Annotated in this window: 54 protein-coding genes and 3 tRNA genes (2 of these 57 cut by a window edge); 35 read left to right on the forward strand and 22 right to left on the reverse strand. The window is 65.6% G+C overall.

The window, feature by feature from the left end:
- Positions 1-908, reverse strand: the start of a protein-coding gene (gene mfd, locus ACFFF7_RS15635; RefSeq protein ID WP_379482265.1) for a transcription-repair coupling factor. Its footprint begins 2,566 nt before the window's first position; 908 of the gene's 3,474 nt are visible here — the first part of the coding sequence; its start codon is at positions 906-908; the stop codon falls past the left edge of the window.
- 94 nt (positions 909-1,002) lie between these two features.
- Entirely contained in the window at positions 1,003-1,269 is a 267-nt protein-coding gene (locus ACFFF7_RS15640) for an FAD assembly factor SdhE (RefSeq protein WP_379482266.1), read from the reverse strand.
- A 48-nt stretch (positions 1,270-1,317) separates the two neighbouring features.
- Between ACFFF7_RS15640 and ACFFF7_RS15645 the strand changes: the two genes are divergently transcribed.
- A complete protein-coding gene (locus tag ACFFF7_RS15645) occupies positions 1,318-2,736 on the forward strand; it encodes a pyridoxal phosphate-dependent decarboxylase family protein (protein ID WP_379482267.1) in 1,419 nt (472 codons plus the stop codon).
- Here ACFFF7_RS15645 and ACFFF7_RS15650 read toward each other — a convergent pair.
- Positions 2,733-3,137, reverse strand: a complete 405-nt coding sequence (locus ACFFF7_RS15650) for a baeRF12 domain-containing protein (RefSeq protein ID WP_379482268.1) — start codon at positions 3,135-3,137, stop codon at positions 2,733-2,735. The two genes, ACFFF7_RS15645 and ACFFF7_RS15650, sit on opposite strands and share 4 nt — an antisense overlap.
- Before the next feature lie 129 nt (positions 3,138-3,266).
- On the opposite strand from ACFFF7_RS15650, the gene recG reads away from it, so the two are divergent.
- A complete protein-coding gene (gene recG, locus ACFFF7_RS15655; RefSeq protein WP_379482374.1) occupies positions 3,267-5,324 on the forward strand; it encodes an ATP-dependent DNA helicase RecG in 2,058 nt (685 codons plus the stop codon).
- Between the two features lie 5 nt (positions 5,325-5,329).
- On the forward strand, positions 5,330-6,142 hold the full coding sequence (locus ACFFF7_RS15660; RefSeq protein ID WP_379482269.1) for an HAD family hydrolase: 813 nt from the start codon (positions 5,330-5,332) through the stop codon (positions 6,140-6,142).
- A 14-nt stretch (positions 6,143-6,156) separates the two neighbouring features.
- Here ACFFF7_RS15660 and ACFFF7_RS15665 read toward each other — a convergent pair.
- Positions 6,157-6,233: transfer RNA gene (locus ACFFF7_RS15665), tRNA-Pro, on the reverse strand.
- A 113-nt stretch (positions 6,234-6,346) separates the two neighbouring features.
- Here ACFFF7_RS15665 and thyA point away from each other — a divergent pair.
- The 5 genes from thyA to ACFFF7_RS15690 all read left to right on the forward strand — a co-directional run bounded on the left by thyA (position 6,347) and on the right by ACFFF7_RS15690 (position 11,663).
- Positions 6,347-7,303 carry a thymidylate synthase gene (gene thyA, locus ACFFF7_RS15670; RefSeq protein WP_379482270.1) on the forward strand — a complete coding sequence of 319 codons (957 nt, stop codon included), beginning with the start codon at positions 6,347-6,349 and terminating at the stop codon, positions 7,301-7,303.
- A 92-nt stretch (positions 7,304-7,395) separates the two neighbouring features.
- Positions 7,396-8,700: a 3-methyl-2-oxobutanoate dehydrogenase (2-methylpropanoyl-transferring) subunit alpha gene (locus ACFFF7_RS15675; protein ID WP_379482271.1), complete on the forward strand. Its 1,305-nt coding sequence runs from the start codon at positions 7,396-7,398 to the stop codon at positions 8,698-8,700.
- The gene (locus ACFFF7_RS15680; RefSeq protein WP_379482375.1) at positions 8,700-9,755 is read left to right on the forward strand and encodes an alpha-ketoacid dehydrogenase subunit beta; all 1,056 of its coding nucleotides are present in this window, start codon (positions 8,700-8,702) and stop codon (positions 9,753-9,755) included. The genes ACFFF7_RS15675 and ACFFF7_RS15680 overlap by 1 nt, the downstream gene beginning before the upstream one ends.
- 5 nt (positions 9,756-9,760) lie before the next feature.
- A complete protein-coding gene (locus tag ACFFF7_RS15685) occupies positions 9,761-11,062 on the forward strand; it encodes a dihydrolipoamide acetyltransferase family protein (RefSeq protein WP_379482272.1) in 1,302 nt (433 codons plus the stop codon).
- Positions 11,063-11,072: 10 nt separating this feature from the next.
- Entirely contained in the window at positions 11,073-11,663 is a 591-nt protein-coding gene (locus ACFFF7_RS15690; protein WP_379482273.1) for a YdeI/OmpD-associated family protein, read from the forward strand.
- Between the two features lies 1 nt (position 11,664).
- Here ACFFF7_RS15690 and ACFFF7_RS15695 read toward each other — a convergent pair whose 3' ends face one another.
- Positions 11,665-12,126, reverse strand: coding sequence for a hypothetical protein (locus ACFFF7_RS15695; RefSeq protein ID WP_379482274.1), 462 nt, complete (start codon positions 12,124-12,126; stop codon positions 11,665-11,667).
- Positions 12,127-12,344: 218 nt separating this feature from the next.
- On the opposite strand from ACFFF7_RS15695, the gene ACFFF7_RS15700 reads away from it, so the two are divergent.
- Positions 12,345-12,421, forward strand: a tRNA-Asp gene (locus ACFFF7_RS15700).
- A gap of 14 nt (positions 12,422-12,435) precedes the next feature.
- Here ACFFF7_RS15700 and ACFFF7_RS15705 read toward each other — a convergent pair.
- Positions 12,436-13,512 carry an MBL fold metallo-hydrolase gene (locus ACFFF7_RS15705; protein ID WP_379482275.1) on the reverse strand — a complete coding sequence of 359 codons (1,077 nt, stop codon included), beginning with the start codon at positions 13,510-13,512 and terminating at the stop codon, positions 12,436-12,438.
- Positions 13,513-13,577: 65 nt separating this feature from the next.
- Here ACFFF7_RS15705 and ACFFF7_RS15710 point away from each other — a divergent pair, with 65 nt between their 5' ends.
- Entirely contained in the window at positions 13,578-14,066 is a 489-nt protein-coding gene (locus ACFFF7_RS15710; RefSeq protein ID WP_379482276.1) for a hypothetical protein, read from the forward strand.
- Here the strand turns inward: ACFFF7_RS15710 and ACFFF7_RS15715 are convergent.
- From ACFFF7_RS15715 to ACFFF7_RS15730, 4 genes are all read right to left on the reverse strand, one after another.
- Complete coding sequence (locus ACFFF7_RS15715) at positions 14,023-14,238, reverse strand: DUF2842 domain-containing protein (protein WP_379482277.1); 216 nt, start codon at positions 14,236-14,238, stop codon at positions 14,023-14,025. The two genes, ACFFF7_RS15710 and ACFFF7_RS15715, sit on opposite strands and share 44 nt — an antisense overlap.
- Positions 14,238-14,810, reverse strand: a complete 573-nt coding sequence (locus tag ACFFF7_RS15720; protein ID WP_379482278.1) for a 5-formyltetrahydrofolate cyclo-ligase — start codon at positions 14,808-14,810, stop codon at positions 14,238-14,240. Before ACFFF7_RS15720 ends, ACFFF7_RS15715 begins: the two co-directional genes overlap by 1 nt.
- 210 nt (positions 14,811-15,020) lie before the next feature.
- Positions 15,021-15,317, reverse strand: a complete 297-nt coding sequence (gene zapA / locus ACFFF7_RS15725; RefSeq protein ID WP_379482279.1) for a cell division protein ZapA — start codon at positions 15,315-15,317, stop codon at positions 15,021-15,023.
- Between the two features lie 7 nt (positions 15,318-15,324).
- The gene (locus ACFFF7_RS15730) at positions 15,325-15,525 is read right to left on the reverse strand and encodes a hypothetical protein (RefSeq protein WP_379482280.1); all 201 of its coding nucleotides are present in this window, start codon (positions 15,523-15,525) and stop codon (positions 15,325-15,327) included.
- Positions 15,526-15,694: 169 nt separating this feature from the next.
- Between ACFFF7_RS15730 and tkt the strand changes: the two genes are divergently transcribed.
- The 5 genes from tkt (at position 15,695) to ACFFF7_RS15755 (ending at position 21,370) form a co-directional block, all read left to right on the forward strand.
- The gene (gene tkt / locus ACFFF7_RS15735; protein ID WP_379482281.1) at positions 15,695-17,698 is read left to right on the forward strand and encodes a transketolase; all 2,004 of its coding nucleotides are present in this window, start codon (positions 15,695-15,697) and stop codon (positions 17,696-17,698) included.
- Positions 17,699-17,717: 19 nt separating this feature from the next.
- Entirely contained in the window at positions 17,718-18,725 is a 1,008-nt protein-coding gene (gene gap, locus ACFFF7_RS15740) for a type I glyceraldehyde-3-phosphate dehydrogenase (protein WP_379482282.1), read from the forward strand.
- Positions 18,725-19,198, forward strand: a complete 474-nt coding sequence (locus tag ACFFF7_RS15745) for an MOSC domain-containing protein (protein WP_379482283.1) — start codon at positions 18,725-18,727, stop codon at positions 19,196-19,198. The genes gap and ACFFF7_RS15745 overlap by 1 nt, the downstream gene beginning before the upstream one ends.
- Positions 19,195-20,397: a phosphoglycerate kinase gene (locus ACFFF7_RS15750; protein ID WP_379482284.1), complete on the forward strand. Its 1,203-nt coding sequence runs from the start codon at positions 19,195-19,197 to the stop codon at positions 20,395-20,397. The genes ACFFF7_RS15745 and ACFFF7_RS15750 overlap by 4 nt, the downstream gene beginning before the upstream one ends.
- Before the next feature lie 76 nt (positions 20,398-20,473).
- Complete coding sequence (locus tag ACFFF7_RS15755; protein ID WP_379482285.1) at positions 20,474-21,370, forward strand: fructose bisphosphate aldolase; 897 nt, start codon at positions 20,474-20,476, stop codon at positions 21,368-21,370.
- A gap of 3 nt (positions 21,371-21,373) precedes the next feature.
- Here ACFFF7_RS15755 and ACFFF7_RS15760 read toward each other — a convergent pair whose 3' ends face one another.
- Positions 21,374-21,754, reverse strand: coding sequence for a hypothetical protein (locus tag ACFFF7_RS15760; RefSeq protein ID WP_379482286.1), 381 nt, complete (start codon positions 21,752-21,754; stop codon positions 21,374-21,376).
- Positions 21,755-21,832: 78 nt separating this feature from the next.
- On the opposite strand from ACFFF7_RS15760, the gene thiE reads away from it, so the two are divergent.
- Positions 21,833-22,450, forward strand: a complete 618-nt coding sequence (gene thiE, locus ACFFF7_RS15765) for a thiamine phosphate synthase (RefSeq protein ID WP_379482287.1) — start codon at positions 21,833-21,835, stop codon at positions 22,448-22,450.
- A 104-nt stretch (positions 22,451-22,554) separates the two neighbouring features.
- The gene (locus ACFFF7_RS15770) at positions 22,555-23,457 is read left to right on the forward strand and encodes a hypothetical protein (RefSeq protein WP_379482288.1); all 903 of its coding nucleotides are present in this window, start codon (positions 22,555-22,557) and stop codon (positions 23,455-23,457) included.
- A gap of 83 nt (positions 23,458-23,540) precedes the next feature.
- On the opposite strand, the gene ACFFF7_RS15775 is transcribed toward ACFFF7_RS15770, so the two are convergent.
- Entirely contained in the window at positions 23,541-24,122 is a 582-nt protein-coding gene (locus tag ACFFF7_RS15775; protein ID WP_379482289.1) for a J domain-containing protein, read from the reverse strand.
- Between the two features lie 250 nt (positions 24,123-24,372).
- Here ACFFF7_RS15775 and ACFFF7_RS15780 point away from each other — a divergent pair, with 250 nt between their 5' ends.
- Positions 24,373-26,337, forward strand: coding sequence for an OPT family oligopeptide transporter (locus ACFFF7_RS15780; protein ID WP_379482290.1), 1,965 nt, complete (start codon positions 24,373-24,375; stop codon positions 26,335-26,337).
- Here the strand turns inward: ACFFF7_RS15780 and ACFFF7_RS15785 are convergent.
- Positions 26,334-26,693, reverse strand: a complete 360-nt coding sequence (locus ACFFF7_RS15785; protein WP_379482291.1) for a hypothetical protein — start codon at positions 26,691-26,693, stop codon at positions 26,334-26,336. The genes ACFFF7_RS15780 and ACFFF7_RS15785 overlap by 4 nt on opposite strands.
- Before the next feature lie 136 nt (positions 26,694-26,829).
- On the opposite strand from ACFFF7_RS15785, the gene efp reads away from it, so the two are divergent.
- From efp to ACFFF7_RS15805, 4 genes are all read left to right on the forward strand, one after another.
- Positions 26,830-27,396 carry an elongation factor P gene (gene efp, locus ACFFF7_RS15790; RefSeq protein WP_379482292.1) on the forward strand — a complete coding sequence of 189 codons (567 nt, stop codon included), beginning with the start codon at positions 26,830-26,832 and terminating at the stop codon, positions 27,394-27,396.
- A gap of 10 nt (positions 27,397-27,406) precedes the next feature.
- Positions 27,407-28,228 (forward strand): inositol monophosphatase family protein, encoded by an 822-nt coding sequence (locus ACFFF7_RS15795; protein ID WP_379482293.1) that lies wholly within the window; start codon positions 27,407-27,409, stop codon positions 28,226-28,228.
- 103 nt (positions 28,229-28,331) lie between these two features.
- On the forward strand, positions 28,332-28,658 hold the full coding sequence (locus tag ACFFF7_RS15800; protein ID WP_379482294.1) for a hypothetical protein: 327 nt from the start codon (positions 28,332-28,334) through the stop codon (positions 28,656-28,658).
- A 50-nt stretch (positions 28,659-28,708) separates the two neighbouring features.
- Positions 28,709-28,792, forward strand: a tRNA-Leu gene (locus tag ACFFF7_RS15805).
- 32 nt (positions 28,793-28,824) lie between these two features.
- Here the strand turns inward: ACFFF7_RS15805 and ACFFF7_RS15810 are convergent.
- A complete protein-coding gene (locus ACFFF7_RS15810) occupies positions 28,825-29,289 on the reverse strand; it encodes a hypothetical protein (protein WP_379482295.1) in 465 nt (154 codons plus the stop codon).
- Between the two features lie 198 nt (positions 29,290-29,487).
- Here ACFFF7_RS15810 and ACFFF7_RS15815 point away from each other — a divergent pair, with 198 nt between their 5' ends.
- From ACFFF7_RS15815 to ACFFF7_RS15840, 6 genes are all read left to right on the forward strand, one after another.
- Positions 29,488-30,873, forward strand: coding sequence for a TIGR03013 family XrtA/PEP-CTERM system glycosyltransferase (locus ACFFF7_RS15815; RefSeq protein ID WP_379482296.1), 1,386 nt, complete (start codon positions 29,488-29,490; stop codon positions 30,871-30,873).
- Positions 30,874-30,875: 2 nt separating this feature from the next.
- Complete coding sequence (gene prsK / locus ACFFF7_RS15820; protein ID WP_379482297.1) at positions 30,876-32,993, forward strand: XrtA/PEP-CTERM system histidine kinase PrsK; 2,118 nt, start codon at positions 30,876-30,878, stop codon at positions 32,991-32,993.
- Entirely contained in the window at positions 32,993-34,357 is a 1,365-nt protein-coding gene (gene prsR / locus ACFFF7_RS15825; protein ID WP_379482298.1) for a PEP-CTERM-box response regulator transcription factor, read from the forward strand. The genes prsK and prsR overlap by 1 nt, the downstream gene beginning before the upstream one ends.
- 3 nt (positions 34,358-34,360) lie before the next feature.
- Positions 34,361-36,139: a tetratricopeptide repeat protein gene (locus ACFFF7_RS15830; RefSeq protein ID WP_379482299.1), complete on the forward strand. Its 1,779-nt coding sequence runs from the start codon at positions 34,361-34,363 to the stop codon at positions 36,137-36,139.
- Positions 36,140-36,207: 68 nt separating this feature from the next.
- Positions 36,208-37,266: a CaiB/BaiF CoA transferase family protein gene (locus tag ACFFF7_RS15835; RefSeq protein WP_379482300.1), complete on the forward strand. Its 1,059-nt coding sequence runs from the start codon at positions 36,208-36,210 to the stop codon at positions 37,264-37,266.
- 41 nt (positions 37,267-37,307) lie between these two features.
- The gene (locus tag ACFFF7_RS15840; protein WP_379482301.1) at positions 37,308-38,261 is read left to right on the forward strand and encodes a bile acid:sodium symporter family protein; all 954 of its coding nucleotides are present in this window, start codon (positions 37,308-37,310) and stop codon (positions 38,259-38,261) included.
- Here the strand turns inward: ACFFF7_RS15840 and ACFFF7_RS15845 are convergent.
- Together ACFFF7_RS15845 and panB are read right to left on the reverse strand one after the other, a co-directional pair.
- On the reverse strand, positions 38,248-39,315 hold the full coding sequence (locus tag ACFFF7_RS15845; protein WP_379482376.1) for a DUF475 domain-containing protein: 1,068 nt from the start codon (positions 39,313-39,315) through the stop codon (positions 38,248-38,250). The genes ACFFF7_RS15840 and ACFFF7_RS15845 overlap by 14 nt on opposite strands.
- Before the next feature lie 50 nt (positions 39,316-39,365).
- Positions 39,366-40,235 carry a 3-methyl-2-oxobutanoate hydroxymethyltransferase gene (gene panB / locus ACFFF7_RS15850; RefSeq protein WP_379482302.1) on the reverse strand — a complete coding sequence of 290 codons (870 nt, stop codon included), beginning with the start codon at positions 40,233-40,235 and terminating at the stop codon, positions 39,366-39,368.
- A 153-nt stretch (positions 40,236-40,388) separates the two neighbouring features.
- Here panB and ACFFF7_RS15855 point away from each other — a divergent pair, with 153 nt between their 5' ends.
- Entirely contained in the window at positions 40,389-41,927 is a 1,539-nt protein-coding gene (locus tag ACFFF7_RS15855) for an amino acid permease (RefSeq protein ID WP_379482303.1), read from the forward strand.
- Between the two features lie 87 nt (positions 41,928-42,014).
- On the opposite strand, the gene ACFFF7_RS15860 is transcribed toward ACFFF7_RS15855, so the two are convergent.
- Complete coding sequence (locus ACFFF7_RS15860; protein ID WP_379482304.1) at positions 42,015-42,491, reverse strand: pyridoxamine 5'-phosphate oxidase family protein; 477 nt, start codon at positions 42,489-42,491, stop codon at positions 42,015-42,017.
- Positions 42,492-42,631: 140 nt separating this feature from the next.
- Between ACFFF7_RS15860 and ACFFF7_RS15865 the strand changes: the two genes are divergently transcribed.
- From ACFFF7_RS15865 to ACFFF7_RS15890, 6 genes are all read left to right on the forward strand, one after another.
- The gene (locus ACFFF7_RS15865) at positions 42,632-43,363 is read left to right on the forward strand and encodes a hypothetical protein (protein WP_379482305.1); all 732 of its coding nucleotides are present in this window, start codon (positions 42,632-42,634) and stop codon (positions 43,361-43,363) included.
- A 6-nt stretch (positions 43,364-43,369) separates the two neighbouring features.
- Positions 43,370-44,893: a DUF6504 family protein gene (locus ACFFF7_RS15870; protein ID WP_379482306.1), complete on the forward strand. Its 1,524-nt coding sequence runs from the start codon at positions 43,370-43,372 to the stop codon at positions 44,891-44,893.
- Between the two features lie 98 nt (positions 44,894-44,991).
- Positions 44,992-46,239: a putative DNA modification/repair radical SAM protein gene (locus ACFFF7_RS15875; protein WP_379482307.1), complete on the forward strand. Its 1,248-nt coding sequence runs from the start codon at positions 44,992-44,994 to the stop codon at positions 46,237-46,239.
- On the forward strand, positions 46,236-47,687 hold the full coding sequence (locus tag ACFFF7_RS15880) for a UdgX family uracil-DNA binding protein (RefSeq protein WP_379482308.1): 1,452 nt from the start codon (positions 46,236-46,238) through the stop codon (positions 47,685-47,687). Before ACFFF7_RS15875 ends, ACFFF7_RS15880 begins: the two co-directional genes overlap by 4 nt.
- A gap of 3 nt (positions 47,688-47,690) precedes the next feature.
- On the forward strand, positions 47,691-51,146 hold the full coding sequence (locus ACFFF7_RS15885) for an error-prone DNA polymerase (protein ID WP_379482309.1): 3,456 nt from the start codon (positions 47,691-47,693) through the stop codon (positions 51,144-51,146).
- Positions 51,147-51,196: 50 nt separating this feature from the next.
- On the forward strand, positions 51,197-52,081 hold the full coding sequence (locus ACFFF7_RS15890) for an alpha/beta hydrolase family protein (RefSeq protein ID WP_379482310.1): 885 nt from the start codon (positions 51,197-51,199) through the stop codon (positions 52,079-52,081).
- Positions 52,082-52,084: 3 nt separating this feature from the next.
- On the opposite strand, the gene phoB is transcribed toward ACFFF7_RS15890, so the two are convergent.
- The 5 genes in view from phoB to pstC are tightly spaced (at most 1 nt apart) and all read right to left on the reverse strand, a layout consistent with a single transcriptional unit that may run on beyond the window.
- On the reverse strand, positions 52,085-52,774 hold the full coding sequence (gene phoB / locus ACFFF7_RS15895; protein ID WP_379482311.1) for a phosphate regulon transcriptional regulator PhoB: 690 nt from the start codon (positions 52,772-52,774) through the stop codon (positions 52,085-52,087).
- Position 52,775: 1 nt separating this feature from the next.
- Entirely contained in the window at positions 52,776-53,459 is a 684-nt protein-coding gene (gene phoU, locus ACFFF7_RS15900) for a phosphate signaling complex protein PhoU (protein WP_379482312.1), read from the reverse strand.
- A gap of 1 nt (position 53,460) precedes the next feature.
- Positions 53,461-54,246: a phosphate ABC transporter ATP-binding protein PstB gene (pstB, locus tag ACFFF7_RS15905; RefSeq protein ID WP_379482313.1), complete on the reverse strand. Its 786-nt coding sequence runs from the start codon at positions 54,244-54,246 to the stop codon at positions 53,461-53,463.
- The gene (pstA, locus tag ACFFF7_RS15910; RefSeq protein WP_379482314.1) at positions 54,246-55,496 is read right to left on the reverse strand and encodes a phosphate ABC transporter permease PstA; all 1,251 of its coding nucleotides are present in this window, start codon (positions 55,494-55,496) and stop codon (positions 54,246-54,248) included. Before pstA ends, pstB begins: the two co-directional genes overlap by 1 nt.
- Positions 55,489-55,807, reverse strand: partial view of a phosphate ABC transporter permease subunit PstC gene (pstC, locus tag ACFFF7_RS15915; protein ID WP_379482315.1) — the end only. Its footprint extends 1,073 nt past the window's final position; the window shows 319 of its 1,392 coding nt (coding positions 1,074-1,392); its start codon lies off the right edge, out of view; the stop codon is at positions 55,489-55,491. Before pstC ends, pstA begins: the two co-directional genes overlap by 8 nt.

Raw genomic sequence — 55,807 nt, forward strand, 5'->3', positions numbered from 1 at the left:
GCGAAATAGTCGGCCACGTCGCCCAGCCGCTCGTCGGCGGCAGACAGCGCGCCATTGTCGATCAGCACCAGGTCGGCCGGATCGAGGTGGTCGAACAGCGTGACCAGCTTGTCCTCGAACAGCGGCAGCCAGTGCTCCATCCCCGCCAGGCGGCGTCCGTCGCTCACCGCCTGGTACAGCGGGTCGCCGGTCGCGGCCGCGCCAAACTGTTCGCGGTAGCGGGTGCGGAAGCGCTTGACCGAGTCCTCGTCGAGCAAGGCCTCGCTTGCCGGGAGCAGAAGGTGCTGGTCGATCGGCCCGGTCGAGCGCTGGGTGTTGGGATCGAACAGCCGCAGCGTTTCGAGCTCGTCCCCGAAGAAATCGAGCCGCAGCCCGCTTTCGAGGCCCGAGGGGTAGATGTCGAAGATCGACCCGCGCACCGCGTATTCGCCGGCGTCGACCACGGTGTCGGTACGGCTGTAGCCCTGACGCTGGAGCAGGGCGATCAGGCTTTCGCGGCCGATCACCATGCCGGGCTTGAGCAGCCGGACATTCTCGCGCACCCGGAACGGGCTGAGCACGCGCTGCAGCACCGCGTTGATCGTGGTGACGAGCAATTGCGGGCCACTGGCGGTACCTTGCATTCGGTGCAGCGCGGCCAGCCGCCGTGCGCTGATCGCCAGTGCCGGGCTGGCGCGGTCATACGGCAGGCAGTCCCACGCCGGGAAGGTCAGCACCTCAAGCTCGGGGGCGAAGAACCCGGCGCTGTCAGCGATGGCCTGCATCGCGGCTTCGTCGGGCGCGATGAACACGGCGCGGCCCTTCGCGGCGCGAGCAAGGTCGGCCAGCACCAGCGGCTGCGCCCCGCGGGGCAGGGCGGCAAGGGTCAGCGGGGTCTTGGCGGTGAGCAATCGGGACAGGTCGGGCATGGCACTCGCGCAACAGCAATTGCCCCGCGGGCCATTTTTGCGGCCAACGGGGTCGGGAATCGAGAAGCTGCCTTAGCGCGCGGTCAGCGCCTTGTCAGCGCGGGATTTCAACGAAATCAAGTTTGCGGAACGCGTCCATCTGCGCCCCGGCATATTCCGGCGGCACCGCCAGGCTGCCCAGCGCCCAGCCGATGATGTCGACGTCTTCCTCGTCAAGCAGGCGTTCGAACCAGGCGACCTCAGTTTCGCCCCATTCGGCGGCATAACGATCGCAGAAGCAGCCGATCATGTAATCCGCCTCGCGCGTGCCGCGGTGCCAGGCGCGAAACTTCAACCGCTTGATTCGGGATGCATCGATCATATGGGGCGATTAGGGGGCACTTAGGGCCGCCGCAAGGGAGTGCAGGGGTTGAGTACGAATGAACAGGATTACGCCGCACTGGACCTGGCCGCCAGGCTGGCGACCGAATACCGCCGCGACATGGCGGCGGCGGATTCCGTGCCAGTCACCGGCTATGGTGAAATTCACGCCCGCTTCGACGGGCCAGTGCCGGAACAAGGCACCGACGCACTCAGCCTGATCGCCGAACTCGACACAGGTGCGCGCGACGGGCTGCGCGGGATCGTCGCGCCGCGCTTCTATGCCTGGGTCAACGGCAGCTCGCACCTGGCAGGCGTAGCGGCGGACTGGCTGACCTCGGCCTGGGGGCAGAACGGCGCCGGTATCCCGATGTCGCCAGCGGCGGCGGCGGTCGAGGCGGTCGCGGCGCGCTGGCTGCTCGAGCTGCTCGACCTTCCGCCGGAAAGCTCGGTCGGGCTGGTCAGCGGAGCAACAATCGCTAACTTTGTCGGCCTCGCCGCCGCGCGCGGCGAATTGCTTTTGCGCCAGGGCTGGAATGTCGAGGAGGACGGGCTCTATGGCGCACCCAATCTGCGGGTACTGATCGGCGCCGATGCGCACAACACGGTGTTTTCGGGCCTGCGCTACCTCGGTCTTGGCGAAAAGCGCGTGACCACGATTGCCACCGACAGCCTGGGGCGGATGCTGCCGGGCGATCTGGAGTGCGCACTGAAAGCAAGCAGCGATCCGGCGATCGTGATCGGCCAGGCGGGCCAGATCAACACCGGGGTCAGCGATCCCTTTGCCGCGATCGTGCCCCTGGTCCACGCCCACGGCGGTTGGATCCACGTCGATGGCGCCTTCGGGCTGTGGGCGCGGGCGAGCGAGAAGCACCGCCACCGGCTCGACGGTATCGAGCAGGCCGATTCGATGGCGACCGACGGGCACAAATGGCTGCAGACGCCCTACGACTGCGGCTTCACCATCGTCCGCCACGAAGCCGCGCACCGCCGCGCGATGGACATGCAGGCCAGCTATCTGACCCGCGACAACGCCCAGTTCCGCCATCCCGGCGCCTATGTCCCCGAACTGTCGCGTCGCGCCCGCGGCTTTGCCGCCTGGGCGATGATGCGGCGGCTGGGCCGCTCCGGCGTGGCCACGATGGTCGACGAGGACATCCGCATCGCCCAGCTGATGGCCGCGGGCATGGCGGCGATCCCCGGGGTCACGGTCATCAACCAGCCCGAGCTCAACCAGTTCATCGTCCGCTTCGGCGCCGATCGCGGCGACGAGGCGGGCGACCGGCTGACTCAGGCCACCGTCGATCGCATCCAGCAGGAAGCCGTCGCCTTCATGGGCACCGCGCTGTGGCGTGGACGGCTGATCATGCGGGTCTCGGTCTGCTCGATCGCCACAACTGAGCGCGATGCCCAGATCACTGTGGACGCCGTGCGCTCGGCCTGGGAGGCTGTGCAGGCCGCGGGTTAGTGCACGTCTTGCAGCGCTGACAGGATGGCCGCCGCAGGCTTGCCGACCATGTCCTTGTCATATTGCTTGAGCACGGCTTGCTCGGTGGTCTTGCGCAGATGCTTGCGCAGTTCGCCCAGCGTCCGCGGCGCGGCAAACAGGACGATATGCTCGACCCGGTGCGCCAGTACCGCATCGTTGAGCCATTCGGCTGCCGCTGCGGCATGAGCATCCTCGTTGACCAGGCCGCCAGCGTGATTTCCGGCGCTTGAGTGATGGCTGACGCCCGAATGGTTGCGGCTGTCGAGCTTGGGCGAATCGAGCGCGGCGAGGGCCGGCTCTGCCTCGGTGCCGGTATTGCGGTACAGTTCCAGAGTCTGTCCATCGACCAGCGCGATTACGGTTCCGTGGGGTAGCAGCATCGGTTTCTCCTGTGCGTTCGTTCAATTTGCAGGGATGAAACACCCCAGCAAGACGATCGACTATGCGCTGGGTCAATTTGCGATGAAATTTCCGCTGCCCCGCAGCGCGTGGACGGCTATGGGATGGGTATGCGCCCCGACCGGCTCAATCCCCTGTTCGTTGCCGCCGACAGTCTGAAAGGCGTTGGGCCGGGGCTGGCCCGCCCGCTGGAGCGGCTGGGCCTGACCCGGGTGCGCGACTTTCTCTACCACTTGCCCGACCGTTTTGTGCAGCGCCGCGCCGTGGCCAACCTCGACGAGGCGAGTGTCGGCGAGAACATCGTCGTCGCGCTGACCCCGGTCGAATACCGCGCCAGCACCGGGCGCGGGCCGCTCCGCGTGCTGGCGAGCGATGCCGCCGGCAATGTCTGCGCGATCAGTTATTTTGGGCGGGCGTCGTACAGCGGCAAGAAGCAATTGCCGCTGGGCGAAACGCGCTGGATTGCCGGTCGGCTCGACCAGTACGGACAGATGTTGCAGATCGTTCATCCCGACCACGTGACCGAGGAAAGCGGTGCGGCGCTCGGCCAGCTGGTCGAACCTGTCTATCCGCTGTCCGAGGGCCTGACCCAGGGGCGGCTGGCGGCGCTGATCCACCAGGCCGTGGCCGGTGTGCCCGAACTGCCGGAATGGATCGAACCGGGCCTGTTCGACAAGATGAAATTGCCGGCCTGGCGCGATGCGCTGGAGCTGGCGCACAAGGGAGAGCACGGCCCGGCGCGCGACCGGCTGGCCTATGACGAGCTGCTGGCGAACAGCCTGGCCTTGATGCTGGTGCGCAATGCCAACCGCGCGCGGCACGGCACGCCGCTGGCGGGGGACGGCCACCTGCGCGCCCGCATCGACCTGCCCTTTGCCCTGACCGGGGCGCAGACGCGCTCGATTGCCGAAATCGAGGCTGATCTGGCTCAGCAGGCACCGATGTTGCGCCTGCTGCAGGGCGATGTCGGGTCGGGCAAGACCGTGGTGGCGCTGGAGGCCATGCTGATCGCGGTGGAGGCAGGGGCACAGGCCGCCATGCTGGCACCGACCGAAATTCTCGCCCGCCAGCATTTTGAAACGCTCAAACGCATGGCCACGGGCACCGGCGTGGAAATCGCCCTGCTGACTGGCCGCGACAAGGGCCGCGCACGTGAAGCGACTTTGATGGGGCTGCATGATGGTTCGATCCCGATCGTGGTCGGCACCCATGCGATCTTTCAGGACGCGGTGCAGTATCGCAACCTGGCGCTGGTGGTGATCGACGAGCAGCACCGCTTCGGCGTCGGTCAGCGGCTGATGCTGGCGCAAAAAGGCAAGCGCACCCCGCATTGCCTGGCGATGACCGCAACCCCGATTCCGCGCACGCTGACCCTCGCGCAATACGGCGAGATGGACGTCTCCAGGCTCGACGAGATGCCGCCCGGACGCCAGCCGATCGACACGCGTGTGGTTGCGGTCGAGCGCATGGCCGACGTGATCGCCGGGGTCGAACGCCACCTTGCCACCGGGCAGCAGGCCTATTGGGTCTGCCCGATGGTGCGCGAACTGGAGAGCGAGGACCTGGCCGCGGCCGAGGCGCGCTATGCCGAACTGAAGCTGCGTTTCGGCGATGACGTTGTGCTGGTCCACGGCCAGTTGCGGCCCGAGGCAAAGGACGCGGCGATGGAGCGCTTTGCCAGCGGCGGTGCGAAGCTGCTGGTTGCAACCACGGTGATCGAGGTCGGGGTCGACGTGCCCAACGCGACGCTGATGGTGATCGAACAGGCCGAACGCTTCGGGCTGGCCCAGCTCCACCAGCTGCGCGGCCGGGTCGGGCGGGGCGCTGCGGCGAGCACCTGCCTGCTGCTGCGCTCGGGCGCGTTGTCGGAGACCGCCAAGCGGCGGCTGGCGCTGATGCGCGAAACCCAGGACGGCTTTCGCATCGCCGAGGAGGATCTGGACTTGCGCGGCGGCGGCGAATTGCTCGGCACGCGGCAGTCGGGGGATACCCCGTTCCGGGTTGCCAACCTCGAGCAGATCCGGCGACTCCTGCCTCTGGCCCATGACGATGCGCGGCTGCTGATCGAGCGAGACGGCGGCCTGACCGGGGAACGCGGCAGCGCAGCTCGTCTCCTGCTTTACCTGTTCGAAAGGGATTGGGGCGTCCAATTGCTGCGCGGAGGATGAGCCCGGTGACCGAAACGAAGATCAGGCTGCTGGTAAGCGATGTCGATGGCACCATGGTCCGCCATGACAAATCGCTACCCGAGGAGAACGTTGCGGCGATCCGCGACTTGCGCGCCCGCGGTCTGCCCGTCGCGCTGATTTCGGCGCGCCCGCCGGAGGGGATCGTCGGCATCGCGTCGCGGCTTGGCCTCAAAGGGCCGCTTGGCGCCTTCAACGGCGGCATCATATTCGAGGCCGAAGGCCGGGAGCTGGTGACGCACCGCGTGCCCCAGGTGACGGCACGGGCGCTGATGGACATCTACGCCCGCCCAAAGGTTACCACCTGGCTGTTTGCCGGCGGTGCCTGGTTGACCAGTGACATCGAAAATCACCGCACCCCGCGGGAAATAATTTCTTCGGGTTTGCAGCCGCGTGCATTGGCAGACTTTGCGCCATGGCTGGGCCAGGTCGACAAGGTCGTCGCGGTTTGCGACGATGACGATGTGATGGACGTGATCGAGAAGATCGCCCGCGAGATGGCCGGGGTGACGGCAACGGTGGTACGCTCGCAGGACTATTATCTCGATGCCACCGCGCCCCAGGCCAACAAGGGCGACGGGGTAGCCAAGCTGGCCGAGCTTTATGGCGTGCCGCTCGATGCAGTTGCGGTAATCGGCGACCAGGCCAACGATATCGCGATGTTCCGCCGGGCCGGGCTGGCGATCGCGATGGGGCAGGCCAAGCCTGCGGTGCAGGCCGCGGCGCATCTGATTGCCGCGAGCAACGAGGGTGCTGGCGTGGCCGACGCCATTGCGCGGTTCATTTTACCGCGACTTTGACGAATAGGTGGATTTGGTCGGGGAAAGAGGATTCGAACCTCCGGCCCCTGCCTCCCGAAGACAGTGCTCTACCAGGCTGAGCTATTCCCCGACCGATCCAGGGTACCCGCCGAATTGCTTCATGGGGTGCCCGAGGCAGGAGCGCGCCTATAGAGAGCGATTCCGCGGGTGGCAAGCGGGCAATCTCGCGGCTAGGGTCATTTCATGGCCACTGCTGCGATTCCCGCTGATTCCCTCCAGGCACCGCATTGGGAATGGCAATATCTCGACCTGATGCGCCGCATCTGGGAGCATGGGGACAAACGGATCGACCGGACCGGGGTGGGCACGCGCGCGGTGTTCGGGGCGCAGATCCGCTTCGATCTGGCCGGCGGGGCCATGCCGCTGATCACCACCAAGCGGGTCTATTGGAAGACCGCGGTGCGCGAGTTCCTGTGGTTCCTGACCGGAGAGACCAACATCCGCCCGCTGGTGCTGCAAGGCGTCAAGATCTGGAACGAATGGCCCCACGCCAATTACGTCAAGGCGACGGGCGAGGCGATCGCGCTGGACGATTTTGTCGCGCGGATTGCCGAGGACGCTGCGTTCGCTGCGCGATGGGGCGATCTTGGTCCAGTTTACGGCAAGCAATGGGTCGACTGGCCCACCTACGAGCCGGCGGGCGAGGGGCTGTTCCGCGCAGGGCCGGGGATCAACCAGGTTGCCCAGGTCGTGCACAGCTTGCGCACCAACCCCGGCAGCCGACGCCACATCGTTGAAGGCTGGAATGTGGCCGAACTCGATCAGATGGCCTTGCCGCCGTGTCACAAGACCTACCAGTTTGGCGTGACGGATGGCCGGCTGAACTGTCTGCTTTATCAGCGCAGCTGCGATGTCGCGCTTGGCCTGCCGTTCAACCTGATAGGCGCGGCGCTGTTCACCCACATGCTGGCGCAGCAGTGCGATCTTGCGCCGGGCGAGCTGGTGTGGATGGGCGGCGATACGCACCTCTACCTCAACCACGCTGACTTGGTCGAAGCCCAACTGGCGCGCACGCCGCAAGGCTCAGCCCGGCTGGAATTGCAGCGCCGGCCGGGGAGCATTTGCGAATACCGGTTCGAGGACTTCGTCATGCACGACTACGCCCCCCAGGCGCCGCTCAGCGCGCCGGTCGCGGTCTAGTTGACGGCATGGCAAGTCTGAAATAATATGTCGCCAGTCTAAAATATGCTTCCAATGGTGCGCAGGGTGCCGGGGAAGCGGGAGAGCGCGATATGGCCGATCGGCCTGCCACTCACGATACCGCCCGCGGCAACCTGCCGCCGCTGTCGCTACACGTGCCGGAGCCGCCGTTCCGCCCCGGCGATCCGGTCGATTACTCCTATCTGACGATCCCCCCCGCCGGGGCCCAGCCGCGCCCGGACGAGGCCTGCGCGGCGAGCGAAACCCATCCGCTGTGCCACGACCTGATTCGCGTGCTGGGCGACCATCACCGCGCGGTCGGTCCGTGGGATCCCAAGCTCGATCCCGAAACCCTGCGCCGTATCTTGCGCACCATGGCGCTGACCCGCGCCTTCGATGACCGGATGTACCGCGGCCAGCGCCAGGGCAAGACCAGCTTCTACATGAAGTGCACCGGGGAAGAGGCGACCAGCGTTGCTTCGGCTTTCGCCCTGGCCGACGACGACATGGTGTTCCCCAGCTATCGCCAGCAGGGCATCCTGATCGCCCGCGGCTATCCGCTGACCGAGATGATCAACCAGATCTATTCGAACCGCGCCGACAAGCTCAAGGGCCGGCAGCTGCCGATCATGTATTCGAGCCGCGAGCACAGCTTCTTCACCATCAGCGGCAACCTGGCGACGCAGTATCCGCAGGCCGCCGGCTGGGCCATGGCCAGCGCAATCAAGGGCGACACCCGCATCGCCGCAACTTGGATCGGCGAAGGCTCCAGCGCCGAAGGCGATGCCCACGCCGCCTTCACCTTCGCCACGGTGTTCAACGCCCCGTGCGTGTTTAACGTGGTCAACAACCAGTGGGCGATCAGCAGTTTTTCCGGCTTTGCCGGGGGTGAGCGCGCGACCTTTGCGGCCAAGGCGGTCGGCTATGGCATTGCCGGCCTGCGGGTCGACGGCAACGATGCGCTGGCGGTCTATGCCGCGATGCGCTGGGCCGCCAACCGCGCCCGCGCCAACAAGGGCCCGACCCTGATCGAGCACTTCACCTACCGCGCCGAGGGCCATTCGACCTCGGACGATCCCAGCGCCTACCGCTCTTCGCATGAGCGCGAGGAATGGCCGCTCGGCGATCCGATCACCCGGCTCAAACGCCACCTGATCGCGCTGGGCGAATGGAGCGAAGAACAGCACGAGGCGATGGACAAGGAGCAGATCGAGCAGGTCAAGGCCGCGACCAAGGAAGCCGAAAAGAACGGCATCCTCGGCCACGGACTGCACCATCCGTTCCACACCATGTTCGAGGACGTGTTCGAGGAACTGCCCTGGCATCTTGAGGAACAGGCCGAACAGGCGATCCGGGAGCGCCGGATCAAGTGGCCCACCTGGAAGGAGTACGAATGATGACGCTGGAAGAAGCGCCGCTTTCGCTGGCCAATGCTCCGACCAAGCGGCTCAACATGATCGAGGCGATCAACGACGCGCTCTCGGTGATGATGGAGCGCGATCCCAATGTCGTGATCTTCGGTGAGGATGTCGGCTATTTCGGCGGGGTGTTCCGGGCCACCGCCGGCCTGCAGAAAAAGTTCGGCAAGACCCGGGTGTTCGACACCCCGATCAACGAATGCGGGATCATCGGTGCGGCGGTGGGCATGGGGGCCTATGGCCTGCGCCCGGTCCCCGAAATCCAGTTCGCCGACTATATCTACCCGGGGCTCGACCAGCTGATCAGCGAGGCGGCGCGGATGCGCTATCGCTCGGCGGGCGAGTTTACCTCGCCGATCACCGTGCGCAGTCCGTTTGGCGGCGGGATCTTCGGCGGACAGACCCACAGCCAGAGCCCCGAGGCGCTGTTCACCCATGTCGCCGGGATCAAGACCGTGATCCCCAGTACCCCGCACGATGCCAAGGGCCTGCTGATCGCCGCGATCGAGGACAACGATCCGGTGATCTTCTTCGAACCCAAGCGGATCTACAACGGCCCGTTCAGCGGCAACTACGACAAGCCGGTCGAACCCTGGGCGCGGCACAGGGACAGCGAAGTCCCCGAAGGCTATTACCGCATCCCGCTGGGCAAGGCCCGCGTGGTGCGCGTGGGCGAGGCGATGACCGTGCTGGCCTATGGCACGATGATCCACGTCGCCGAAGCGGTGCTGGCCGACAAGGGCGTCGATGCCGAGATCATCGACCTGCGCACGCTGGTCCCGATCGACATCGAGACTGTGCAGAAGTCGGTGGAAAAGACCGGCAAATGCCTGATCATCCACGAAGCGACCCGCACCTGCGGCTATGGCGCAGAGCTGTCCGCGCTGGTCCAGGAACGCTGCTTCTATCACCTCGAAGCGCCGATCGAGCGCGTGACGGGCTTCGACACGCCCTATCCGCACAGCCTCGAATGGGCCTATTTCCCCGGACCGGTTCGCATCGGCGAGGCCGTCGACCGGCTACTCAAGGCATAACGACGATGGGCACATTCACCTTCAAGCTTCCCGATATCGGCGAAGGCATTGCCGAGGCCGAGATCGTCGCCTGGCACGTCAAGGTCGGCGACCGGATCGAGGAAGACGGCAAGATCGCCGATGTGATGACCGACAAGGCCACGGTCGAGATGGAAAGCCCGGTCTCGGGCACAGTGATAGAAGTGGCCGGCGCCGAAGGCGACATGATCGCGATCGGATCGCCCTTGGTGGTGATCGAGATCGAGGGCGACAGCGCAGCCGAAGAGGCTGTGGCCGAGCGGATCGAAGCGGAAACGCCCGATGCGGGGGATGTTGCGCGGGTTGAGGCTGCCATTGCGGATGAGCCAGCCGCACCTCCTCCGGTTCCGGTTCCGGTTGCGGCGCCGCAGCCAAAGTCTGAGCCCGCGCCCGCAGCACCGGTCGCGGCAAGTGCAACGGCCAAAGTCCTCGCCAGTCCCGCCGTCCGCGCGCGGGCCAGGGAACTGGGCGTCGACCTCGCCCAGGTGCGCCCGGCCGAGGATGGCCGCCTGCGCCACGCCGATCTCGACGCCTTCCTGTCCTATAACGCGGCCTATCGCGGTGCGGGCGGCAAGACGGCCGACCAGCAGATCAAGGTAATCGGCATGCGCCGCCGCATTGCCGAGAACATGGCCGCGTCCAAGCGCAACATCCCGCATTTCTCTTATGTCGAGGAATGCGACGTGACCGCGCTGGAAGAGCTGCGCGCGCAGCTCAACGCCGGTTACGGTGCCGAGCGGCCCAAGCTGACCATGCTGCCGCTGCTGATTGCCGCGATCTGCAAGACGCTGCCTGATTTTCCGATGCTTAACGCCCGGTATGATGATGAGGCCGGAGTAGTGACCCGCCACGGCGCGGTGCATCTGGGCATGGCGACCCAGACCGATGCCGGGCTGATGGTCCCGGTAATCCGCGACGCCCAGGACAAGAACCTGTGGCAACTGGCGAACGAGATCCGCCGTCTGGCCGAGGCCGCGCGCAGCGGCAGCGCCAAGAGCGATGAACTGTCGGGATCGACAATTACCATCACCTCACTCGGGCCTTTGGGCGGGGTAGCGACGACCCCGGTGATCAACCGCCCCGAAGTGGCGATTATCGGCCCGAACCGGATCGTCGAGCGTCCGATGTTCGTGCCCGACGGCATGGGCGGCGAACGCATCGCCAAGCGCAAGCTGATGAACATGTCGATCAGCTGCGATCACCGGGTGGTCGACGGCTGGGATGCGGCGAGCTTCGTCCAGGCGGTCAAGCGCCTGATTGAAAGTCCGGCGCTGCTTCTGGCCAACTAAGGAGGCGGACATGACGAAGGACCCGCGGATCGATGCCAAGATCGCCGAGGCCGCACCCTTCGCCCAGCCGATCCTGACGCACCTGCGTGCACTGGTCCATGCGACGTTTCCGGATGTCGAGGAAACGATAAAGTGGGGCATGCCGCACTTCATGCTGGGCGGAAAGAACATCGCCGGGATGGCCGCGTTCAAGGCGCATTGCGCGTTCATGATTCACGGGGACGGGCGGCAAGGCGACGCGATGGGGCAGTACGGCAAGATCGCCGCGCTGACCGACCTGCCGAGCGACGCTGAACTCGCCGAGAAACTGCGCGAGGCACGGACGCGGATCGACACTGCGGGTACGGCACTGAAGAAGAAGCCCGCCGCAACACGCCAAGCCAAGGCGGAACTTTCGGTCCCGCCAGAATTTCAGTCGGCGCTCGACGCTAATCCTGCAGCCCGGGCGACGCTGAATGGCTTCGCGCCGTCGCACCGCCGCGAATATGTCGAATGGGTTGCCGAGGCCAAGCGCCCAGAGACCCGCGACAAGCGGATTGCCCAGGCGGTCGAATGGCTCGCCCAGGGCAAGAAGCGCAACTGGAAGTACGAGAACTGCTAGGTCAGCGCACGATCGCGCTATAGGCGATCTGGCCAGAGCCTTGGGCGGCCAGGCTAGCCGGCACGCGCCAGCGCACATGGGTGACATCTTCCGGCGTGGCCGTGCGACTGCCAATGCGGAGCTGATCGAGATTGCCCCAGGTACGGCCACCGTCGACCGACACTTCGGCGTCCTCGCTTGCGCTGTCCTGATAGTAGACGGTGCGGGGCAGGGGATTGGTAACGACAAAGCCGCCGCTACCGGCCTGGCGCGTCCAGTTGAGCACATATACCACGCGGTCGCCGCGGCTCAGGCGCGCAGCAGGTTCGAGCAGGCGCCCGCGCTGCTGCGACGCGCGTTCGACGAAGACTGCGCTGTCCAGTGCAATGGCCGAGCGGGCCTCTGCCACGTTCGCCAGACTTGCTGCGGCAGCAACCCCGGCGACAAGCGCCAGACGGATCAGCTGGTGCGTGAGTTTCGGCAAGAGAAGGCCCCCGATTGCACCCTTGCGGGCGTTTCGCTGCCTTGTGCCGGGCAAGGGCAAAGATATGGTTAACGGTGCATTCGCATTGACATGCGCGGCGCGGCAGCGGTGCCAAACTGCCGCTCTTGCCTGGCAGTACGCAAAGTCGAAAAAGCCCGTCCTAACCCTGTTGACAGGGCCGGGATGCTGGCCTAGTGGCGCGGCTCCCAAGTGGCTGCGCGGGTGTAGCTCAGTTGGTTAGAGTGTCGGCCTGTCACGCCGAAGGTCGCGGGTTCGAGCCCCGTCACTCGCGCCACTTGGGAATTTCCCTCAGAACGCCGAACTGAATTCGATCGCCTTGTCGCCCGTCGGCAAGCTGACGATCATGCCGTCCTGCGCCAGCCTCAACATGCCGGAGAATTGCCTGGGCGCATCACCCAGAAACAGTGGTTCGATAAGCCTGGCCGGCGGTGCCGGGACCAGGTGATAGAGCACCAGCGCCTTGACCCCGGCCTCGCGCGCGGCACGCGCGGCATCTTCGGGGCTGGCATGGTAGTTCTGGATATCGTGCATGATCTGGGCATTGTTTGCCTGCCCGCGCTCTGCCAGCTTGCGGCCAAGGGCGGCGACCATGTTCTTGTTGAGCGCTTCGTGGAACATCAGGTCCGCGCCCTTTGCGGCACTGACGAAAGCGGGCGAATAGACCGTGTCGCCGCTTATCGCGATAGCCCGGCCCTTGTAGTCGATGCGGTAGCCGAAGGCCGGAGCGATCGGCGCGTGATTGACCCGGATCACCGTGATGCGCACGCCGCCCTGGTCAAAAACGACCTGGCTATCGACGCCGTCGGGCAGGGCAATGATCGAAGCCGCGCCGCCAAATCCGGCGGGGTTCACAACCTTGGGGCCGTGGTGGGCGACGCGGTAGCCGCTGTCGATGGCATAGGCAGCATCGAATCCGGCGACCACGCGGTCGGTCCCGGCCGGACCATAAATCGGCAGCGGCGCACTGCGCCCGCCCGCCACCCAGGCCTGAAGCAGAAGTTCGCCCAGACCGTCGATATGGTCGGAATGCAGATGGGTCAGGAACGCGGCCTGAAGTTTCGGCATGGGAAAGCCCATCCGTCCCAGCTTGCGGATTGAACCCGCGCCGGCGTCGAAAACAAAAGCCTGCTGGCCCGCCAGCACCGCGATGCAGGGGCCGGCGCGGCTGGCATCGGGCATCGGCGAGCCGCTCCCGCAGACATAGGCGTGGAGGCCGTCGGGCAGTTTCGTTGACGGGTCGACACCGACGGTGGCTTCCAGCGCGCGGTCGAACAGGCGCTGCGCTATCCAGGTACGGCCAATCAGCAGCACCGATCCCGCGACAAGCGCGATCACGGCAAGTCCGATGGCCCAGCTGCGCTTCATGACTCGTTCCCCCGTTCCGGCACCAAGGTTGCGCGCGGGCGCGGCTGTCGGCAAGAGCGGAATGGATGATCCTGCCGCCACCCCTTCGCGAAACGCTGGTCCGCGTCGCCGTGGCGATGGCTCCCGCGGCGGGGCCGTGGTGGATCATATCCAGCGCCGCAGTCGCGCTGCACGGCGCCGATCCCGGGCCGGTCGGCGATGTCGATGTGCTGATTGATCTGCGCGACGCCGAACACGTGCTGACTGCGCTGCATTTGCCGGTGAGGTCCGGGACCGGCAACGGCCTGTTCCGCTCCGCCGTATTTGCCAACTGGCACGGACCGCCGTTGCCGGTCGAGATTTTCGCCGGATTTCAGCTGTGTGAGGGTGGTGCCTGGCATGACATCGTTCCAGCATCGCGAGAGCAGGTGGCGGTCGACGAACACACGCTTTGGATCCCCTCCCGTGCCGAGCTTCAGGCGATGCTGCTGCGCTTTGGCCGCGAGAAGGACCGCGCCCGCGCGGCCGTGCTCAGCCCCAGCGACCCGTCTCCATCCAGATCAGGAAACGCCTGAGCGGGAGCAGCCAGACTACCCCGAGCAGGACATAGATCGGGGTCTGACCCAGCGCCGGCCACGATCCGATCATTGGCGCGATGTATCGCGCCACCAGCACGCCGTAGATCAGCAGCGCGGTCAGCAATGCAAGAATGCCCAGGGGAATGCGGATGGTCGGCTGCTGGCGCATCAGAAGGGTCCGTAAAAGCGGGTCGGGGTGACCACACCGCGCAGCGGCACGTCGTGGGGTTCGGTCGGCAGATGGTCTACCAGCTGGCAATCCCAGGCCAGGCCGATCGCCACGGTGTCCTGCTCCTCCGCCAGATAGCGATCGTAATGGCCGCCGCCCTGACCCAGCCGCAGCCCGCTGTCGGTAAAGCCCACCAGCGGCACGATAAGCACGTCGGGCGTGATTGGTTCGGCCGATTGGTCCGGCTGCAAGCCGCCCCACGGTGCCGGTTCAAGCTCGTCGTCGATGAACGGGTTGGACCAGGTCCGGAACTGCATCGGCGTGGCGCGATCGGCAAACCACGGCAGCGCAACCGTATGGCCCGCCTCATGAAACCAGCGCGCATAGCTGAGCGGGGAAGCCTCGGCGCCGACCGGGTGATAGACCCCGATCACCGCGTCCGAAGGAACCAGGTCCAGCAGGGGCGCCGGGGGGCGCAGGAACAGCAGGCTACGCATCGAGGCCGGAATTGCCGCTTCATGGTCGCGGCGCAATCGGCGCAAGTGGCTGCGCAGCGCTTGCTTGTCAGTCACGGATCGGCCTCATGCGGAAAGCTGGGTGACGGGACCACCATGGGCCGTTGCCGGGGAAATCCACTGACGCGTTCACGTCAGGTGGGAGCCATGTGTGCCAGACCAAGGTCCAACCAGGGACAGCCCCCATAGGATTGCTTATAGCCTCAGGGATGTTCTGTCGGTTCGTACCGGGCAGTACCCGTCGCAGCCTATGTAGGGCCTCGCGCTCTAAGCCTCAAGGGAAAGCGCGATTTTCTCCAGCCGGTCGGCAATTGCGTCAAGCTGATCGGCGCTCCGGTCCGGCGCTGTCATGCCTGCCGGGGCACGGTTTCCGCGGGCTTCGTGCAGTTCATCGGCCAGCAGCAGCGCCGCGAACAGCAGTTGCCGCGCCTCGCTGTGGCCGGTGCCCATCTGTTCGACCTTTTCGGCGATCGTCCGGCCCAGCGCGGCAACGTGCTGTTCCTCGCCCGCCGCGCAGGCAACGGTATAGGCCCGGCCGCCGATCTGCAGGGTAACGTCGCTCATCCCCGGATCACCCCTCTGCGCTTTCGATCAGCTGGTCGAGCTGGCTCAGCGAGTCCTGTACGACGGCGCGCAGACGGTCGTGGCGCGCTTGCAAATGCGCCAGTTCGGCCCCGTCGGCCAAGCCGTTGCTGCGCTGCGTGCCCGCCTCGATCCGGGCGAGCGCCGCCTCGATCCGCGCCATTGCGCGAGCGGTGCGATCCCCATCCATGTGCACGAGGTAACGCAAAAGCGCCGAACTGCAAAGCTATGCGCCTTGCTTTTCCCCCTTTTTGCCAAGCACTGTCGTGGAGCCGCGCTTGACGGAGCGCGGAGCCTCCGCAAAGGAGACGACGCACCGACTCGGTGCCACTCCAGCGATTTCTTCGGGAGCCTGTTTGATGAGCCCCTCTGCCGCGTCCGAAAGCACCGCAAGGCTGCCTGCCGATCGTTATGCGCCAATGGCCAACGCGATCCGCGCCCTGGCGATGGATGCGGTCCAGGCCGCCAATTCCGGGCATCCCGGCATGCCGATGGGCATGGCCGATGTTGCCACGGTCCTGTTTGCCGAGCAGCTGTCATTCGATCCCAAGGCACCGAAGTGGCCCGATCGCGATCGGTTCGTACTGTCCGCCGGGCACGGCTCGATGCTGCTTTACGCGCTGCTCTACCTGACCGGCTACGAAGCCCCGACGATCGACGACATCCGCAACTTCCGCCAGCTCCACAGCCCTTGCGCCGGGCATCCGGAAAACTTCGAGCTGGCCGGCGTCGAATGCACGACAGGTCCGCTGGGCCAGGGCCTGGCCATGGCGGTCGGCATGGCGATTGCCGAACGGCACCTCAACGCCGGCTTCGGCAACGACCTGGTCGATCACAACACCTGGGTGATCGCCGGCGATGGTTGCCTGATGGAAGGCATCAATCACGAAGCGATCGGCTTGGCGGGGACGCTGCGATTGGGCCACCTCAACGTGTTGTGGGACGACAACCACATCACCATCGATGGCGATACCGACCTGTCGACCTGCGAGGACATTCTCGGCCGCTATCAGGCCGCGGGCTGGCACACAGTCAGCTGCGACGGCCACCACTATGGCGAGATTTCGCGCGCGCTGGCCGAAGCCGCCGCCGATCCGCGCCCTTCGCTGGTCGCCTGCCGGACGATCATCGGCAAGGGCGCGCCCAACAAGCAGGGCAGCCACTCGGTCCACGGCAGCCCGCTTGGCGCCGACGAGATCGCCGCTACCCGTGAATTTCTCGGCTGGACTGCTGCCCCATTCGACGTGCCGGGCGCGATCCTTGCCGACTGGCGCAGTCTTAGCGCAAAAGGCGCCGAAACCCGTGCAAAGTGGGAAGCCCGCCTGGCCGCAAGCGCGCAAGGCGGCGAACTGACGCGGCGTATGGACGGCGGCCCGCCCTCGCAAAGCCAGGAAGTTGGTAGCTACATTTCGGCGCTCGCCGCCGACAAGCCCAAGGTCGCGACCCGCAAGTCGAGCGAAATGGCGCTTGAGGTGCTGACCGCGGCGATCCCCGAACTGGTCGGCGGATCGGCCGACCTGACCGGATCGAACCTGACCAAGACCAAGTCGACCCCGACCTTCAGCGCCAACGACTATGCCGGCCGCCACATCCACTACGGCATCCGCGAATTCGGCATGGCGGCGGCGATGAACGGGATGGCGCTGCACGGCGGGGTGATCCCCTATGGCGGGACCTTCCTGGTCTTCTCCGACTATTGCCGCAACGCGATCCGCATGTCGGCGATCCAGCACGCCCGCGTGATCTATGTCCTGACCCATGACAGCATCGGGCTGGGCGAGGACGGACCGACCCACCAGCCGATCGAGCACGTGATGAGCCTGCGGACCATTCCCGACCTGCTGGTATTCCGCCCCGCCGACGCGATCGAAACCGCCGAGGCCTGGACCATGGCGATTGCGCAGAAGGACCGGCCTTCGGTCCTTGCGCTGTCGCGCCAGAATCTGCCGGCAGTCCGCTTCGACACGGAATTCCGCAGTGCGAAGGGGGCGTACCGTCTCAAGGCGGCCGAGGCTGCGCGGCAGGTTATTCTGGTCGCGACCGGTTCGGAAGTCGAAATCGCCATGGCCAGTGCCGCCGCGCTCGAAGCCGAGGGGATTGGCGCCGATGTGGTCTCCGCGCCGTGCCTGGAACTGTTCGATGAACAGGATGCAGCCTACCGCGCCGATCTGCTGCCCGCGGACGTGCTCAAGGTCTCGATCGAGGCCGGGGTGACGCTGGGTTGGCAGAAGTACGTCGGCGACGGCCTGACCATCGGCATCGACCGCTTCGGCGCCTCGGCCCCCGCCGATCAACTCTACGATTATTTCGGCCTCACCGCCGGAAAGATCGTACCCCAAATCAAGGCCCGGCTGGGCCGCTAAGCAAGCAGGAGTTTCGACCATGGCAATCAAGGTTGCGATCAACGGTTTCGGGCGCATTGGGCGCAATGTGGCGCGCGCCATCCTGTCGCGCAGCGATCATGACCTTGAACTGGTAGCGATCAACGATCTCGCCTCGGCCAAGGCCAATGCCATGCTGTTCCAGCGTGACAGCGTCCACGGTGCGTTTGACGGCACGGTCGAAGTCGATGGCAACGATCTGATCATCAATGGCAAGCGCATCCACGTTTCGGCCGAGCGCGATCCCGCCAACCTGCCGCACAAGGCCAACGGCGTCGACATCGCGCTGGAATGCACCGGCTTCTTCACCGACCGCGCTTCGTGCGAAAAGCATATCGCGGCGGGTGCCAAGAAGGTGCTGATCTCTGCGCCGGGCAAGAGCGTCGATCTGACGGTGGTCTACGGCGTCAACCACGACAAGCTTGAAGCCGGGCACACCATTGTTTCGAACGCTTCGTGCACCACCAACTGCCTCGCCCCGTTCGCCAAGGTGCTGAACGACGCCATCGGGATCGAGCGCGGGCTGATGACCACGATCCACGCCTATACCAACGACCAGAAGATTCTCGACCAGATCCACGACGATCCGCGCCGTGCCCGCGCCGCGGGTATGTCGATGATCCCGACCACCACCGGTGCCGCGCGCGCGGTGGGCGAGGTTCTGCCCGAACTGAAGGGCAAGCTTGATGGCAGCGCGATCCGCGTGCCGACCCCCAATGTCTCGGTGGTCGACCTGACTTTCACGCCCAAGCGCGACACTACCAAAGAAGAGGTCAACCAGCTGCTGCAGGACGCCGCGAATGGCGCGCTCAAGGGCGTGCTGGGCTATTCGGACGAGCCGCTGGTGTCGATCGACTACAACGGCTGCGCCAATTCCAGCACGATCGACAGCCTTGAAACCGCGGTGATCGACGGCAAGCTGGTTCGCGTGCTGAGCTGGTACGACAACGAATGGGGCTTCTCCAACCGCATGGTCGACACCGCCGGTGCGATGGGCAAGCTGATCTGATGGCGACCGGGCGTCTTGCCGGGATCGCGCGGCATGACCGTCCGCGCGGACCGATCGAGACGCTCGACCATGTCGCGGTAACCGCCGCGGCGGGGGTGCAGGGCGACTTTCGCGGTGCAGTGCGCCCGGGCAAGTTGCCGCGCCGACAGGTTTCGCTGATCGAGGCGGAAAGCTGGAACGCGGCACTGGCCGAACTGGACCGCGCTGGCGATGCCGATCTGCCGTGGTGGAAACGCCGCGCCAATCTGCTGACCCAGGGGATCCGATTGCCACGGACGCCGGGTGCCGTGATAGCGATTGGCGCAGACCTGCGGATCGAAGTGACCACCGAATGCGATCCGTGCAGCCGCATGGAAACGGTGGCACCGGGCCTTAAGGCGGTGCTCACCCCGGACTGGCGCGGCGGCGTGCTGGGCCGGGTCATCGCCGATGGCGAAATCGCGCTGGGCGACGAAATAAGGATAGTGGAATGAGCCGGTTCAAGACGCTGGACGATCTAGGCGACGTATCGGGCAAGGTGGCGCTGGTTCGCGTCGACCTCAATCTGCCGATGCAGGATGGCGCGGTGACGGATGATACCCGCGTGCGCGCTGCGGCCCCGACCATTCTCGAATTGGCCGGCAAGGGTGCCAAGGTCCTGCTGCTCGCCCACTTCGGCCGGCCCAAGGGCGAACGCGTTTCAACCATGTCGGTGTCGATGACGCTCGATGCGGTGCAGGCCGTGCTGCAAGAAGAGGTCATGTTCATTCCCGAGGTTGCCGGGCCGGTCGTGGCCCAGGCGGTCGGCATCCTCCAGCCGGGCGACATCGCGCTGCTGGAAAACACCCGCTTCTGGAAAGGCGAGGAAGCCAACGACCCGGAATTTGCCAAGGTTATTGCCGCCAACGGCGATTTCTATGTCAACGATGCCTTTTCGGCGGCGCACCGCGCCCATGCCAGCACCGAAGGCCTGGCGCACCTGCTCCCCGCCTATGCCGGGCGGTCGATGGAAGCCGAATTGATCGCGCTCGACAAGGCCCTGGGCAACCCGGTCAAGCCGGTCGCGGCGGTGGTCGGCGGAGCCAAGGTTTCGTCCAAGCTCGACGTGCTGACCCACCTGGTCACCCGGGTCGATCACCTGATCATCGGCGGGGGCATGGCCAACACCTTCTTGGCGGCACGCGGCGTCGATGTCGGCAAGTCGCTGTGCGAGCACGATCTGACCGGCACGGCCGAAGAGATCATGGCCGCCGCCGACAAGGCCGGCTGCACCGTGCACCTGCCCTATGACGTGGTAGTGGCGAAGGAATTCGCCGCCAATCCGTCCAGCCTGCGCACCTGCAACGTGCACGAGGTCGCCGCCGACGAGATGATCCTCGACATTGGCCCGCAAGCGGCCGAAGCGCTGGCCGACGTGCTCAAGACCTGCCGCACGCTGGTCTGGAACGGCCCGCTCGGCGCGTTCGAGATGGCCCCGTTCGACGCTGCGACCGTGGCGCTGGCGCGCAGTGCTGCGGCGCTGACCGCGGAAGGCGCGCTGGTTTCGGTCGCCGGCGGTGGCGATACCGTCTCGGCGCTCAACCACGCCGGGGTTGCAGGCGATTTCTCCTACATTTCAACCGCTGGCGGGGCCTTCCTCGAATGGATGGAAGGTAAGGAACTGCCTGGCGTAGTGGCGCTAGAACGCAGCTGATCCGGCGCTTGCAGGGGCACGCCTTCGCGGCTAAGGGCGGCCATTACATACGTATGTAGGAATGGGGACCTCTGCCATGAACACCGCCGAAATGACCGCCAAGATGGCCGCCGGAAACGGCTTCATCGCTGCGCTGGACCAGTCGGGCGGATCGACCCCCAAGGCGCTGGCAGGATACGGAATCGAGGCGGGTGCCTGGTCATCCGAAGACGAGATGTACGGCCTGATCCACGCGATGCGCAGCCGAATCATCCGCTCTGCCGCATTTACCGGCGACAAGGTGATTGGCGCGATCCTGTTCGAGCGGACGATGGACGGTATGGTCGATGGGCAGACCGTTCCCGCTGCGCTGATTGCCAAGGGCATTGTCCCCTTCATCAAGATCGACAAGGGCCTGGAAGACGAGGCGAACGGCGTCCAACTGATGAAGCCGATGCCCGATCTTGATGCTCTCCTGACCCGGTCGAAGGCACTTGGCGTCTATGGCACCAAGGAACGCTCGGTGATCAATTCGGCCGATGCCGCCGGGATCGCCGCCATTGTCGCCCAGCAGTTCGCGGTCGGCGCGCAGGTCCTGGCGCACGGCATGATGCCGATCATCGAGCCCGAAGTGAACATCAAGAGCGCCACCCGCGCCCAGTGCGACACGATCCTGCGCGATGAAATCCTGAAAGCGTTGGACGCAATGCCTACGGGCCAGCAGGTGATGCTCAAGCTCTCGCTGCCGGTGGTGCCGGGCACGTTTGACGCGCTGGTCGCTCATCCCAATGTGCTGCGCGTGGTCGCGCTGTCGGGCGGCTATGCCCGGCCCGAGGCCTGCGCCGAACTGGCTAAGAACAAGGGCATCATCGCCAGCTTCAGCCGCGCCTTGCTCGAAGACCTGCGTGCCCAGATGAGCGACGCCGAATTCGATGCGGCGCTGGGCAGCGCGATCGACGCGATCTACACCGGGTCTACGGTCAAGACCGCCTAGGCGTCAAAGCCCCCCGGCGAAGGTGAAGCCGAAGCGGTATTCGTCGGGGTAGATCGTTTCGTTGGCCTTCTTGACCGGCAGTACCTCGACCAGGGTCAGTTTGCCATCGGCGACCTGCTGCGGTTCGCCCAGCGTCATGTCGCGGGTCTCGCTGCCCGGACCGGTGTCGATCCGCACCGAAACCTTGACCCGTCCGGCCCACACGCACTGGGTACCCACCGGGCAGCGGCTGTCTTCCAGCACCTTGAGCGGGGTTACCCGCGGTCCGTCGACAGTGCCGGTCTCGTCGATCCGCAGCCGGGTGATCCCATCGCTGCGGTTCTGGTAAGTGATGCAGCCCGACAGGGCGAGCGCGGCGAGCGGGGCGAGATAGAGGCTTTTCATGAGATGAATAACGCACCCACTGGCTGAACGGTTCCGGAATGCTTGGCGAAGCGGCTTTGCGGCGATAGAGCGCAGGCCATGTCCGATTGTCAGCTTTACCTCATTTCGCCGCTCGACGTTTCGGGCCAATTTCCCGACCGCCTGAGCCGCGCGCTTGATGCCGGGGCGGTCGCTGCGTTCCAGTTCCGGGTCAAAGGGCTGGATGAACACCAGGCAGCGCGCCTTGCCGAGCCGCTGCAGCTGATTTGCGCTGACCGTGATGTGGCTTTCATCGTCAACGATTCGATCGGTCTGGCCAAGCGCCTTGGCGCGGATGGCGTGCACCTGGGGCAGGGTGACGGCGACGTGGCCGATGCCCGCCAGCGGCTGGGGCGCGAGGCGCAGATCGGGGTGACCTGTCACAACAGCCGCCATCTGGCGATGGACGCAGGCGATGCCGGGGCCGATTACGTAGCCTTCGGCGCCTTCTTTCCGACCCAGACCAAACAGACCGAACATGTCGCCGAACTGGATCTGCTGACCTGGTGGCAAGGCCTGATGGAAATCCCCTGTGTCGCGATCGGCGGGATCACCCCGCAGAATTGCGCACCGCTGGTGACGGCCGGGGCCGATTTCCTGGCGGTAAGCCATGCCGTGTGGGGCGGGGACGAGGTGGCTGCGGTGCGGGCTTTCACCACGGTGCTTGCAGCCGGCTGAGGCTCGGGACCGCAGAGTAAAACCTGCCTAAACCGGTTGACGCAACCCTTTGCATGGGGTTGGTATGCAACTGCAATCCGGGCTTGGGATCGAAGGGACCGTACATGACCGACAATCAGACTCCGCCGCAGGTCGATGTCACCAAGGCCTGGGCCGCAACGCAAGATCAGAAGGGCGCGGCCAAGCGGCTGCGCATCTATGCCGCGCTGGCCTGGCTGGTGGCGATCGGCACGGAAATTGCCGGTATCGTGATGCTCAAGCAGCACAAGTTCGATCACGGCAACATGGCACTGCTGATCGGGCTGCTGGTCGTGATCGCGGCGTTCGCGATCGGAGGCAGCCTGATGTGGAAGGCCGCCAACAAGCACGATCCGGCCAGCCGCGTCGACGGTTTCCGCTTCTTCGTCCAGAACCAGCTGGGCGCGATCATCACGATCATCGCCTTCCTGCCGCTGCTTGTCCTGATCTTTATGGACAAGGATATGGACCCCAAGAACAAGAAAATTGCCGGCGGTGTTGGTGTGGCGCTGGCGCTGCTTGCGACGGTGATCGGGATCGACTTCAAGCCGCCTTCGACCGAGCAGTATACCCAGGACATGAATCAGTGCGCGGCGCAGATCAAGTCTGGTCAGCCGACCACCGCCTGCTCACCCGAAGTGGCGCAACAAGCGCAGGAAATCGCGCGCGATTCGGCGGCGGTAACTGACGCTACCAAAACCGCGGCCAATCCTGCAGGACAGGATGTAGTATACTGGATCGCGCCCGAGGCCGGAAAGAAGAAGAGCGAGACGCCGCACGTCTTCCATCTGTGCCAGAACGTCAGTTCGCTGCGCGGCAAGAGCGTCAACAGCGGTTCGGTGACCCAGGCCTATGCCGAAAACGCCACCCGCATCACGCTGCAAATCCCGATGGAGCAGGGCCAGTGTGGCTTTGCCGGGGCGAGCAAGGCGGCTGCCGCCAGGCCGGCCGCGGCAGCGGCAGCATCACCGGCTGCGGCGGCGCAATAGGACTGGGGTGAGGCCGAACTGCCCGCTAGATGATCGACCCTTGCCCTCAATTCCTTCGCCTTTGGGCGGGAAGTTCAGCCTGATCAGCCGTGTCGCTGATCCTGCTCATTGGCCGCTTGCGAAAGCATCAACTTTTCCTTCATCGCCGTGCGTGAGGTTGCAATCACGTGATCGACTCCTTCGATCGTGATCGCCAGTGTGCCTTCCTCGGTCAGGCCAATCAGGCCCTTTTCCTTGAGATACCACAAGTGGAAGTCGAACAGGTCGTCCGGGCAGTTCAGTATTTCCTGGATGTAATAGCGGCCAACGCCCGGCTCCAGGGCGTTTTCCCGCCGCCGCTTGTAGAGGAACTGCAGGATGCGCGCATGGGCTTCCGCATCGGATAGCGGCGCTCCGTCGTCGGTCGTCTGATCGTCGTCCTCGGCAAAGTCGAAGCCAGTTTCGCTGGCATAGCGCGCGTCGTATTCCTGACGATCATCGGGGTTACGTAATGCCTTATAGGCATCGATCACTTCGGTCAGCTTGGCAACATCGCTGTGCTCGCCGTGGTCGGGATGATAGAGTTTGGCCAGCAAGTGATAGGCGGTTTCCAATTTGCGCGCGCTGCATTTGGGATCGACCCGCAGCACCGCGTAATAATCAACAAATACCCCGCCGTCGCTCATCTGTGCTTTGCCTCGATCCGCCCTGAACCACGCTTCTACTTTGTGCCGGCCCTAATTCCAAACGGAACTCCTTCCTTGGCCGATATGGATAGCGGATAGCCATCCAGCTCTGGTTTCCTACCGCGCCAAAACCTGCCAGAACCTGCCCGTGACGCGCCATTGTGGCAGCGGGGATTTTTTCTTCGCATAACGGTGTGAAATGTGTGAACCAGTTCAGGTTCGCACCAAAAAATATGAATGAGGTTGTCCGATGAGCATTGTGTCGATCCCCCGGGAACTGACCGTCCGCGGCGTCATACTGGGCGCGATCCTGACGGTCGTGTTCACCGCGGCCAACGTCTATCTGGGCCTGCGGGTCGGCTTGACCTTCGCCACCTCGATCCCGGCGGCGGTGATCTCGATGGCGATCCTGCGCTTTTTCTCGGGCGCGACGATCCAGGAAAACAATATCGTCCAGACCATCGCCAGCGCGGCGGGAACGCTGTCGGCGATCGTCTTCGTTCTGCCCGGCCTGATCATGGTCGGCTGGTGGACCGGCTTTCCCTATTGGCAATCGGTCGCGGTGATCGCCATCGGCGGCATTTTGGGGGTGATGTATTCGGTCCCGCTGCGCCGTGCGCTGGTAACAGGGTCCGACCTGCCTTATCCCGAAGGCGTCGCTGCGGCTGAAGTGCTAAAAGTCGGCGCAGGTGTTGGCGGTGCGGAAGAGAACCGCCGCGGGCTGGCTGCCGTCATTCTTGGTACCGGCGTCGCCGCGCTCTACCCGCTGCTCGCCAAAATGAAGCTGGTTGCCGAGGGCGCCAATGCCACATTCCGGCTGGGCGCGGGCAGCACCTTTGCCTCGGCCTCGCTGTCGCTGGCTCTGGTCGGGGTGGGGCACCTGGTCGGGCTGGCCGTCGGCATCGCGATGCTGGTCGGCATTGTCCTGAGCTTCTTCATCATCCTGCCGCAATTGACCGCTGCCGGCCCGCCGGCCGGGACCGAACTGGCCGATTTCGTCGCCACCGTGTTCCGGCAAAGGGTGCGCTTCATCGGCGCGGGCGCGATCGGCGTGGCGGCGATCTGGACCCTGCTCAAGGTCATCGGCCCGATCGTCAAGGGCATCGCCGGGGCGCTTGCCGCCGACCGTGCGCGCAAGGCCTCGGGCAACATGGACAGTCTCGAACTGACCGAGCGCGACCTGCCGATCGGCATTGTCGGCGGCACGATCCTGGCGCTGATGGTTCCCATCGGGCTGCTGCTGGCGGACTTTTCGGCAGGAGGTCCGGTCGCCGACAAGCTCGGCCTCTCGCTGATCGCGTCGATTGCCTATGTGCTGGTCGCGGGGATCGTGATCGCTTCGGTCACCGGCTATATGGCCGGCCTGATCGGGGCGTCGAACAGCCCGGTGTCGGGGGTGGGCATCCTTTCGGCGCTGGGCATCTCGCTGCTGCTGCTCGCACTGTTCGGGCGCGGGCTGGACGCCGATGCGACCAAGGCGCTGGTCGCCTTCGCGCTGTTTGTCACCGCCATCATCTTTGGCGTGGCGACGATTTCCAACGACAACCTGCAGGATCTCAAGACCGGGCAGCTGGTCGGTGCGACGCCGTGGCGGCAGCAGGTGGCGCTGATCCTTGGGGTGATTTTCGGCGCGATCGTCATTCCGCCGATCCTGACCCTGCTCAACCAGACCTTCGGGTTCCAGGGCGCGCCGGGCGCCGGGGCCGAGGCCTTGGCCGCCCCGCAGGCTGCATTGATTTCGGCGATCGCCCAGGGCGTGTTGGGCGGCAGCCTCGACTGGAACCTGATCGGACTGGGTGCAGGGATCGGCGCGGTGGTAGTGATCATCGACGAAGTGCTGAAGAAGACCGGGCGCGGCTCATTGCCGCCGCTGGCTGTCGGGATGGGCATGTACCTGCCGATGGACGTGACCGCGATGGTCGTGCTCGGCGCGGTGCTGGGCCATCTCTACAACCGCTGGGCGGTCAAGCAGCATGATCCCGGCTTTGCCGAGCGGATGGGCGTGCTGACCGCGACCGGGATGATCGTCGGCGATAGCCTGTTCAACGTGGTCTATGCCGGGATCGTCGCGTGGAAGGACAACCCCGATGCCCTTGCAGTGACCGAGGGCGGCAACCTGGCGACCCCGCTGGGCCTGGCGCTGTTCGCCGGGTTGATCGCCTTGGCCTATTGGTGGATGCGCGATGCGGCGCAGCGGCCCGTAAGTGCTGCCTAGCCGTTGTTGACCACGCGGCGAATGCAGCGCAGCGGGCCGTCCTGACCATCGGGTCCGATCAGGCGCAGGAAGCGGTCGGAAATGCGGTGAAAGCGCTGGCCGTTCTTGGGGCCGCTGGTCATCACCAGCGTGTCCCCGGTCAGCAGATAGGCACCGCGCCCGGTGGCGGTGCGATAGGTGTTGGCGTTGACGATATCGAACGCTGCATCGGGCTGGCGGATCCCTGCGGCACCGGCGGCGTCGCCCGGCAGTTCGCAGACATAGGTCCCCGCGTCGAGCGCGTCGATCTTGCCGCCCGGCGCGGCAATGGCGCTTCCGGCGGCGAGCAGCAGGGCAGGGGCAAGGCGAGTGAGCATCGGCATTCCTTTGGCGCAGGTGCGCTTAGCAGGCGATGAACCGCCGCGCCACCTTGCCGTGGCGCGCTACCCGCGCTAAGGGCGCGCCTTTCCCGGCTCTGTCCGAACCTCTTTCTCAACCTCTGAAGGCATCCCCATGGCGAAGATCAGCGGCGTGGACATTCGTCCCGGCAATATCCTGGAATACGAAAAAGGCATCTGGAAGGTTGCCAAGATCCAGCACACCCAGCCGGGCAAGGGCGGCGCGTTCATGCAGGTCGAAATGAAGAACTTGATCGACGGCCGCAAGACCAACACCCGCTTCCGCAGCCAGGATACGGTCGAAAAGGTCCGCCTCGACACCAAGGACTTCCAGTACCTCTACGCCGATGGCGATGACCTGGTGTTCATGGACAAGGACAATTTCGAGCAGATCACCCTGCCGCGTGACCTTCTGGGCGATGCTGCCGACTTCCTCCAGGACGGCATGGATGTCGTGCTGGAACTGTGGGAAGAACGCCCGGTCAGCGTAGAACTGCCGGCGCAGATCGAAGCCACCATCGTCGAAGCCGACGCGGTGGTGAAGGGGCAGACTGCCTCGTCCAGCTACAAGCCCGCGATCCTCGACAACGGCGTGCGCGTGATGGTGCCGCCGCACATTTCCAGCGGCACCCGCATCGTCGTCGACGTGTACGAACGTACCTACGTCGGCAAGGCCGACTGAGGACAGCACCATGGCAGTCGTTTCCGGTATCATCCGTGTGATGGAGAAGGCCGCGCGCAAGGCGGGTGGCCGCCTGCGCCGCGACTTTGGCGAGGTCGAGCATCTGCAGGTCAGCCGCAAGGGGCCGGCCGACTTTGTTTCCAAGGCCGATCAGCACGCCGAACGGACGATCTGGGACGAGCTGCGTGCGGCGCGGCCCGATTGGGGCTTCCTGATGGAAGAAGGCGGCGAGATCGCCGGGGCCGAGGGCAAGCCGCGGTTTATCGTCGATCCGCTCGACGGGACCAGCAATTTTCTGCACGGCATTCCGCACTTCGCGGTGTCGATCGCAGTGCAGGAACCCAAGCTTGATGGATCGGGCTGGGGCGACGTGACCGCCGCTCTGGTCTACCAGCCAGTCACCGACGAGAGCTATTGGGCGGAGAAGACTCGCGGCGCATGGCTGCATGACCGCCGCTTGCGCGTGTCGGCGCGGCGCCACCTCGACGAAAGCCTGATTGCCACCGGCATTCCTTTCGCCGGGCGCGGCGACGGCGGCGACTGGGGCAAGATCTATGCCGCGCTTGGGCCGCAGGTTGCGGGGATCCGCCGTTTCGGTGCGGCTTCGCTCGATCTCGCCTGGGTAGCGGCAGGTCGTTACGAAGGGTTCTGGGAAAGCGGTCTTTCACCGTGGGACAGCGCGGCGGGATGCCTGCTGGTGCGCGAGGCCGGCGGATTTGTCACCGACTGGCGCGGCATTTCGCAGCCGATCTGCGATGCCCAGGTCCTTGCCGGCAATGACGCGCTCCATTCGCGCCTGCACAAGGTTCTGGCGGCGGCCATCAAGGGCTGACTTTTTTCGTGCTTAACGGCTTGGTGATTTGAGCCTTTAACCCGCCCTTAGCCACGCTCCGCAATGCTCTGCCCACGGGACAGAGCACGAAGGGGTGGGCATTATGGCAGTTTCACTGATCTACAACGGGCTTGGTCTGGTCCTGGCCGCCGCGGCAACCCCGGTCGCGGCGGGCCAGGCCAATGTCAGCGTGGCTGCACCGCGCGTCGAACGCGCCGCAACACCCGCCGCCGCGACCCCGCGTCTCCGCACGCGAGATGAGCGTATCGGCGCCGTGGCGCTGCGCGGTTTTCCTGCGGGCGAACAATGGTTTCCGCCGGCGCGCAGCTGGGGCGAAGCCGGTGGTCCGGTCGTCGAGATTGGCGCTCTGGGCAGTCGCCGCGATAACCAACCCGATCTGGCGCATTTGTCGGTCAACTGGCAATTCTGATTCCACTGCTTGAACCGGGGGGCAACGGCGGCTAAGCGGCTGGCCGATAAGCCCCTGTGGCGGAATGGTAGACGCGAACGACTCAAAATCGTTTGTCGCAAGACGTGCCCGTTCGAGTCGGGCCAGGGGCACCATCTGCTTGCGCCTGACGGAACCGGTGCCGGTTTCAGTCGGCGCCGTCGCTTTGTTCCGTGCCGGAACGCGCGCGTGCCGATTCCTTCAGTTTGGCAACATTGCCTTCGGTTACAATGACGGGTTTCTTGCGGCGCACGATCACGCCCTTGGGTGCACCGGGCGGCGGTCCGCTGACAAAGGGCTGCGGATCGTCGCGCATGAATGCCGGGCGGTATTCCGCCGAGCCATAGCTCCAGGTCGGACTGCCGCCGCTGGTGCTGTGCATGCTATCCTGGTCATTGAGCTTTTCATAGCCTTCGCCGCTTTGTTCGCGTTCTTCCTTTTTGAACACCGTACCAACCTTGCGCGCACCAAGCCGGGCTGCCTCTTGCCGGGCGAGCTGGTTCTGCGCCTCGCGCGCCTTGATCGCTTCGACGACTTCGGCGTTCTCCCCGCTGGAGAACATGGCGAACAGGCCCGTTACGATAATCGTGACCAGAGCAAACTGCCTGATCACTTGTGGTGAAAGCGCAACGGTAGGAGCGGGGCGACGCATGGCCTGGCTGTTAGGCCAAGAAGGTTAACCGTGCCGCGAAGCATTATGGTTACGAAATGCTTGCCCTCCGCAAGGCCAGTTCAGTGCACGGAAGACCCTTAACCATAGGCTGTAAAATTTACCGACATTTCACACTCGCGCACTAGGTCGGTCTGCGAAATGATCCGCTTGTTCAAACACTACGTCCCGCACGCCGTGCTGCTGCTCGGTCTGGTCGACTTTGTCCTGCTGGTCCTCTCTTCGGACCTGGCGTGGCAACTGCGGGCATCGCAGATCGGCATGGATCTGGGCACGCTGTCCCAGCGGTTCTGGCCGTCGCTGGGCTTTGCCCTGACCATCCAGACCGCGATGGTGGCAGTGGGCGTCTACAGCTCGGAAGCGCTGCGTTCGATGCGGTATGCCGCGGCACGGTTGCTCGTAGCGGTCGGTCTCGGCATTATCGGTCTGGCGTTCATAAACTTCATCTTCGGCGGACAGACCTTCTGGCGATCGACACTGGTCTATTCGATGGCCTTGGCAATCCTCTTCCCGATGCTCAATCGCCTGCTCAGCGGCCGGCTGCTTGGTGCCGAGGCATTCAGCAGGCGCGTGCTGGTGCTGGGTGCAGGCAACCGCGCCGAACGCTTGCGGCAATTGTCGGAAAAGCCCGAAAGCGGCTTTGTCATCGTCGGCTTCGTGGCCATGACCGATGCCAAGCCGGTGGTCGAACCCGCAATCAGCCGCGGCGCGATAGCCAATCTGACCCAGCACGTCGAGGAACTGGCTGCGACCGAAGTCGTGCTCGCCCTGGAAGAGAGGCGCAATGCCCTGCCACTGGGCGACCTGCTGCGGATCAAGACCACCGGCGTCCATGTCAATGAATTTGCCAGTTTCATGGAACGCGAGACGGGCCGCGTCGATCTCGATACGGTCAATCCCAGCTGGCTGATCTTTTCGGACGGCTTTTCGTCGGGCCGGGCGGTTTCGGGTGCGCTGAAGCGCGTGTTCGACATCGCGGCAAGCTCGCTTCTGCTCCTGCTCAGCGCGCCGCTGATCGCGCTGTTCGCTCTGTTGGTCAAACTCGACAGCAAAGGGCCGGCCTTTTTCCGGCAGCGCCGGGTCGGTCTTTACGGGCAGGATTTCAATGTCATCAAGCTGCGCTCGATGCGCGACGATGCCGAAGCAAACGGGGCGCAATGGGCGCAGAAGGACGATCCGCGCGTGACCCGGCTGGGCCAGTTCATCCGCAAGACGCGGATCGACGAACTGCCGCAGACCTGGACCGTGCTGAAGGGCGAAATGAGCTTTGTCGGCCCGCGGCCCGAGCGGCCCGAATTCGTCTGCGAACTGGAACAGCAGCTGCCCTATTACGCCGAACGCCACATGGTGAAGCCCGGGATCACGGGCTGGGCCCAGATCAACTATCCCTACGGCGCCTCGATCCAGGATTCGCGGCACAAGCTGGAATATGACCTGTACTATGCCAAGAACTATACCCCGTTCCTTGATCTGCTGATCCTGCTGCAGACCTTGCGCGTGGTGCTGTGGCGCGAAGGGGCACGGTGACCATGGCTCTGGGCAGCGGAGGTCTCTGGCCGAGCATTTCGGCGCTGGCTTGGGAAGCGGGCGCGCTGTCTTGCGTGGTCGCCGCGGCCTGGCTACTGGCCGATCCGCGCCGCTATGGCAGCGGGCGGCGCGCGCTCGCCCTGGCCCTGACCCTGACCGGCGCCTGGGCGGTGTCCGGTGCGATCAACGGGATCCATGCCCCGTCGACCACGCTGCTCGACATGGCGCGAAACCTGGGCTGGCTGTTTGCGCTCTACCGCCTGTTCACGATCGACGGTCGGCACGCCACCATGGCGCCGATCCGGCCGATCCTGTTGGCGGTGACCTTTGTTGAGCTGCTGCAGGCGGCCGGCGTGATCCTGCTGCTGATGGCCGCACCGACGGCGCTGGAACTGGTCGGCTTCCACTCGTTTGTTTCGCTTGGGCTGCTGGGCGCGATCGGCGGTCTGGTGCTGGTTCACAATCTCTATGGCGCCGCCTCGGCGCAGGCGCGGCTGTTGCTGCGTTGGCCTTCGCTGGTTCTGGCTGTGCTGTGGGGCTTCGACCTGACCTATTACGTTATCGCCTATCTGTCCGGGTCCAGTCCGGCCGTGCTCGACGGTCTGCGCGGTGCCTTGGGTCTGGTCTTTGCCGGATTGCTTGCACTCGGCGCACGCGAGGGCAGCGAGCAACTGCGCTTCCGCCCATCGCATGCTGCCACGTTCCAGTCGTTGTCGCTGCTGCTGATCGGCGGCTACCTGGTCGTGCTGGTTGCGATTGCACAGTGGCTGGCCTTTTCGGGCGGCGACTTTGCCGCGCAGATGCAGATCGGCTTCATTGCCCTGGCGCTGCTGGCGGCATTGGCGATCGCGCAGTCGCGAAGGTTGCGCGGCTGGCTGCGCGTCTCGCTGTCCAAGCACCTGTTTACCCATCGCTATGACTACCGCGCCGAATGGCTGCGCTTTACCCGGACGGTCGGCCAGGCCGGTGACGTCTCGGCCTCGCTCGAAGAGCGGGCGATCCGGGCTTTGGCCGATATTACCGAAAGCCCCGGCGGCCTGCTCTTGACCTGCGGCGACGATGGCCAGTTCGAACTGGCCGCGCGGTGGGAATGGCCGACGGCAGAGGTGCCGCATGCAGCCCTTCCGGCCACCACGGTCAGCGCCTTCGAGCGCGGCGCATTCGTTGCCGACCTCGATGCCTTGCGCAGCGGCGAGGTGTCTGCCGACACGTGCCCGCCGATCCCCGACTGGCTTCTGGCCGAGCCGCGCGCCTGGGGCGCTGTCCCGTTGATCCATTTCGAGCGGCTGGTCGGGCTAGTCATTCTGGCCCGCCCGGCGTTCAGCCGCGCACTGGACTGGGAAGACTTCGACCTGCTGCGCGTCGCCGGGCGCCAGCTGGCCAGTTACCTTGCCGAAAATACCGGGCAAAAGGCTTTGGCCGAGGCAGGGCGGTTTGACGACTTCCACCGTCGCATCGCCTTCGTAATGCACGACATCAAGAACCTGGCCAGCCAGCTCAGCCTGCTGGCCCGGAATGCCGAGCTTCATGCCGAAAACCCGGCTTTCCGCGCCGATATGCTGGTCACGCTGCGCAATTCGGCGGACAAGCTGAACGCGTTGCTCGCGCGATTGTCGCGCTATGGTCCAACCTCGGTTCAGGTGCTGGCCCCGGTCCGTGCGGACGAGGTTGCGGCGGCGGTGATTGCCCAGTTCCGCGACCGCCATGTCGTCACCTTGACCGAAAGCGCGCCATGCGAGGTTTCGGCCGAACGCGAATCTCTGGAACAGGTTGTCCTCCATCTGGTCCAGAACGCTGTCGATGCCAGCACCGAAGACATGCCAGTCTTCGTCCGCATCGCCGCCGACAGTCTTAGCGGTGTGATCGAGATCGTCGATTCAGGCAGCGGGATGAGCGCCGAATTCATCCGCAGCCGCCTGTTCAAACCGTTCGATTCGACCAAGTCCGGGGGCTTTGGCATTGGCGCCTACGAAGCGCGCGAACTGGTCCGCGCGATGGGCGGCCGGCTTGAAGTCGAAAGCCGCGAAGGCCTGGGCTCGCGCTTTACGATTCGTTTGCCGCTGGCAGCCGCTGCGGCCCTGCGCCAATCCCTTGAAGACGCCGGCAGGAAGGTTGCCTGATGCCTGAGACCAAGCCCAAATTGCTGATCGTCGAGGACGACGCGGGTCTGCAGGCCCAGCTCAAATGGGCCTATCCCGATTTCGAGGTCATCGTCGCAGGTGATCGCGCCAGCGCGCTGGCCGCCTTGCGTTCGGAAGAGCCTGCCGTGGTCACGCTGGATCTGGGGCTTCCACCAGACCCGGACGGCACAAGCGAAGGATTTGCCGTGCTTGACGCAATCATGGCGCTCAAGCCCGATACCAAGGTGATTGTCGCTTCGGGCCACGGCGCACGCGAATCCGCGCTGCAGGCGATCGCCAAGGGTGCCTATGACTTTTACCAGAAGCCCGTCGATATCGAGGCGCTGGGCCTGATCGTGCGCCGCGCTTTCGAACTGCACCGGATCGAGGGGGAGAACCGCCGACTGGCGGTGCGTTCCGACGATGACAACCGCGTGCTTGGCCGGATGATCACCGGAGCGCCCGAGATGGTCAAGGTCGCCCGCACGATCGAGCGCGTCGCCAATACCAATGTCTCGGTCATGCTGCTGGGGGCCAGCGGCACCGGCAAGGAACTGCTCGCCCGCGGCCTCCACGATGCCAGCGACCGCGCCAGGGGAGCCTTCGTCGCCATCAACTGCGCGGCAATTCCGGAAAACCTGCTGGAAAGCGAGCTGTTCGGACACGAGAAGGGCGCCTTCACCGGGGCGGTCAAGACCACCGAAGGCAAGATCGAGCAGGCCCAGGGCGGCACGCTGTTCCTCGACGAGGTCGGTGACATCCCGTTGCCGCTGCAGGTCAAGCTGCTGCGTTTTCTGCAGGAGCGGGTGATCGAACGGATCGGCGCGCGTAAGTCGATCGCGGTCGACACGCGGATCGTCTGCGCCACGCACCAGGATCTGGAAGCGATGATCGGCGATGGGCGGTTCCGCGAGGACCTGTTCTATCGCCTGGCAGAGATCGTTGTGCGCATTCCCGGCCTGGCCGAACGGCCCGGTGATGCGGCGCTGCTGGCCAAGGCCTTCCTGGCGCGTTTTGCCAAGGAAATGAATCCGCAGGTCAAAGGCTTCTCCGCCGATGCACTGGCCGCGATCGATGCCTGGCATTGGCCGGGCAACGTGCGTGAACTGGAAAACCGGGTGAAACGCGCGGTGATCATGGCCGATGGCAAGATGATCCACGCCCATGACCTCGATCTGGCAGCGGAAGCAGCTGAGGACAGTCAGGTGCTAAACCTGAAAACCGCGCGCGAAGCCGCTGACCGCCGGGTCATCCGCCATGCCCTGGCACGAAGCGAAGGCAACATTTCCAGCACGGCCAAGATGCTGGGGATCAGCCGCCCCACGCTTTACGACCTGCTCAAGCAGTACGACATGCAGGTCTAAGCCATGCGGCGTCCGCTCGGCCTTGGATTCGCCGCCTTGCTGGTGCTTGCGCTGTCTGCTCCGGGGCAGGCGGATGGCGGAGCGGCGCAGGCCGCGCTGGCCAAGGCGCGCGCGGCATTGGGCCGGGGCGACGGAATCGCTGCTGAAGCCGAATTGCGCAAGGCCGCTGCCGCGGGGGCACCCAAGGAAGCACTGGCAGCCCCGATGGGCGAAGCGCTGATCATCCAGAAGAACTTTTCTGCGGCGCGCGGCTGGCTGGCCGGCGGGCACTTCGCCAGGGGCGATCAGGCCTATGGCTGGCGCATGCTGGGGATGCTGGAACGCTTCACTGGCAACCTCGATGCAGCCGACCAGGCCTATGCCCGGGCGCTGGCCATTGCGCCGAACGATCCGGTAATCTGGACCGACGTCGGCCGGCTGCGCTTTTCCCGCGGTGAACAGGTTCAGGCGATCGACGCCGCCAACCGCGCCTTGGTGGCCGACCCGGACAACCCCCGGGCGCTTGAATTGCGCGCGCAGCTGATGCGCGATCAAGCTGGCTGGGATGCGGCACTGCCGCTCTACGAGCGAGCCCTGCTCAAGACGCCAAACGATGTGGACCTGCTGGCCGGTTATGCCGCCACGCTGGGCGAGGCCGGACGGTTGCGCGACATGCTGACGGTCACGCGCCAAATGATTGCCCTTAATTCCGGCGATGCCCGGCCGTGGTTCTATCAGGCCGTCCTGGCGGCGCGGGCCGGGAATTCCGACCTGGCCCGCAAACTGATGATCAAGGCGGGCACGGGCCTGGACGGCATGCCGGCGGCCACGCTGCTGCGCGGCATCGTCGAACTGGAAGCCGGCAACGCCAACGCCGCCGTTGCCCAGTTCGATGCCCTGGTCCAGCAGCAGCCGGCCAATCGTCCGGCGCAACTGTTGCTCGCCCGCGCGCTCTACGAATCCGGCGACAATGCCGGTTTGCTCAATCGCTTTTCCGCGGACGCCGCGCGCGACGATGCGTCCCCTTATCTTATCGCGCTTCTGGCCCGGGCGCTGGAAGAGCGCGGCGACCGTCTGGGCGCAGCGGGTTATCTGGACCGGTTGGCCCGCGCCGCCCCGCCCGCCGTCATGCCGATTGCCGAACGCGGCTCTGGCGATGCGGCGGCGGCAGTGCGATCGGCGATTGCAGCCGGTAATGTTGCCGGAGCGGGGGCAATCGCCGACGCCTATGTGCGCCAGAAGCCCGGAATGTTCGAGGCACTGTCGTTGGCCGGGGACGCAGCCCTGGCCCGCAGTGCGCCGCTGCCAGCGCTGGACTATTACCGGCGCGCTGCCCAGGTCCGCTATCCCGAACGCATGCTGCTGCGCACGGTCGAAGCGCTCGAGAAGTCGGGACGCGGCGGCGAAGCGCCCCCCTTTGTGGTCAGCTATCTGGCCAGCTGGCCGGGCAGCCGCCTTGCTGCGCGACTGGCAGCCGGTCACGCCGCCTTTGCCGGCGACTGGGCGCAAAGCTGCAGCTTGCTGGAGCATCTGCGCAGCACCGGCGGCGGGCGGGACGGGCGGCTGCTGATCGACCTCAGTCTGGCGCAGCTCAATGCCGACGATGCCGATCTGGCGGTTGAAACGGCCCGGCGCGCGGCGCGCCTTTTGCCCGGCAATGGCGCGGCGGCGCAGGCCTGGGGCATGGCGCTGGTGGACAGTGGCGGGGACCGCGATCTCGCCCGGCAGCTGCTCGACAAGGCGCGCCGCATCGATGGTGATAACCCGCTTTTGCTGCAAGCGCGCAAGCGGCTGGACAACTAGGCTCTCGACAAGGCGAAACGAAGCCGTAAAGCCAATTTCATCGCGCGGTTAAATTGCGGGGGATGAGAATGGCAGGCGTACTTTCCGGAGTGACGGTGATCGAATTGGCCGGGATCGGCCCGGGGCCGTTCACTGGCATGATGCTGGCCGACCACGGCGCACGGGTAATCCGGGTCGAACGTCCCGGCACCAGCGGCCGTTTCGGCGATGGCGGCAACCGCGACATCCTCAACCGCAACCGCGAACGGATCGAACTCGACCTCAAGGATCCCGGGGCAATCGCGCAGCTCAAGGAGCTGGTGAAGGACGCCGATGCCCTGATCGAAGGCTATCGTCCCGGCGTGATCGAGCGGATGGGGATCGGCCCCGACGTGCTGCTGGCGATCAACCCCAAGCTGGTGATCGGGCGGATGACCGGGTGGGGCCAGGACGGGCCGATGGCGCCGCTGGCCGGGCACGACATCAACTACATCGCGCTTTCGGGTGCGCTCCATTCCTATGGCCGCAAGGGCCAGAAGCCGACCTTTCCGGTCAATGCCGTCGGCGATTTCGGCGGCGGCGGGATGCTGCTGGCCTTCGGGGTGGTCGCGGCGATCCTCCACGCCCGCGGCGGCGGGCCGGGCCAGGTGGTCGATTGCGCGATGGTCGATGGGGCGGCGATTCTGTCGGCGATGACCTATACGTTCCTCGGCAACGGCCAGTGGAGAGACGAGCGTGGGGTCAACCTGCTCGATTCGGGTTCGCACTTCTACGACACCTACGAAACCAGCGACGGCAAGTGGATCTCGCTCGGCTCGATCGAGCCGCAGTTCTATGCGCTGCTGATGGAAAAGACCGGGCTGGCCGACGATCCCGACTTTGCCCAGCAGATGAACCCGGCCAAGTGGGACAATCTCAAGGACCGGATGACCGCGCTGATCCTGACCAAGACCCGTGACGAATGGTGCGCGATCATGGACGGCACGGATATCTGCTTTGCTCCGGTGCTGAGCCTCCGAGAAGCGCCGCAGCACCCGCACAACGTGGCGCGCGGCACTTTTGTCGAGGATGGCGGCATGGTTCAACCTGCACCGGCCCCGCGATTTTCCGCAACGCCTGCCGCGGTGCCGAAGCTGGCGGGGCGTTGATCCGGTTGCCCTGAGGGGAGAAGCAGGGGATAGCGCGGCATATGGGCGCATTTTCCCGCATTGATCCGATGGTCCGGCTGCTGCTGGTGGCGATTGCCCTGGCCTTCGTCCTGCCGGTGCACGGCGCGGCGCAGGCGGCGGCGCAGTTCGTCGCCAATGCCGCGGTGTTCCTGCTGTTCTTCCTCAACGGCCTGCGGTTGCCGCGGCATGAGGTGTGGGCAGGAATGGGCAATCACCGGCTGCTGTGGCCACTGGTCGCCTGGGTGTTCGGTGCCATGGCGCTGGCCGGCTGGCTGGTCTGGCAGGCCGGGGAGGGGTGGATGCCGCCGCTGATCGCGCTGGGATTCCTCTACCTGGGGTGTCTGCCGTCGACCGTGCAGTCGGCAACGGCCTATTCGTCGCTGGCCGGGGGCAATGTCGCCAGTTCGGTGGTCGCGGCGGCGCTGCTCAACATCCTCGGCGTGTTTATCACCGCGCCGTTGTTTTCACTGCTGGCGGGCGGGCACGGCGGGGGCTTCCATGCCGATGGATTGATCAAGGTGATCGCGATCCTGCTGTTGCCCTTCGTGCTGGGCCAGGCCTTGCAGGGTCAGCTGGGCGGCTGGGTCAAGGGGCACCGACCGCTGATCACCTGGATGGACCGCAGTTCGATTGCGATCGCGGTCTATGTGGCGTTCTCGGGCGCGGTTGCGCAGCGCTTCTGGATGCGGGTCGACGCGGGCGGCTGGCTGTGGCTGGCTGGCGGCACGGCGCTGCTGCTGGTGATCGGGCACTTGGGAGCCTGGCTGCTGGGCGGCGCGCTGCGCCTCGACCCGGCCAACCGCCGCACCATGCTGTTTGCCGGCGCGCAAAAGAGCATTGCGATGGGCGCGCCGTTGGCAACGGTGCTGTTCGCTCCGGCTGCGGCTGGAATCGTGCTATTGCCGATCCTGCTTTACCACTTGGCGCAGCTGGTGATCGCCGCGCCGCTTGCTGCCCGGCTCAATCGGCCCTGATCGCGGCGTCCAGTTCGGCGTCGGGATTGCGGCGATTGTGCCGCACCGACCACCACAGCGACAACCCGATCAGCACCGCACCGATCAGTCCGGTCACAGACTCGGGAATGTGGAACCGCGCCGACAGCAGCATGATCGCGCCCAGCACGATGATCGCCCAGAAGGCGCCGTGTTCAAGATAGCGATATTCGGCCAAGGTGCCCTGCTTGACCAGGTGGATGGTCATCGAACGCACGAACATCGCGCCGATCGACAAACCAAGCGCAATGATCACCATGTTGTTGGACAAGGCAAATGCGCCGATCACGCCGTCGAAGCTGAACGAGGCATCGAGCACGTTAAGGTAGAGAAACCCGCCCAGACCGGAGCGAACGATCTGCCCGTTGACCGCCATGGCCTCGTCGCGCATTTCCAGGATCGTGCTGATCGCTTCCACCGCGATGAAGCTGACCAGGCCGAGCGTTCCCGAAACCATGAAGGTCAGCGCCTCGTCAGGGGGAAGCATGCGCGAAATCAGGTAGAGCACCACCAGCAGCAGCGCGATTTCCGCGGCCTTGATGCTGGAAACCAGCGCCAGCTTCTGCTCGATCCACTTGAGCCAGTGGATTTCCTTTTCCCCGTCGAAGAAGAACGACAGGCCGACCATGGCCAGGAAAGCGCCGCCAAAGCCGGCAATGCCGACATGGGCGCTGCTGACGATCTTCTCGTACTCGGCCGGATTGTTCAGCGACAGCTTGAGAGCGTCGACCGGGCCAAGCCCGGCAGCAACGGCGACGATCGCCAGCGGGAAGACGATGCGCATGCCGAACACGGCAATCACCATGCCCCAGGTCAGAAAGCGCTTTTGCCAGATGTCGTCCATATCCTTCAGCACCGCGGCGTTGACGACAGCGTTGTCGAACGACAGCGACACTTCGAGGATCGCCAGGACGACGATGATCCACAGCATCGAGGCAGTTGCCGCCAGGTTCCCGCTTTGCGACCAGCCGTACCACGCGCCCAGCACGAGGCAGGCGATCGTGAACAGGATCGAGCCCTTGTAAAATCGCATCAACATTGCATTGCCCTGTTTATCTGTAGTGACGCAGCCCGCACGAAAGCTGCCTATTTCGGTTGATAGGTTTGTTCGACGCCGGGAAACGCGCGGGTCCGCACTTCGGTTGCATAGCGCTGCGCGGCACCCGAAATCGTTTCGGCGATATCTTCGTAGCGCTTCACGAACCTGGGGACGCGTTCGAACATGCCCAGCATATCCTCGGTCACCAGCACCTGGCCATCGCACTGGTTGGATGCGCCGATGCCGATCGTCACGCAGGATACTGCCTTGGTCGCTTCGATCGCGATCGGTTCGACCACGCCTTCGATGACAATCGCGAAGGCGCCGGCCTGGTCCAGCGCGACGGCGTCTGACACGATTTTCTTCGCCTCGGCCTCGCTGCGGCCGCGGGCATTGTAGCCACCCAGGGTATTGACCGCCTGCGGGGTCAAGCCGACGTGGCCCATCACCGGAACGCCGCGCTGCGTCAGGAACGCCACCGTCTCGGCCATCACCGCCCCGCCTTCCAGCTTGACCGCGGTGCAGCCGGTTTCGGCAAGGACCCGCGCGGCACTGGTCAGGGCTTGTTCGGGTGACCGTTCATAGGTGCCGAACGGCAAGTCGACCACGACCACCGCGTGATAGGATCCGCGCACCACCGCCGCACCGTGCGCGATCATCATGTCCAGCGTCACCTGCAGGCTGCTGGGCAGACCATAGATCACCTGGCCAAGTGAATCGCCGCACAGCAGCAGATCGCAGTGTGCGTCGAGCAATTGCGCCTGCCGCGCGGTATAGGCCGTCAGCATCACGACCGGGTCGGCCGTGACGCCGTCCTGCTTGCGCTGGCGGATCGTCGGGATCGACAGCCGCCGCAGCGGAGAGGGCGTGGGATGCGCGCGGCTGGTCGCGGTGTCGAGCTGATAGGTCGTGGACATGGGGAGGGGCCATAGCCGAGGCCGATAAGCTGGGGAAGGCTTGGCGTTTAGCGCTTGCCATACCGGGCCGTGCCGCTAGCTTCCGCGACCAGGAAAAGACAAGCGGTCGCGCGCGGTAATCCGACGATGCGTCCGCCAGATTAGGGGAATTGCATGTTCGGCCGCGTAAAATCGCTGGATGCCATTTTGGCAACCGCCGAAAAGAAATCACTTCACCGGTCCTTGGGCGCCTTTCAGCTGACGATGCTGGGCATCGGCGCCGTCATTGGCACCGGGATCTTCGTTCTTACTGCAGAAGCCGCGCAAAAGGCTGGCCCGGGGATGATGGTCAGCTTCATCATCGCCGGTTTCGTCTGTGCCGTAGCAGCACTGTGCTATGCCGAAATGGCCGCGATGGTGCCGGTTTCGGGCTCTGCCTATACTTACAGCTATGCGGTGATGGGCGAACTGATCGCCTGGATGGTCGGCTGGGCGCTGATCCTCGAATATGCGGTCGCCGCCGGCGCGGTCAGCGTCGGCTGGTCCGGCTATGTCGTCGGGCTGATCGAGAACGCCTTGCACATCGATATCCCGGATCTGCTGGTCCGCGGGCCTTACGATGGCGGGATGATCAACCTGCCGGCCATGCTGATTGCCGGCCTGGTGACCTGGTTGCTGGTCATCGGCACCAAGGAAAGCGCCACCGTCAACGCCGCGCTGGTCACGATCAAGGTGCTGGCGCTGACGGTCTTCGTCATCCTGGCCCTGCCGGTGATGAAGATGGAGAATTTTGAGCCGTTCTCGCCGCTGGGCTTCAGCGGCATCGGCGCTGCCGCGGCGTCGATCTTCTTCGCCTATGTTGGTTTCGACGCGGTCTCCACCGCGGCGGAGGAAACCAAGAATCCGCAGCGCAACATGCCGATCGGGCTGATCGGCAGTCTGGGGATCTGCACCATCTTCTACCTGCTGGTCGCCGCCGGCGTCATCGGTTCGGTGGGCGCGCAGCCGGTCCTCAGCGGTCCGGGCGTCGGGCTTGAGCCGGGCAGCCGCGAGCTGGCCGCGCAATGCGCCGCCATGGGCGACCAGGCGGTCGTCTGTTCGAAGGAAGCCCTGGCCTGGACCCTGCGCGAAATCGGCTGGCCGCAGATTGGCAACCTGATCGGCCTTGCCGCCGGTCTGGCCCTGCCTTCGGTCATTCTGATGATGATGTTCGGCCAGACCCGCATCTTCTTCGTGATGAGCCGCGACGGTCTGCTGCCCGAAGTGTTCTCGAAGATCCATCCGCGCTACAACACGCCGGCTACGATCACGATCATCACCGGGGTGGCCGTGGCGCTGTTCTCGGCCTTCTTCCCGGTCGGGCTGCTGGCCAACATCTCCAACTCGGGGACACTGTTCGCCTTTGCCGCGGTGTCGATCGCCGTGCTCGTCATCCGCCGCACCGACCCCAGCCGGCACCGTCCGTTCCGGACCCCGGCGATCATGCTGACCGCGCCGCTGTCGCTGCTCGGCTGCCTCTATCTGTTCTACAAGCTCGACGTGAAGAGCCAGATGCTGTTCGTGGTCTGGGCGGTGATCGGATTGATCGTCTATTTCACCTACAGCCGCAGCCGCAGCCACGTGGGCCGCGGTCTGGTCGAGGTGCACGAGGCCGATGCCGATGCGCCGCAGCAGCCTGTGCCGCCGGTCCCGTCGCTGCGTGATGAGGACTGACCGGAGGGTCGTTCTTCAAAGTTCACCCCTGAAGGGCCGCTTCCATCCGGAAGCGGCCCTTCTTTTTTGCTTGTCAGGATCGGACTGTCAGAGGCTGACCTCGGCATATCCGCCCTTGATGTCGTCACGCACGTTCATGCCCAGGGCCATCTTGGCGACGTTGATCACGCCCATTTCGCCCGACCAGATCGACGCGTCGCCCAGGTCCATGCGCAGTAGCAGGGCGCTGGCCTTGCCTTCGGGGAACCAGGCCGCGACGAAGTTGTTCCACAGCGCGTCCTTGCGCTCCGGGCTGGTTTCTTCGGTCAGCGTGCCGGCAAAGCGGGCGAACAGGTCGTGGCCCTTGCTGGCGTAATTGGCGGTGGCCGGGCCCATTTTGGCAAAGCGGTTGTCGTGGCTGGTGAAGAACCAGATTGCGCTGTTGGCATCCTTGTCGAGCTGCGCGGTCATCGGCGCGGCGCTGTCGGGATCGGCGTCAAGCTGCAGCATGACATAGGACGAAGCGCCCATCGCCTTCCAGAACTTGTCTTTCAGTTCCTCGGGGTTGCCCTGGTCGTAATTCATGATCGTCTCCTGCATGGGGGTAAGGATGTAACGACGGAGCGCGGGGCAGGGTTCCCGTGCCCTTTGGGGAAGGTAGGGTTGGGGAAGGCGGTCTTGCGAATCGCTTTGTATGAGAACATAAAGCGAACATAGATTCGCCCATGGTTACGCCCACGCCCCTTGCCGCCTTTGCGCGCCGTCCCGCCTTGCCGCCTGCCGGAGCCATGCCTGCGGCTATCCGTCGCTGGCAGCCGGGCGGGGCGGACGGTGCCCTGCATGGCGAGATTTTCGCCTCCTCGCGCGAGGGCGGGGGCGGCGGCCTGGCCCTGGCCCTGATGCTTGACCGGATCGCTGCACAGGCGACCGATCCCTGCGCCGACACGCCCGATCAGCGGGCCTGGCTGTGGGTCCAGGACGCCCAGGCACTGCGGCTTGGCGGGCGGCCCTATCGCCCTGGACTGCCGGCAGGACTGCGCCACCGGCTGATCCACGTCGCCGCCAAAAGCCCCGAAGATGCGCTGTTCGCACTGGAGGAGGGGCTGCGCTGCCGCGACCTGGCCTTCGTCATCGGCGAAGTAACCGGCAATCCCCGCGCGCTCGATTTCACCGCCTCGCGCCGGCTCAGCCTGACGGCAGAGCGCCACGGGGTGCCGCTGTGGCTGGTCCGGCTCGATGCCCGGCGTGACCTGTCCTCGGCGCGGCAACGGTGGGAAGCGCGGGCTGCACCCAGTCAGTCGCCACGCTGGAATGCGCAGGCCCCCGGCAATGCGGCGTGGCAGGCTGAACTGTTCCGGGCACGCGCTCATCCGCCAGGACAATGGCTGCTCGACGATGCCGCAGGGCGGCTGACACTGCACGATGGCCCGGCTACGGCCACGCGCCACCTTTTCTGATCCGCCATGGCACGGCGCATTCTGGCGATCTGGCTCGCCCGTCTGGCGATCGAACGCTGGGCCTTGACCAATTCCCCTGCAGACACCGCTCCGCTGGTACTGATTGCCGATACGGCGCACGGCCCGCGCATCACCGCCGCGACCCGGACCGGGCTGGACGCCGGCGCGCGGCCCGGCATGATGCTGGCCGATGCCCGGGCGCTGTGTCCATCGCTGGCGGTCGCGCCGGCCGATCCTGCGGGTGATCTGACCTTTCTGGAGAACCTCGCGCTGTGGGCGCAGCGCTGGGGGCCGTGGTCGGCGCTTGATCCGCCCGATGGGCTGCTGATCGACGTCACCGGGGCGGCGCACCTGTTCGGGGGAGAAGCGGCGCTGCTTGCCGATGCCCGCGCCCGCCTGGCAGCGCGCGGGCTGTCGGCGCGGCTGGCGATCGCCCCCACCGCCGGGGCGGCCTGGGCACTGGCGCATCACGGAGCGGATTGCGCGATCATGGAACCCGGCGACAGTCTGCACGATCTGCCGGTTGCGGCACTGCGGCTTGATCCCGCCGTGTTGACCGTGCTGCGGCGGCTGGGGCTGAAGCGTATCGGCGACCTTTCGGGGGTGGCGCGCGATGCCCTGGCGCGGCGCTTTCGCAGTGCCCATGCCCCGGCGGCCAACCCGCTGATCCGGCTCGACCAGCTGCTGGGGCGGGTGCCCGAGCCATTGCTGCCGGTGGTCAGTGTCGCGGTGCCGCTGGTCCAGCGCCGGCTGATGGAGCCGATCCGCCATCGCCCCTTGCTCGATCAGGTGCTGGGCGATCTTTGCGCCGACATGGCGCGGCTGCTTGAAGGACGGGCAGAAGGCGCGCGGCGGTTCGAACTGGGGCTGTGGAAGGTCGATGGTGAAGTGGTCGTGCGGCACCTCGAACTGGCTGCCGCCAGCCGTGACGGTGCCCATATGGCAGGATTGTTCGGGCGCAAGCTTGACGATGTCGATGCCGGCTTCGGGATCGAACTGGCCCGCCTGCGCGCACCCTGGACCGAACCGATGGCTCTGGCGCAAAAGGATTTTGAAGCTGCAGCAGAAACGCGCGGTACCAGCCTGGCGGCCTGCATCGACCGGCTCAGCGTCCGCTTGGGGGCAGAGGCAATACGGCGTCCGCTGCTGCGCGCCAGCCACATTCCCGAACGCGCCCAGCGCTGGAGTGCGCCGCTGGAGGCGGGCGGGGCCGAGCAGGAATGCCTGGCCTTCCACGCCCGCCCGCTCAAGCTACTCGACCGGGCCGAGCCGATCGCGGTGCTCTATGCCACCCCCGATGGCCTGCCGCGGCGCTTTCGCTGGCGCGGCGAAGTGCACGAGATCGCCCGCGCCGAAGGGCCCGAACGCATCGCCCCCGAATGGTGGCGCGAACGCGGAACCGTGCGGTTGCGCGATTACTATCGGGTCGAGGACGGGGACGGGCGGCGCTACTGGATCTACCGCCACGGCCTGTCGGGCGACGGCCGCGGCGGCAATCCGGAGTGGTACCTGCAAGGGCTCTACGGCTGAGCTGCGGAGCGCCCCGTATGGCGCGACCGCAAACCCTTCCGCGGACGGGAAGGCAGAAAGCCCTCGTCAAGCCCAGTTTGGGAACATATAAGGAACAAATGTCGCAACCAAGTCTGATCGAACGCCTGGGAATCCTCGCCGATGCCGCCAAATACGATGCCTCATGCGCCTCGTCGGGCACGGCCAAGCGCACCAGCAAGGGCGGCAAGGGCGTGGGTTCGACCGAGGGGATGGGGATCTGTCACGCCTATGCCCCGGACGGGCGCTGCATCTCGCTGCTCAAGATCCTGTTGACCAACCACTGCGTGTTCGATTGCCACTATTGCATCAACCGCAAGAGCTCGAACGTGCGCCGCGCCCGGTTCACCCCGCAGGAAGTCGCCGACCTGACGCTGTCGTTCTACAAGCGCAATTATATCGAGGGGCTGTTCCTCTCCTCGGGCATCGTCAAGAATTCCAGCCACACGATGGAGCAGCTGATCGAAACCGCACGAATCCTGCGCGAGGAGCATGATTTTCGCGGCTACATCCACCTCAAGACTATCCCCGAGGCCGAGCCCGAACTGGTCCACCGCGCCGGGCTCTATGCCGACCGCGTCTCGATCAATGTCGAGCTGCCGACCGTGGCCGGGCTGACCCGGCTGGCGCCGGACAAGGACGCCGGGGTGATCGAAGGGGCGATGGGTGACGTCAAGGCGTCGATCGTCGAGGCCAGGGATGCGAAGAAGCGCTTCAGGTCGGCCCCGCGCTTTGCCCCGGCCGGGCAATCGACCCAGATGATCGTCGGCGCTGATGGGGCCAGCGATGCCGCGATCGTCGACAAGGCCAGCGCGCTGTATGGCAGTTTCGGCCTGCGCCGGGTCTACTATTCGGCCTTCAGCCCGATCCCCGATGCCAGCGCGGTGCTGCCGCTGCAGCGCCCGCCGCTGATCCGCGAGCACCGACTGTACCAGTCGGACTGGCTGATGCGGTTCTATGGCTTCGCCCCGCACGAGGTGCGGCAAGCCGCCGACGAGGCGGGGATGCTGCCGCTCGATATCGATCCCAAGCTGGCCTGGGCGCTCAAGTTTCGCGAGCAGTTTCCGGTCGACGTCAACCGCGCCCCGCGTGAGGCGCTGCTGCGCGTGCCTGGCCTTGGCATCCGCGCGGTCGGGGCGATCCTGGCGGCGCGGCGGCAGCGCACATTGCGGCTGGGTGACGTCGCCAAGCTGACCGTCTCGGTGGCGAAAGTGCGCCCGTTCATCGTGGCTGCCGACTGGCGTCCGGTGCTGCTGACCGACCGTGCCGATTTGAAAGCCCTGGTCGCGCCGAAGCGGACCGAGCAGCTCGAGCTGTTCGCGGCATGACCCAGCTGTTCCGCGACGCCCGCAGCGGTGATGCCTGTGCGGTGGCTTTGAGCGCCCCCGACGATTTCACCGGTTGGCGCGAACAGGCACGCCGCCTCGTGATGGCTGAAGTGCCGCCCGACCGGGTGGTCTGGCAGGTCCCGGGCGAGGGCGGGGACGACCTGTTTGCCGGGCCCGGCACGGCGCGCCGCCTGCCCACGCCGCCCCGCGATGCCCTGCCGCCGCGGGTGCCGCGCGCCTTCCTCGATCTGGCGGGCAAGGCGGCGCTCCATTCTGATCCGCAGCGCTATGCCTTGCTTTACCGTTTGCTGTGGCGGCTTCAGTCCCGGTCCGGGCTGACGGAGGACGGTGCCGACGATGATGTGCGCCGCTTGGCCCTGCTGGCGCGCACCGTGCGCCGCGACATCCACAAGATGCGCGCCTTCGTCCGCTTCCGCGTGATCCAGAGCGATGCGGGCGAACGCTATGTCGCGTGGTTCGAGCCCGAGCACCACATCCTGCGCGCCAATGCGGCGTTCTTCGTCAGCCGCTTTACCCAGATGAACTGGACGATCCTGACCCCGCAGGGTTCACTCGACTGGGATGGCGCGGTGCTGCGCGAAGGTCCGCCCGCGGCGCGCGGCGATGCCCCCGCCGAGGATGCGGCCGAGGACCTGTGGAAGACCTATTACGCATCGATCTTCAATCCGGCGCGGCTGAAGATCGGCGCAATGCTCAAGGAAATGCCCAAGCGCTATTGGAAGAACATGCCCGAGGCGGCGCTGATCCCCGATCTGATCGCCGGCGCCCAGGCGCGCGAGGCGCAGATGGTCGAGAGCGGGGCAGCGCTGTTCACCGAAGCGCGGCCTGCCAGTCTGGAGGCGATCGCTGCGGGCATTTCGGCCTGCACCCGCTGCCCGATCGGCTGCAACGGCACGCGCGCGGTGGCGGGCGAGGGGCGCAGCGATGCCGCGCTCATGATCGTCGGCGAACAGCCGGGCGACAGCGAGGAGCAGGCCGGGCGGCCTTTTATTGGCCCCGCCGGGCAGGTGCTGCGCAGTCACCTCGACCAGGCCGGGATCGATCCCGCGCAGGTCTGGCTGACCAACGCGGTCAAGCACTTCAAATTCGTCATGCGCGCGCCGTCCAAGCGGCGGCTGCACCAGAGCCCTGCGGCCCGCGAAATCGACACCTGCCGCTGGTGGGTCGAAAGCGAACGCCTGCTGGTGCGCCCGAAACTGGTGCTGGCACTGGGGGCCAGCGCGGCACGGTCGGTGCTGGGCAAGACCGTCAGCGTGCAGAAGGTGCGCGGCGCAGCCATGCCGCTGGAGGGCGGGGCAGAGCTGTGGATCACCACGCATCCGTCCTACCTGCTGCGGCTCGACGACGATGCCCGCGCGGCGGAAGAGGCGCGTTTTGCCGCCGATCTGCGCAGCGTTGCGGCGCGGCTGGCGGAGCTGACAGGGTGAACCATGCCCGAAGCTGCGCTCACCCCTGAACGCCGCCGGGTGGAGCAGACCCTGCCGCCGCCCGATGCACCGGCCCCTTTCGTCGAGCTGGGGCTGGTCAGCTGCTTTTCGTTCCTGCGCGGCGCATCGGACGCGGTCGATCTCGCCACCACGGCGCGGGCGCTGGGCTATGACGCGCTGGGCATTGCCGATGCCAACACCATGGCCGGGGTGGTGCGGCTGCACAGCGAAGCGCGGGCGCTGGGGCTGCGCCCGGTCATCGGCTGCCGGATCGAGACCACCGAGGGGCTGGCCTTCCTCGCCTATCCGCAGGACCGCCAGGCCTATGGCCGGCTGTGCCGGCTGATCTCGGCCGGGCGCATGGCGACGCCCGAGGGCGAATGGCAGGACAAGGGCGCCTGCGATATCACTCTGGCCATGCTCGCGGCGCACAGCGAAGGCGTCCACCTGGTGCTGGTGCCGCCAGACAATCCCGATGCGGAACTGGCGATCGAGATCGAAAGCAACGTCGTCGCCTTGCGGGGTGAAGCGGAGCAGCAAGGGACGGCTGCGTTTCGCGCCGCGCTCCCCGGACTTCTGCCCCACCTGACCGCGCAGCTTCCCACGCTGCGCCACCTTGCCGCGAGCTATCTCTACACCGGCGACGACCTTGCCCGCATCGCCCGGCTCGACGATCTGGCCCGCGCCAATGGGCTGGTCATGCTTGCCACCAATCTGCCGCACTACCACGCCCCGCAGCGCCGCCCGCTGCACGACGTGATGACCGCGATCCGCCACAAGACCACGGTGGCCGCCGCCGGTCATCTGCTCGAGGCGAATTCGGAGCGTCATCTCAAGGGGCCGGAGGAAATGGCCCGGCTGTTCGCGCGTTGGCCCCACGCACTGCAGGCGGCGCGCGATCTGGCCGATATGTGCACGTTCAGCCTGGAGGAACTGCGCTACGAATACCCCGAAGAAACCTGCCCCGACGGTCTCGATCCGCAGCAGCATCTCGATAACCTGACCTGGGAAGGCGCGGCGCGGCGCTATCTCTCGGGCGTGCCGGACAGTGTCGCCGATACGCTGCGCCGCGAGCTGGCGCTGATCGGCAAGCTCGACCTCGCACGCTACTTTCTGACCATCAAGGATATCGTTGATTTTGCGCGTAATCAGGATCCGCCGATTCTGTGTCAGGGGCGCGGATCGGCGGCCAATTCGGCGGTATGCTATTGCCTGGAGATCACCGCAGTCGATCCCGCGCGCCATGCCCTGCTGTTCGACCGGTTCATCTCCGAGGAGCGCAAGGAGCCGCCCGATATCGACGTCGATTTCGAACACGAGCGGCGCGAGGAGGTGATCCAGTACATCTACCAGCGCTATGGCCGTCACCGCGCCGGGCTCTGCGCCACGGTGATCCATTACCGCCCGCGCATGGCGATCCGCGAGGTCGGCAAGGCCATGGGCCTCAGCGAAGACGTCACCACCGCGCTCGCCAAGACTGTGTGGGGCGGGCACGGCCGCTCGATCAAGGAGGCCCATGTCGAAAGCGAGGCGGGCATGGACCTCAGCGATCCGCACCTCAGACGGGTTCTTGCACTAACCGAGCAAATGATTGGTATGCCTAGGCATCTGTCCCAGCACGTCGGTGGGTTCATCCTGACCCAGGGCCTGCTGACCGAAACCGTGCCGATCGGCAACGGGGCGATGCCCGAACGCACCTTCATCGAATGGGACAAGGACGATATCGATGCGCTAGGCATCCTCAAGGTCGATGTCCTGGCGCTGGGCATGCTCACCTGCATCCGCAAATGCCTCGACCTGCTCGGCGCGCACCACGGCCAGAACTTGACCCTGGCGACGGTGCCGAAGGAGGACCCGGCGGTCTACGACATGCTGTGCAAGGGCGATTCGCTCGGCGTGTTCCAGGTCGAAAGCCGCGCGCAGATGAACATGCTACCGCGGCTGCGCCCGCGCCAGTTCTACGATCTGGTGATCGAGGTGGCGATCGTCCGGCCGGGGCCGATCCAGGGCGACATGGTCCACCCTTACCTCAAGCGCCGGCGCGGGGCCGAGCCGGTCGAGATCCCCGCGCCCGGGTCCGAACACGGCCCGCCGGACGAGCTGACCTCGATCCTCGGGCGCACGCTGGGGGTGCCGATTTTCCAGGAACAGGCGATGAAGATCGCGCTCGACGCGGCGCAGTTCTCGGCGCTTGAGGCCAATCGGCTGAGGAAGGCGATGGCGACCTTCCGCAGCCGCGGGATGGTCCACGAACTCGAAGAGATGATGGTCGGGCGAATGATCGCGCGCGGCTATGACCCCGATTTCGCGGTGCGCTGCTTCAACCAGATCAAGGGCTTTGGCGAATACGGCTTTCCCGAAAGCCACGCCGCCAGCTTCGCCCTGCTGGTCTATGTCTCATCGTGGCTGAAGTGCCATTTCCCGGCTGCTTTCGCCGCCGCCTTGCTCAATTCGCAGCCGATGGGTTTCTACGCCCCGGCCCAGATCGTGCGCGATGCCCGCGAACATGGCGTCATGGTGCGGCCGGTCGATGTCAACCACAGTGGCTGGGACAACACGCTGGAACAACAGGGGGCGGGCGTCGCCCTGCGCCTGGGTCTGCGCCAGGTCGACGGCTTCCCCGAAGTTGCCGCCGCGCGGATCGTTGCGGCGCGGGCGGAGGGCGGGTCGTTCCGCGATGTCCGCGAGCTCAAGGAACGCGCCGGGCTGACTCCGGCGCTGATCGAGCGGCTGGCCAGCGCCGATTGCCTTGGCTCGCTGGGCCTCAGCCGCCGCCAGGCGCTGTGGGATGCGCGCAGCCTGATCGCCGCGCCCGACCTGCCGCTGTTCGCTGCCGCCGCCGCGCGCGACGAGGGCGCCGAACGCACCCTGACCCGCCTGCCGCAGATGCCGCTAAGCGAGGAGGTGGTCGCCGACTATCAGACCCAGCGGCTCAGCCTGAAGGCGCATCCGATGGCCTTCCTGCGCGCTGGCCTGGGTGAACGCGGCTTTGTCCGGGCGAGCGAGCTGAGGGAACGCAAATATCGCAGCCAGGTCCAGGTCGCCGGGGTGGTCCTTATCCGTCAGCGTCCCGGTAGCGCCAAGGGGGTGTGCTTCATCACGCTGGAGGACGAGACCGGGGTGGTCAACCTGGTGATCTGGCCCGACCTGATGGAAAAGCAGCGCAAGGTGATCATGGGCGCACGGCTGATCGAGGTGCGCGGGCGGGTGGAATATGATGACGAGGTGATCCATGTCATCGCCCAGAACCTGACTGACGCCACGGCGGCGCTGCACGCGCTGTCCGACGATCTGCTGAACGCCCCGGTGGCGCGCGCCGATCATGTCAAAGCGCCGCTGCCCTCACGCGCCCAAGCTCCCGATTTCGAGCCCCCAGGCCCGGGCAATCGCGATTGCGGCTGGCGCGGCGGGCACCCGCGCGATGCGCGGATCATTCCCAAGTCGCGCGACTTTCATTGATTGCGCTGGTGCCAGCCCCTGCTAGCCTGCATGCAACAGGGAGAACCGCCATGCAGCTTCGCGCCGCGCTGACCGTCATCGCCATCGGCCTCGCCGCACCGCTTGCCGCCAAGCCCCTGCCGCTCCCCCCGGCAATCTACACCGATCCGGTGCACGACAAGGCCAACCCGGCGCGGATGGAGACCCTGCACGTGCCGAGCGGCGGGGTGACGATCAATGGTATAGCCTACCTTGCCGCGGGCAAGGGACCGCATCCCACGTTGGTGATTTGTCACGGCTGGCCAGGCAACGAGAAAAACCTCGACCTGGCCCAGGCCGTCCGCCGCGCGGGCTGGAACGCGGTGACCTTCAACTACCGCGGGTCGTGGGGCAGTCCGGGCAGCTTCCGCTTCGCCCAGAACCCCGACGATGCTCAGGCGGTGATCGCCCTTCTGCGGGATCCTGCCAACGCGGCGAAGCTGGGGATCGATCCCGCCAGGATTGCGATTATCGGGCACTCGATGGGCGGCTGGGTCAGCGCAACAGTCGGCGCGCGCGATCACCGCCTGCTCGGTGCCGGGCTGATTTCCGCCGGGAACATGGGGATCCTCAAGGGGCTGCCGCGCGATGCGCTGGTCAAGGAATCGGCCTCGAACGCCGAAACCCTGGCCGATACCTCGCCCGAACGGATGGCTGACGAGCTGATCTCAGCCCCGGACTGGTTCGATTTTCGCAATGGCGCTGCGGCCCTGGCCGACCGGCCGTTCCTGGCGCTGACCTCTGACGACGGGCTGGCCGGCCATACCGACGATCTGGTCAAGGCGATCCGGGCGCGTGGCGGGCGGCGCGTGACGGCCTATCACGCCCCCACCGATCACGGCTGGTCGGACCGACGCATCGACCTCGAGGGCCATGTCATTCGCTGGCTCGCCACCCTGACGCCGCCGCGAAAGTAGCGCTCAGACCGCTTCGAGTGCGTAGCCTGCCGAGCGGACCGTTCGTACCGGATCGGCCACGCCGGGCAATTCGATACCCTTGCGCAGACGGCGAATGTGGACATCGACCGTGCGCAGCTCGATATCGCTATCGGTGCCCCACACCGCGTCGAGCAGTTGCCCGCGGCTGAACACCCGGCCGGGATGCTCCATGAAGAACTTGAGCAGGCGGAACTCGGTCGGGCCCAGCGATACGACCTGGCCCTTGCGCGTGACCTTGTGGGCCGTGGCATCGAGTGAAAGATCGCCCACGGTCAGGACTTCGCCGGCCAAGGCAGGGCGAATGCGGCGCATGATTGCATTGACCCGGGCGATCAGCTCGCGCGGGCTGAACGGCTTGGTGACATAGTCGTCAGCGCCGGTGTCGAGCCCGCGGATCTTGTCATCCTCGGCCCCGCGTGCGGTCAGCATCACGATCGGCACATGCGCCGTGGCCTTGTCGCGGCGCAGGCGGCGGCACACTTCGATCCCGCTGGTGCCTTCGATCATCCAGTCGAGCACGACCAGATCGGGCGCCTGTTCCGTCGCAAACAGCAGCGCCTCGTCACCGTCGGGCGTCGCGGTTACCGCGTAGCCCTCGGCGGTGAAGCGAAACTCGAGCAGTTCGGCCAGGGCCGGATCGTCTTCGACCAGCAGCAGGCGCGGGGCACCCATGTCAGGCGCCCGTCCTGTCTTCCCGGTCGGTCAGATAGGATCCGGTCGCCGCGTAATAGACCATCTCGGCCACGTTGGTGGCGTGATCGCCGATCCGCTCAATGTTGCGGGCCACGAACAACAGCTGCGCCGCACTTGAAATCGTCGCAGGATTTTCCATCATGTGGCTGACAAGGTTGCGAAAAATGCTTTCATAGAAAGCGTCGACCTTGTCATCGCGGGCAACCACTTCGGCGGCCAGTTCGGCGTCTCGCGCGGCGTAGGCGGTGAGCACGTCATGGACCATCTCGCTGGCCAGCTCGGCCATGGCGGGGATCAGGGTCAGCGGCTCGAACTGGCGGCGCCCCTGGATCTTGCCGGTGCTCTTGGCGATGTTCTTGGCATAGTCGCCGATACGTTCGACCACGCCGGCGATCTTCAGCGCGGCAATCACTTCGCGCAGATCGTCGGCCATCGGCGCGCGCAGGGCGATGATCCGTACGGCAAGACGGTCGATCTCAGCCTCGAGCGAATCGATCCGCTTGTCGCGCGCCACCACGCCGTCGGCCAATTCGCGATTGCCCTTGACCAGCGCACTCATCGCCTCGCCGATCGAAACTTCGGCCAGGCCGCCCATTTCGGCGATCAGGCCGCGCAGGCGGGTGATGTCCTCGTCGAAGGCCTTGACGGTGTGTTCCTGTGCCATGTCAGCCGTACCTTCCGGTAATGTAGTCCTTGGTCCGTTCTTCACGCGGGTTGGTGAAGATATCGGAGGTTTTCCCGTATTCGACCATCCGGCCGAGGTGGAAAAACGCCGTGCGCTGTGACACGCGTGCAGCCTGCTGCATCGAATGAGTAACGATGACGATGGCGTAATTGCCTCGCAATTCGTCGATCAGCTCTTCAATGCGCGCTGTGGCAATCGGGTCGAGCGCCGAGCACGGTTCGTCCATCAGGATCACTTCAGGATCGACCGCGATGGCGCGGGCAATGCACAGGCGTTGCTGTTGGCCGCCCGAAAGCGCGGTTCCGCTGTCTGCGAGGCGATCCTTCACTTCGTCCCATAAGCCAGCGCGGCGCAGCGACCGCTCTACGATTTCGTCCATCTCGGACTTGCTTGCGGCAAGCCCATGGATCCGCGGGCCATAGGCGACATTCTCGAAGATCGACTTGGGGAAGGGGTTGGGCTTCTGGAAGACCATGCCGACCCGGGCGCGCAGCTGCACCACGTCCATACTGGACTTGTAGATGTCGACGCCGTCCAATGCGATGTCGCCTTCGACCCGGGCCCCGGCGATCGTGTCGTTCATGCGGTTGAGCGTACGCAGAAAGGTCGACTTGCCGCAGCCCGAAGGGCCGATGAAGGCCGTGACATATTTGGCACTGATGTCGATCGAGACGTCATCGATCGCGCGCTTGTCGCCATAATAGACGAAGACATTGCGCGCCGTGATCTTGGCGTCGACGGAATCAAGATTGTCGTGCGTGGTCATTACCAGCGTTTCTCAAAGCGGTTGCGGAGATAGATGGCCAGGCCATTCATCACCAGCAGGAACAGCAGAAGGACGATGATCGCGGCAGAGGTCCGTTCGACAAAGCCACGGTCGATTTCGTCCGACCACAGGAAGATCTGCACCGGCAGAACCGTGGCAGGCGAAGTGAAGCCGTCAGGCGGGCTGGCGACAAAGGCGCGCATCCCGATCATCAGAAGCGGCGCGGTTTCGCCCAGCGCGCGGGCCATGCCGATGATCGTCCCCGTCAGGATGCCAGGCAGGGCCAGGGGCAGGACGTGATGGAATACCGTCTGCACGCGGCTTGCCCCGACAGCAAGCGCGGCATCGCGGATCGAAGGTGGCACAGCCTTGATCGCGTTGCGTCCCGAAATCACGATGACCGGCATGGTCATCAGCGCCAGAGTCATCCCCCCGATCAGCGGAGCCGAGCGGAAGTTCGGAAAAAGCGCCAGGAACACGGCAAGCCCAAGTAGCCCGAAGATGATCGACGGAACCGCGGCAAGGTTGTTGATCGATACCTCGATCAGATCGGTCCAACGGTTCTTGGGGGCATATTCTTCAAGATAGACTGCGGACAGCACGCCCACCGGAAAGGCGAGGGCAAGCGTGACCAGCATGGTCAGCATCGAGCCCTTGAGTGCCCCCCAGATGCCCACTTCCTGGGCACCGGTGGCATCGCCGCGCGACAGGAAGCCCCAGTCAAAGGCCCGGACCAGCTTGTTGTCGCGCTGCAAGCTGCTGGCCAGGCTGCGCAAATCCTGCTGACCGTCGCCCCGCGCAGCAGCGGCCAGATCGTCGCTTGCGGGCAGCGATGCATCAAGCTTGCCGGTCAGGCGCGCGGGATCGGCAATCAGGGCCTTGCCCACCTCTCGCCAAGCGCCATCCTGGATCTGGGCGGCACCGGCATCTCCCAGTTCCTTTGCCGCGGCAAATGCTACGACATCTTTCAGCCCGGCACCTTCCAGCGCTTGCATGGCACCGGGACTTTGCAGCTGTGCCGGATCGATCGTCAGCAGCCCGGTCGAGAAATCGATCGGGAATCGTACCTCGGTCCGCTTGAACCCGCCAAGTGCATTGGCTGTCATGGTCAGCAGCAGGAACGCGAGCACCAGGGCCGAGAACATGACCGCGATCATGCCCAGCGCCTTGAAGCGACGTTCGGCGGCATAGCGCCGCTTCAGGCGCGCAGCGACGGCAGCGTCGTGCATGTAGGAAGCAGGCTTATTCATAGGCCTCACGGAAGTGTTTGACGACGCGCAGGGCGATGAAGTTGAGCGTCAACGTCACCAGGAACAGCACCATGCCCAGCGCAAAGGCGGATAGCGTGGCGGGATGGTCGAAGCTGCCTTCCCCGGTGAGCATGGCAACGATCTGGAAGGTCACCGTGGTCATCGATTCGAACGGATTGCCGCTGAGCCGGGCGGTCGCCCCTGCGGCCATGACGACGATCATCGTCTCGCCAATCGCGCGGCTGACTGCCAGCATGATTCCCGCGACGATGCCAGGCAAGGCCGCCGGAATCAGCACACGCTTGATCGTT

The organism is Novosphingobium aquiterrae, from assembly GCF_042434435.1.
In the GTDB taxonomy this organism is placed as follows: Bacteria; Pseudomonadota; Alphaproteobacteria; order Sphingomonadales; family Sphingomonadaceae; genus Novosphingobium; species Novosphingobium aquiterrae.

Bases quoted from the DNA above. Each gene is read 5' to 3' on its own strand.
- ACFFF7_RS15640 (WP_379482266.1), bottom strand. From the start codon at position 1,269: ATGATCGATGCATCCCGAATCAAGCGGTTGAAGTTTCGCGCCTGGCAC.
- ACFFF7_RS15650 (WP_379482268.1), bottom strand. From the start codon at position 3,137: ATGCTGCTACCCCACGGAACCGTAATCGCGCTGGTCGATGGACAGACT.
- recG (WP_379482374.1), top strand. From the start codon at position 3,267: ATGCGCCCCGACCGGCTCAATCCCCTGTTCGTTGCCGCCGACAGTCTG.
- thyA (WP_379482270.1), top strand. From the start codon at position 6,347: ATGGCCACTGCTGCGATTCCCGCTGATTCCCTCCAGGCACCGCATTGG.
- ACFFF7_RS15675 (WP_379482271.1), top strand. From the start codon at position 7,396: ATGGCCGATCGGCCTGCCACTCACGATACCGCCCGCGGCAACCTGCCG.
- ACFFF7_RS15680 (WP_379482375.1), top strand. From the start codon at position 8,700: ATGACGCTGGAAGAAGCGCCGCTTTCGCTGGCCAATGCTCCGACCAAG.
- ACFFF7_RS15685 (WP_379482272.1), top strand. From the start codon at position 9,761: ATGGGCACATTCACCTTCAAGCTTCCCGATATCGGCGAAGGCATTGCC.
- ACFFF7_RS15690 (WP_379482273.1), top strand. From the start codon at position 11,073: ATGACGAAGGACCCGCGGATCGATGCCAAGATCGCCGAGGCCGCACCC.
- ACFFF7_RS15705 (WP_379482275.1), bottom strand. From the start codon at position 13,512: ATGAAGCGCAGCTGGGCCATCGGACTTGCCGTGATCGCGCTTGTCGCG.
- ACFFF7_RS15710 (WP_379482276.1), top strand. From the start codon at position 13,578: ATGATCCTGCCGCCACCCCTTCGCGAAACGCTGGTCCGCGTCGCCGTG.
- ACFFF7_RS15715 (WP_379482277.1), bottom strand. From the start codon at position 14,238: ATGCGCCAGCAGCCGACCATCCGCATTCCCCTGGGCATTCTTGCATTG.
- zapA (WP_379482279.1), bottom strand. From the start codon at position 15,317: ATGAGCGACGTTACCCTGCAGATCGGCGGCCGGGCCTATACCGTTGCC.
- ACFFF7_RS15730 (WP_379482280.1), bottom strand. From the start codon at position 15,525: ATGGATGGGGATCGCACCGCTCGCGCAATGGCGCGGATCGAGGCGGCG.
- tkt (WP_379482281.1), top strand. From the start codon at position 15,695: ATGAGCCCCTCTGCCGCGTCCGAAAGCACCGCAAGGCTGCCTGCCGAT.
- gap (WP_379482282.1), top strand. From the start codon at position 17,718: ATGGCAATCAAGGTTGCGATCAACGGTTTCGGGCGCATTGGGCGCAAT.
- ACFFF7_RS15745 (WP_379482283.1), top strand. From the start codon at position 18,725: ATGGCGACCGGGCGTCTTGCCGGGATCGCGCGGCATGACCGTCCGCGC.
- ACFFF7_RS15750 (WP_379482284.1), top strand. From the start codon at position 19,195: ATGAGCCGGTTCAAGACGCTGGACGATCTAGGCGACGTATCGGGCAAG.
- ACFFF7_RS15755 (WP_379482285.1), top strand. From the start codon at position 20,474: ATGAACACCGCCGAAATGACCGCCAAGATGGCCGCCGGAAACGGCTTC.
- ACFFF7_RS15760 (WP_379482286.1), bottom strand. From the start codon at position 21,754: ATGAAAAGCCTCTATCTCGCCCCGCTCGCCGCGCTCGCCCTGTCGGGC.
- thiE (WP_379482287.1), top strand. From the start codon at position 21,833: ATGTCCGATTGTCAGCTTTACCTCATTTCGCCGCTCGACGTTTCGGGC.
- ACFFF7_RS15770 (WP_379482288.1), top strand. From the start codon at position 22,555: ATGACCGACAATCAGACTCCGCCGCAGGTCGATGTCACCAAGGCCTGG.
- ACFFF7_RS15775 (WP_379482289.1), bottom strand. From the start codon at position 24,122: ATGAGCGACGGCGGGGTATTTGTTGATTATTACGCGGTGCTGCGGGTC.
- ACFFF7_RS15780 (WP_379482290.1), top strand. From the start codon at position 24,373: ATGAGCATTGTGTCGATCCCCCGGGAACTGACCGTCCGCGGCGTCATA.
- ACFFF7_RS15785 (WP_379482291.1), bottom strand. From the start codon at position 26,693: ATGCTCACTCGCCTTGCCCCTGCCCTGCTGCTCGCCGCCGGAAGCGCC.
- efp (WP_379482292.1), top strand. From the start codon at position 26,830: ATGGCGAAGATCAGCGGCGTGGACATTCGTCCCGGCAATATCCTGGAA.
- ACFFF7_RS15795 (WP_379482293.1), top strand. From the start codon at position 27,407: ATGGCAGTCGTTTCCGGTATCATCCGTGTGATGGAGAAGGCCGCGCGC.
- ACFFF7_RS15800 (WP_379482294.1), top strand. From the start codon at position 28,332: ATGGCAGTTTCACTGATCTACAACGGGCTTGGTCTGGTCCTGGCCGCC.
- ACFFF7_RS15815 (WP_379482296.1), top strand. From the start codon at position 29,488: ATGATCCGCTTGTTCAAACACTACGTCCCGCACGCCGTGCTGCTGCTC.
- prsK (WP_379482297.1), top strand. From the start codon at position 30,876: ATGGCTCTGGGCAGCGGAGGTCTCTGGCCGAGCATTTCGGCGCTGGCT.
- prsR (WP_379482298.1), top strand. From the start codon at position 32,993: ATGCCTGAGACCAAGCCCAAATTGCTGATCGTCGAGGACGACGCGGGT.
- ACFFF7_RS15830 (WP_379482299.1), top strand. From the start codon at position 34,361: ATGCGGCGTCCGCTCGGCCTTGGATTCGCCGCCTTGCTGGTGCTTGCG.
- ACFFF7_RS15835 (WP_379482300.1), top strand. From the start codon at position 36,208: ATGGCAGGCGTACTTTCCGGAGTGACGGTGATCGAATTGGCCGGGATC.
- ACFFF7_RS15840 (WP_379482301.1), top strand. From the start codon at position 37,308: ATGGGCGCATTTTCCCGCATTGATCCGATGGTCCGGCTGCTGCTGGTG.
- panB (WP_379482302.1), bottom strand. From the start codon at position 40,235: ATGTCCACGACCTATCAGCTCGACACCGCGACCAGCCGCGCGCATCCC.
- ACFFF7_RS15855 (WP_379482303.1), top strand. From the start codon at position 40,389: ATGTTCGGCCGCGTAAAATCGCTGGATGCCATTTTGGCAACCGCCGAA.
- ACFFF7_RS15860 (WP_379482304.1), bottom strand. From the start codon at position 42,491: ATGAATTACGACCAGGGCAACCCCGAGGAACTGAAAGACAAGTTCTGG.
- ACFFF7_RS15865 (WP_379482305.1), top strand. From the start codon at position 42,632: ATGGTTACGCCCACGCCCCTTGCCGCCTTTGCGCGCCGTCCCGCCTTG.
- ACFFF7_RS15870 (WP_379482306.1), top strand. From the start codon at position 43,370: ATGGCACGGCGCATTCTGGCGATCTGGCTCGCCCGTCTGGCGATCGAA.
- ACFFF7_RS15875 (WP_379482307.1), top strand. From the start codon at position 44,992: ATGTCGCAACCAAGTCTGATCGAACGCCTGGGAATCCTCGCCGATGCC.
- ACFFF7_RS15880 (WP_379482308.1), top strand. From the start codon at position 46,236: ATGACCCAGCTGTTCCGCGACGCCCGCAGCGGTGATGCCTGTGCGGTG.
- ACFFF7_RS15885 (WP_379482309.1), top strand. From the start codon at position 47,691: ATGCCCGAAGCTGCGCTCACCCCTGAACGCCGCCGGGTGGAGCAGACC.
- ACFFF7_RS15890 (WP_379482310.1), top strand. From the start codon at position 51,197: ATGCAGCTTCGCGCCGCGCTGACCGTCATCGCCATCGGCCTCGCCGCA.
- phoB (WP_379482311.1), bottom strand. From the start codon at position 52,774: ATGGGTGCCCCGCGCCTGCTGCTGGTCGAAGACGATCCGGCCCTGGCC.
- phoU (WP_379482312.1), bottom strand. From the start codon at position 53,459: ATGGCACAGGAACACACCGTCAAGGCCTTCGACGAGGACATCACCCGC.
- pstB (WP_379482313.1), bottom strand. From the start codon at position 54,246: ATGACCACGCACGACAATCTTGATTCCGTCGACGCCAAGATCACGGCG.
- pstA (WP_379482314.1), bottom strand. From the start codon at position 55,496: ATGAATAAGCCTGCTTCCTACATGCACGACGCTGCCGTCGCTGCGCGC.